Genomic DNA, 57671 nt, shown 5'->3' with positions numbered 1-57671 from the left:
GTTGAAAAAGTCATTTTAGCCGCTAAAGCAAGACAAGCTGCGAAGAAAGCTCGTGAAATGGTTCAACGTAAAAACCCAATGGGTGGAAGCGGTTTACCAGGGAAATTGGCAGACTGTTCGTCAAAAGATGCTTCTGAAAGTGAATTGTATCTTGTCGAGGGTGACTCGGCGGGTGGAACGGCGAAACAAGGTCGTGACCGTCACTTCCAAGCGATTTTGCCTTTGCGTGGTAAAATTTTGAACGTTGAAAAAGCCATGGCGCACCGAGTATTAGAAAACGAAGAAATTCGAAATATCTATACTGCTTTGGGTGTAACCATCGGAACAGAAGAAGATAGCAAGGCTTTGAACATTGGAAAATTGCGTTACCATAAAATTGTCATCATGACTGATGCCGATGTGGATGGTAGCCACATTTCGACTTTGATTTTGACTTTCTTCTTCCGATATATGAAAGAATTGATTGAACACGGATACATTTATATTGCAGCTCCACCTTTGTATTTATTGAAAAAAGGTTCAAGACAACAATATGCTTGGGGTGAAGCAGATCGTGAACGAATTCTAAACGAATGGTCTGACGGAACCGGTAAAGGTGTAACCATCCAACGATACAAAGGTCTTGGGGAAATGAACGCGGAACAATTATGGGAAACAACCATGAATCCTGAAAATAGAACGCTTCGCCAAATCACCATTGAAAATGCTGCAGAAGCAGACAGAATTTTCTCGATGTTGATGGGTGATGATGTACCACCGCGTCGTGAATTCATCGAGAAAAATGCAGTATACGCAAATATTGATGTTTAAATAATAGATTACCTTATTGAAAAAATGCCCTTGAATTCTCAATGGGCATTTTTTATTTCTTCTTATTTAAAATTCATTGGAATTTAAAACTTCATATAATTTAGGTAGTGGAAGCCCCATTACATTGTAGTAGCATCCATGAATTCGTGTGATTTTAGCAAAACCTAACCAATCCTGAATTCCATAAGAACCTGCTTTGTCAAAAGGCTTGAAATTTTCAATATAATAGCGCGTTTCATCTTCATCAATTGGCGCAAATGTTACTTCTGTCGTATCTGAAAATGTGATCCTATTTCGGACAGATTTAATCGTAACAGAAGTAAAAACTTCGTGGGTAGAATCAGACAATTTCTGAATCATGTCAAATGCATCATCAGCATCTTTGGGTTTTCCTAATATTTCATTGTTCAACCAAACCAAAGTATCTGCTGTAATCAAAATTTCATTTGTATCCAATTCGCGAAATGCATTGGATTTAGTTTTCGAAATAAATTCGGTAATTTCTTCTCTTACCAAATGATCCGGATAAGATTCATCTGCATCAATCGAAACGATTTCAAAATCAATTCCTAATCCTTTTAGCAATTCTTGTCGACGTGGTGATTTAGATGCCAAGAAAAATTGACAATCTTGGTAGATTTCATTTAGCATTTCTAACTGTTTTTTGGTAAATGATATCAAATAAAAAATTTCCCTATTTGATACCTGTGACTTAGTACTTTCTTAAATTGCTTGTGTATGATCAGCCTCGTCAAACCATTTTCCTTGAACTTTCATTGTTTGTTCGATGATATCTCTCACACAACCTTTTCCTCCTTCAATCGGCGAAATATATTCCGAAATAGCACGAACATCTGGAACCGCATCATTGGGACAACAAGACAATCCAACTTCACGCATAACTTGAATGTCAGGAACATCGTCGCCCATGTAAATGATTTCTTCTGGTTTTAAATTGTAGCTATACAACAAATCGGTATAGGCATCCATTTTGTCACGAACACCCGAATAAATATCGGTCAAACCTAAATATTTTAGGCGTTCTTCCACCATTTTATCTCTTCCGCCAGTAATCACTGCAATACGAAATCCTTTTTTAATCGCCAATTGCATAGCGTACCCATCTTTGGTGTGCATTGTTCGGACCATTTCGCCTGTTGGCATCAAAATCAACGTTCCATCGGTCAAAACACCATCAACATCCAATATGAAAGTCGTAATATGTGGAAGTTTTTGTTTGTAACTAATCATTTTGGTAGGTTCTTTTAATCGAATCTGACAATAATTGATACAATTGTTGTTGACGAGAATCGGTCAACAAGTCCATATGTTTTTCCAAGATAATAGAATCTCCTCTTTTGGCTGGTCCTGTTTGGGCTTCCAAAGGTTCCATATCTTGAATTTTATTGGCTGTTTCCAAAATAAGTGGGCGCAAAACATCAAAAGGCATTTCGGCTTCTTCACAAATGGATTGTGCAACATAATAAAGATGATTCACAAAATTGCTAGCCCAAACGCCCGACATATGAACTTTACGACGTTTTTCACTATCTACTCTATGAACTTCATTCGAGATTTTATCAGCCAATTTATACAAAGCGTCTTCATCTTCTTTGTTTTCTGCTTCTACGAAAAATGGAATTTCTTCATAGCGCAAAGCTTTTCGTTTGGTGAAAGTTTGAAACGGATAAAAAACTCCTTTTCGGTAATCACCTTTCAAAATCTTTGTGCTCAAAGAGCCAGAAGTATGAACAACCAAGGTGTCGTCATACGGAATATAATGAGATAATTCCTCAACCGCAGAATCAGAAGCAGCAATGATATAAAGGTCTGCTTTTTCCAATTCCGAAATTTTATCGGTGTACTTAATGTTATTGGCTTCGCCTAATTCTTGAGCCTTGGAAAGCGTTCGGTTGAATACTTGACGAACATTAATTGTATTTTGCAAAAGTGCTCTGGTTAAGTGAAATGCGACATTTCCAGCACCTATAATAACGACTGATTTCATACGTGGACAAATATAAAGGAATTAGACGAATTACTTATTTAGAATAAAACTGAATAGAAAAGATTTGAATTTTTTTTTCTAAAAACTGTAACGAATGAATTCATCTCATCGTCTTATAGACAAAATGCGGTGAAATTTGCTCACCGATTATGTATAACCAAGTAGTATCTATAACAAAATAAAATTCATTCATATGAAAACAAAAGTTCTTATTTCAGCGTTCGTTTTGATGGTTTCAGCATTGTTTGTGTTGAACCACATGAAAACAAATTTATCAGGAAAAGTTCAGGATTTCGAAGGTATGGGAATTATGCTCAGCTCTTTGGAAATCTATTCCAACGATCAAGAAGAAAAATTAATCAAATCAACCATGACAAACATTGATGGTTCTTTTGAAATCAAAGATTTGAAACCAGGTGAATACAAATTGGTCGTTAACACACCAGGTTTTGAAAAGAAAGTTCAAACAGTAAAATTAGATAGATTATTTAAACAAGACTTAGGTGTGATCAAAATTGACGGAAACGTTGTGACATTACCACCAGTCGTCATTTTTGGATAATTGAAAAAAAACTTGAGAAAACTAGAAAAGATAAGAGGTATGAGATGTAGAAATTTAATGACAGTGTTGATGTTCATGATGGCTGTCGTATCATTTGCCCAAACAAAAATGGGACAAGTCACAGGGAGCATTCAGGACAATGCCAATCACGGATTGCCATTTGTTACCATAGAAATTTACACAAAAGGAGAAGTGCAAGACCTGATTTCAGGTGGAATGACCGATGAAAATGGGAAGTTTATCGTAGACGAGGTTCCATTTGGCGAGTATGAATTTGTCATTACTGCCATTGGTTTTGCCGATAAAGTAATGGATTTAAAAGTTAGCGGATCCAAAACAGATTTAGGTATCATCAAATTAGGCGACGAAATTGTACAATTAGAAGGGGCAGAAATTAGAGCCGAAACTTCACAATATCGTACAGAAATCGACAAACGTGTCATCGATGTGGGAAAAGATTTGGTAAGTGCAGGTGCAGATGCAGCTTCTGTATTGAACAACATTCCTTCTGTAAGTGTTGACCAAGAAACCGGTCAAATTTCCCTTCGTGGAAATGAAAACGTGAAAGTGATGGTCGATGGAAAACCATCCAATATTCCAGCAGCTCAATTGTTGAAACAACTTTCTTCCAATGCGATTGCAAAAGTTGAAATCATTACCAATCCATCGGCAAAGTATGAACCAGAAGGAAACTCAGGTATTTTGAACATCATTACCCATAAAAACAAACGCAAAGGATACAATGTTGGGTTGGATTTAGGTATGACCTATGGAGACCACTTACGTAATAACGGATCTATTAATGCAAATATCAATACAGGAAATTTTAACTTCTTTGGAAATTACAATGCCAACTTAGGCAAAAGAAGATTTCATGGAACAGTCGAAAATTTCGACACAGGATTGGATCAATATTTTGACGTTATGGACGAAAGCAATTCTCAATTGTACAAAGTCGGATTTGACTGGTTCATCGGTGAGAAATCTGCGTTGACAATTTATACAAGCCAATTCTTTAGTGATGAAACAGGTTTGGCAAGTTCAGATGTAGATGACCGAAACAACAATCTTTGGTATTCCAACATTTCAGACGTTGACAGTTATTACAAAAACCGTGATCTAAGTTTAAACTTCAAACAAGATTTTGGCAAAGAAGACCATAACATTGTTTTGGATGCGATTTATTCAAAATCAACGAGTGATGATTTCAGAGATTATGACAATGAATTTCCTAATTTCAATGATCCACAATTATATGCAGAAACACGTAAAGGTGGCAATGAAAATATCCGTGTAAATTTAGATTATACCAATCAAATTGTAGACGGTGGAAAAATTGAGGCAGGACTTCAATTCCGTCAAGAAAACAATGATAGCCGTATGATTTCTACGCAAACTATTGTAGGTTTAGATAGCATTGCTTTCACACCTAACATTGCCTATGATTTTCAACGTAACATCTATTCGGCTTATGTCAATTACGGACAGAAATTTGGAAAATTTGGAATGCAATTAGGTGTTCGTGCCGAACAAGTTGAAGAAAACTCAGATTTTGCAGTAGCTCCTAACACAGTAGGTGATTTCAACAATGATTACATGGAATTTTATCCATCAGCATTCTTTACCTATGACATTACAGAAAAGGGTCAATTGTCCTTAAATTACAGCAGAAGAGTAGACCGTCCAAGCGTTTATCAATTGACTCCCGTTCCAGAATGGAGCACAGCGACCATGCAAAGCATCGGTAATCCAAACTTAAAACCTCAATTCACCAACTCATTTGAACTTGGGTATTTGCAACGTTTCAAAGGAGGAAACTTAAATGCAACAGTTTTCTACCGCAAAGTAAACGATGTGATTTTCCGTTACATGGAAATGGACGAATACGATCCAAGAATCATGAACCAAATCTTCATCAACTACGACGATTCAGAAAGTTTTGGTATCGAATTAAGCGCCAATTATCGCCCTGTAAAATGGTGGAACATCAACGCAAGTTTTGACGTCTTCCAAAACCAATTCTACATGGGAGACGAAGAAGAAACTGGTACACCTTGGAATGCACGTGTCAACAACAACATTACCCTTACCAAAAATTTAAGTTTGCAAAATTTCTTCATGTACAGAGGTGCCTTCAAATTTATTCAAGGAGAAATGCAACCGATGTGGCGTTTGGATTTGGGAGCACGTTACACTTTCATGGACGGAAAAGCTAGTTTCACAGCACGTGTGAGCGATATTTTCAAAACCTTTCATGCAGAAGCGCATATTGATTATCCCAACCGTGGTATTGGTCAATTCAACTGGGAATCCAATACCTTATTTGTAGGTTTCACCTATAATTTCGGAGGAGATGTTCGCAAACGTAACCTGAAACAAGAAACCAACAATGCAGCCCCAAGCGGCGGAATTGGTTTTTAACAAGAGTTTTCATTTACATTTTATAACAAGATCAATCCCTTCAGAAGTTTTTTCTGAGGGGATTTTTCTTTGGGCGCCTTTGCGAGCTCTCGGCACTCGCTTCTTGTTATGTCTCGTCTAGAGACGAACCATAACAAGAGAGCTCAAACAATTGCCTCCATCTCGGGCGCATTTTAGATCTGGTAAATTAACCCTGTTAGGGTTTCAAACCCTAACAGGGTTTTTTAGCCCCGATGGCAGTGGAAATCCTTTTTGGTACACCAAAAAGATTGCAACGTACAGCGGGAATAGCTCCCAAAAACAAGAAAATTGCTGAAAATATTCATACAAATCTTCTATCAACTTAAAGCTGAATTGAGTATATTTACCACCTCAAAAAGTTTAAATAAAAAACACAAAATAGTATGAAAGTAACAGTTGTAGGTGCTGGAGCAGTGGGAGCAAGCTGCGCTGAATATATTGCGATGAAAAATTTCGCATCGGAAGTTGTTTTGGTTGACATCAAAGAAGGTTTTGCAGAAGGAAAAGCAATGGACTTGATGCAATGTGCTTCTTTAAACGGATTTGACACCAAAATTACCGGTACTACAGGAGATTATTCCAAAACGGCTGGTTCCAAAGTAGCTGTCATCACGTCTGGAATTCCAAGAAAACCAGGCATGACACGTGAGGAATTAATCGGAATCAACGCTGGAATTGTTAAAGAAGTTACTGAAAACTTGGTAAAACATTCTCCAGATGTGATCATCATCGTGGTTTCAAACCCAATGGATACGATGGCGTATTTGGTTCACAAAACATCTGGTTTACCAAAAGAAAGAATCATCGGAATGGGTGGAGCATTGGACTCTGCACGTTTCAAATACCGTTTGGCAGAAGCATTGGATTGTCCAATTTCTGACGTAGACGGAATGGTTGTAGCTGCTCACTCAGACACAGGAATGGTTCCTTTGATTTCAAAAGCGACAAGAAATGGAGTGCCTGTTTCAACGTTCTTAAGCCAAGAACAAATGGATTCAGTCGTAGAAGAAACCAAAGTGGGTGGAGCGACCTTGACAAAATTATTGGGAACTTCTGCATGGTATGCGCCAGGAGCAGCGGTTTCGGTTTTGGTTCAATCCATTTTATGTGACCAAAAGAAAATGATTCCTTGTTCCTTGATGTTAAATGGTGAATATGGAGAATCTGACATCTGTTTAGGCGTTCCAGCAATCATCGGAGCAAATGGAGTTGAAAAAATCGTTGAATTTGAATTGAACGAAGCTGAACAAGCGAAATTTGCAGAAGCAGCAAAAGCAGTACGTGAAGTAAATGGTGATTTAAAAGTGTAAATCCTATCAAAAATAAACTAAATTTGACGGTGGCTTTTTGCCACCGTTTTTTTATGGACTAAATTCCGCTAAGCTATGATGAAAAGACCAGATTACGTTACAAGAGATAGATTGCGCTATTTTATATCGGAAGCATTTCGTGAAGATGTAGGTGATGGAGATCATTCCACGTTGGGAAGTGTACCCGAATCTACACAAGATGAAGCGCAATTATTGGTCAAGGAAGATTGTGTATTGGCTGGAATAGATCTAGCGGTAGAAATCTTTCATTTTTTCGATCCAAAGTTAAGTGTGACTGTTCTGATGCAAGATGGCGAAGTTGCCAAAAAAGGCGATGTGGCATTGCGCGTATCGGGTTCGGCTCGATCCATTTTAACTTCTGAACGTTTGGTGCTTAATTGCATGCAACGCATGAGCGGTATTGCAACTTTGGCTAGAGAAATGGTAGAAGAAGTCAAAGGAACGGGTGTGCAAATTTTGGATACCCGCAAAACGACACCCAACTTCAGAATGTGTGAGAAATGGGCCGTTTACATAGGTGGAGCACATAATCATCGCTATGGTTTATACGATATGATTATGTTGAAAGACAACCATATTGATTATGCCGGCGGAATTACCAAGGCTGTGGAATCGGTTAAAACCTATTTAGATCATTATTACAAACATCTCAAAGTGGAGGTTGAAACCAGAACTTTAGAAGAGGTTGAAGAAGCTGTTGCAACCAATTTTGTAGATGTCATTATGTTGGACAATATGAGTTTGGATGAAATGAGAAATGCGGTTCGTTTTATTGATGGCCGTTGTCAAACTGAGGCCTCTGGCGGGATTACGCTAGAAACTGTTAAAGAAATTGCTCAAACGGGAGTTGACTTTATTTCCTCGGGAGCTATCATACATTCCGCACCCAATAAGGATTTGAGCCTAAAAGCGATCAAATAGCTGATATAATTCATATGAAAAGTTGATATCTTCGTTGATAAAATTAACAAAAGGATAACAATTATAAGTAGAAGTGTTCGGAAATTTGCTGCGTAATTATTAAACGCAAAATTATGGGGAACAACTCAAAATTTTTGAAAGCTTCTTTCTTATTAATGTTAGGAGGTGCTTCATTAACGTATGCTCAGGTAACTGAACCTGAAGTATCAGATTCAACAGATTTAGAGGAAAGTATCTTACTTACTGAAACTGTTATTGTTGGTAAAGGTATTATTGACTTAGAAGAAGACAGAAAAACTCCGGTTGCTGTGTCTACTATCACTCGTCAAGAAATCCAAGACAAAGCTGTTGGGAACGTTGAATTTCCTGAAATCTTGAAAAACACTCCTTCCGTTTTCGTAGGTGGTCAACAAGGAGGTTTCGGAGATTCTAAAATGTTCTTAAGAGGTTTTGATCAATCCAACACCGCTTATTTATTAAACGGTCAACCTATCAACGGTATGGAAGATGGTAACATGTACTGGTCGAACTGGAGTTCAATGACAGACGTGGCAAACGCTATCCAAATCCAACGTGGTTTAGGTTCTTCTAAATTGGCTATCTCTTCAGTTGGTGGAACGGTAAACATCGTTACAAAAGCAACTGAAAGAAACCAAGGAGGTATGGCTCGTTTCATGATGGGTAACGACTCGTATTTCAAAGGAACTGTTTCTTACGATACAGGTTTGAAAGGAAAATGGGGATTCTCTATGTTGTTAGATTACTGGCAAGGACATAGAAAATTTGGTTATGGAACTGCAGGTCAAGGTCAAAGTTATTTCTTCTCAGTTGGTTACAAACCAAGCGAGCGTCACAACTTGAACTTGATGATTTTTGGTGCTCCACAATGGCATGACCAAAATTACTCTACCAAGAGTGAGTCTCAATGGGCTAGAGGAAATTACGATAAAAAATACAACAATACCTATGGTTTCTTGGATGGAGAAGCTACAAACTTCAGAAGAAACTTCTACCACAAACCAGTTGCTAACTTGAACTGGGATTGGAACATCAACAACGATTTAGCATTGTCTACTGTTGTGTATGCTTCATTAGGTAAAGGTGGAGGAACAGGAAACTTAGGTTCTTCATCTAACACGACAAACGTATTGACTGATTCTGGATTGATTGATTTTGACCAAATCTATGCGAACAACTTAGCAGATGATGATGGAATTGGAAACAACGGAGGAGGTTTCAAAAACGGAGCTATTCGTTCTTCTGTTAACAACCACTTCTGGTATGGTGCAGTTACTAACTTAGATTGGAAAATCAATGAAAATTTCAACTTCAACGTTGGAGCTGACTTACGTTTCTACAAAGGTGACCACTACCGTCAAGTTTCAAACTTCTTAGGATTGAACGGATGGCAAGAAACAAAACGTTTCGAAGGAGCTACTCCATATGTAGTGACAGAAGCGTTTGAAGCTGATCCTTGGAAAGCTTTATTCAAAAGTGCTGATGAAAGCCAAAGAGTAGCGTATGACAACTCTGAAAAAATCAACTACCAAGGTGGATTTGCTCAATTGGAGTATGCAATTGGAGGATTCTCTGCTTTTGTTCAAGGTGCGGTTTCTAACCAATCTTATGTGAAAATCGATCGTTGGAACTATGCTACAGAAACTGAATCTGAGAAAGTAAACAAATTAGGATACAACATCAAAGGAGGTTTGGCTTATAGCTTCAACAACGAACATACAATCTTTGGTAACGCTGGATTCTATTCTCGTCAAGCTTATTTAGATAACATTTTTGTTCCAAACTCTGTAGATTTATATCAGCCAGAAGTTGACAACGAAGAAATTACTGGTATCGAATTGGGTTACCGTTACAACACAAGAGCATTGAAAGTGAACGTTAACTTGTACCACACAGAATGGGCAAACCGTTTCGAGTCTGAATCAGGACAAATCGATGGTCAAGATATTTCTTACTTATTTCCAAACTTAACTCAATTACACAAAGGTATTGAAGTTGATTTCTGGGCTAGAGTTACAAGAAAATTCTCTGTTAGAGGTTATGCTTCATTAGGAGATTGGCAATATGATGGTGAATCAAGAGTATTGATCCGTGACGAAGATTTCAACATTACAGAAGTTGCTCCACGTGATTTCTCTGGAATCATGGTAGGTGATGCTGCTCAATTCACTTTTGGATTAGGAACTCAATTTGAAGTTTGTAAAGGATTATCTTTCGACGCTGACTTTAACTATTATGCAAACAACTTTGCAGGTGTAGATCCATTGAGCTTCGATCCAGCTACAGATAGACAAGATCAAATCGCTCCATTTGCATTATTAGATGCAGGTGTTACCTATGAGTTCAAATTAGGTGCTCAAAAAGTAAGATTCCGTGGAAACGTGAAAAACTTAGCAAATACTCAATACGTAATTGCAAAAGATTCATTCGGATACGGATGGGGAATTGGAAGAACATTTAACGCGGGTGTCCAAGTTAACTTCTAATTTTTATTCTTAAATAAAAAACAGAAAAGCCCTTCAGCAATGAGGGGCTTTTTATATTTTTGTACATCACAATAAACGTTTGTATTATGAATCTTTATCAAATTTTACAGAATTTCCACAGTGGTTGGGCGTATTTAACTTTGTTAATGGGTGTTCTTTTTGTCCTAATGATTGGATATTTCGCCTTTAGCAAAAAAGCGAGAACAGCTGGTATTACCAAGCTAAGTTTCTTTGCAACCCTTACCTTTCATATTCAACTTTTGGTTGGTGTTGTCTTGTATTTTGTTTCGCCTTATGCGCAGTTCACTGAAAACACTATGAAAGATGCGACCAATCGTTTATATGCGATAGAACATCCATTAATGATGTTTGCGGCAGTAGTATTGATTACGATTGCAAATGCTAAATTGAAAAAATCAGAATCTGTGCCAATGTCATCCTTTATTTTGGGCTTGATTGCCTTGGTTTTGGTTTTATCTAGAATTCCTTGGAGCACATGGTTGGGGTAAATACTCAACTAAATCATACCAAAAATGCCACTCCTATTGGGGTGGCATTTTTTGTGTTTCTTTTATTTAATTTACTTAAAATGTAAAGGATATTTTGTCTTTTTATAATCATGCAACGTAGCTTTTAATGAGCCAACTGTTAATTCTGCTTTGATCAATAAAGGGATATGGTTTTGATCATCTGTCACCCACATGGTTACACTTTCAGACTCTTTAAAAATTCGCCCAGATTGAACATAAGGTCTAATTTTTAACGCCTTAATGGTTCCATATTTCGTTTTCATATTTTCTCTACCCAAGATTTTCAATCGAAATTTATAGGTTTCATCAGACATGAAAATGTCCACATTGATGAAATCACCTGTTTTTAATTTATCGGTATCATAATTACGCAAATAATAAAACGCCGATAATAAATCTTGAATATTGGACGAATTGAATTCTTTGTACGAAATACGCTGGGCTTTCCTGTCGTCTATTTTTACTGTTTTTTTGCCATGATTGAAATAGAAGACTTGATCTCTTGTATATCCTCCTTCGCTAATTTTTCGAACGAATTTAGACGGTCTGTTGGTGCTTTCATCGATAAAGGTTTCGTATCGATCATCTACTTTGTAAAACGTTCTTACAGCACCCGAAGAAGAACCTTCGCCTACAACATGAAAATGAGGTTGACCTTCGTAATTGGTTTTGTTGATCGTTAAACTAGCAAAACCAGCATTCAAAACACCATAATGAATTCGATACTGTAAATATTCACCTTCTTTATAGTTATGCGTATCGTTTGTAATAAACGACATCGAAACTATGGCAGCAAATAAAAATAGGAAGTATTTCTTCATATTGTCAAATTTGTCCTTACTAAAACAAACTCTTTGCCAAAGTAGGGTGAAGGTTGGTAATGAATCGATTATCCCATGATGGGTTTGATCGCATCTAAATTTACAACGCGAGCAATTTCTGGTGCATATTTTTTCACGGTCATTTCAACTCCCGATTTTAAGGTCATTTGGTTGACAGTACAATCGGTGCAAGTCCCTTTCAAACGTACATTAACTGTATCACCTTCAACAGAAACCAATTCGATATCTCCACCATCATTGTTTAAAAACGGTCTGATTTCTGCCAAGGCAGTTTCTACTCTTTGTATTAAATTTTCTTGTTCCATATAACGAAGATATTTATTTTTTAGCTGCCGAGCAACCTGCCATTGTGGTGATTCTCACTGCTTCAGTAGGTGGCAAAGTATTGTTTCGTTCAACTAAACTTTGTACGATATTTTGTGTAATTTTCATATAAGTCGAAGCCACTTCTGTATTGTCTTGTAAAGCCGCAGGTCTACCAACGTCTGCTGCTTCTCTTATGCTTTGTACCAATGGTATTTCACCTAAGAAAGGAACCCCAATTTTTTCGGCTAAATCCTTAGCTCCATTTTGTCCAAAAATATAGTATTTATTATTTGGTAATTCTGCAGGAGTGAAATAGGCCATGTTTTCTACAATTCCCAAGACGGGAACATTGATTGCTTCCATTTGGAACATAGAAACTCCTTTTCTAGCGTCTGCCAAGGCAATATTTTGTGGCGTACTTACGATAACTGCTCCTGTAATCGGAATTTGTTGAACAATGCTCAAATGTATGTCACCCGTTCCTGGAGGTAAATCAACTACCAAGAAGTCCAATTCTCCCCAATGCGCATCGCGTATCATTTGATTCAATGCTTTTGCAGCCATAGGTCCACGCCATACGATAGCTTGATCTGTACCTGCGAAAAACCCGATCGATAAAAGTTTGATTCCATAACTTTCTACTGGTTTCATCATGGATTTACCATTGACTTGAACCGAATGTGGTTGGTGACCTTCTACATCAAACATAGTTGGCATAGATGGACCATAAATATCGGCATCCAATAATCCTACGCTGAATCCCATTTTTTGCAAACTGATGGCTATGTTGGAAGAAACTGTAGATTTCCCAACACCCCCTTTTCCAGAAGAAATCGCAATGATGTTTTTGACACCTGGAATGTCATTTCCTTTGATTTCTGCTGGTTTTTCTTGCGACTCAACTAGTATGTTTAATTTTAAATTCCCTTCTGGTAATTGTTCTGAAAATGTAATTTTCAATGCTTGTTCCAAACGCTTACGTTCATGCATTGCTGGAGAATGAGAAACAATATCCAAAACGATATCATTGCCCATTACTTGTAAATTTTTCACCCAATTCTCCAATCCCATTTCTTCTAGGATGGCCATTGCACGATTTTTCAAACTACTCATTTCTATTCCATTTAATCTACAAATTTACGCATTAACAATCGGTTAAAAAATTCGAGCAAAATGATTTTGGTTAGAATTAATGATTTTTTTGAACTAAGTTGTTAAATTTGTGAGGAAAGGCATGTGAAATGGAGAAACATTTTGAAGATTTGGCACAAATTCGAAAGAATTTGATTAGTTATTTGATGGCATACGATGTGAAACGTTTGTCCTATATTCCGATGGGATTTAAGAACAATATTTTCTGGAATTGTGCCCATGTTTTGGTGACGCAACAATTGATGACTTATTACCTTACGGACAATGAAATGTTGGTAGACAATGATTGGGTGATGCGTTACAAAAAAGGAACCTTTGGTGATCCTAATGCCACAGAAGACGATGTGCACAAATTAATCAAACTATTGCAATCGACTCAAGTCCGTTTGAAAAAGGATTATTTCGATGAAGAATTGGCTTATTTCAGACCTTATGAAACCAGCTTTGGAATAAAATTGGAAACCATAGAAGATGCTATCCGTTTCAATAATTTGCATGAATCATTGCATTTGGGTTATGTAATGGCTCTGTCTAAATCTATTTCATAAAAAAGCCAGCATAAGCCGGCTCTCTGTAAAATTAAAGAATAGTAAGGTTATAAGGGTGAATATTCAAATATCGGAAATCCACGTTCGTTATTTTCATTCAGCATGCTGATAAATCTGATTTTGTAATAAACTCCATCTGGGTCTCTAAGAACATAAAATCTATCGTTGTGTACAATGGGTGTTGAAGTGGTTCCACTTACGGTAGACCTCCAAGTTCCTCCAATAATTCGTTGATCTGAATAATTAAATAAACTTGGATCAACATCTTCTATAGAAAAATTGGTGTATTCGGTTTCCAAATTCAAAGCATCAGTAGTTATCATATAGGCACCTACTCCTGACAATCGATTGGTTAAAACAAAGTCTGGGTAAATATAGGTTCCATGACCTTCAATAATATTGTTCCAAACTGTAAAGCAAATATCCCAATCCTCTTTAATCGGTTGAATGTTGACTAATGCTTGATTTTCAATGTTAAGAAATGCAAAGTGATGGTTAGATTCTTTGGGTATGATGAATTCTTGATGGGTTGTATCATTCAAATCTGCAATAAGAACTTTGTAAGAATTACCAGAATGTCTCAAAATTCTTATTTTTTTATATCCTCTAACGTCACCAGCTGTATAGGTTGAGTAAGCTGGGATGTCGCCTTCATAGGTTTTATATCCCATTTTCAATAAATAGACTTTGTTTTGTTCGTCTATATCACTGATTGCTTTTATAGCGGTACCATTGGGATAATAGTCTCCTTTGACATCATCTATGTATTGCGCAGGGAAACCAGCTCCAGGATTGATGATAGACATGACGTCTGCAAAATCTGATTCTGATGCTGCATCAATATTTGTTTCGTCAATACTTGCAGCTGCCATCATAATCGAGTTGTTCAGGATGACATAGAATTCGTCTCCAGAATAAAAACCTAAATCCCAGTCATTTCTATGGTTTTGTGCTGAATTGGTGGTGGATAGGTCAATCCAAATTTGATTGGGTTGTGCTGCTCCACCCATTTCTGGATTCATGACGGCTCCTGTCAAAGGTGGAATTTCTATAATTCCATCATCTTCTTTCAAGCAAGATGTTGTTACGATAGAGATGGAAACAAGCAGTATGAAAACAATTTTATTCATTTTGAAATAATTAAAATTCAAGATTGTATACTAATTTGAGGAAAAAGGATCTTCCATAAAACAATTGGACATTTCCATTTCCAGAACCTGTATGGCCTTGACCAATGTAAGCTTCATCATTGATTGACGTTATGTCAAGTAAATTCCTTGCACCTAAGGTAAGTTCTAGCCTGTCATTGTAGAATCCTTTTCTGATAGACGCGTCCAACATATGAAAATCATCACGCTTGGCCAATATAAATTGGGGTTCAGATGTTGTAATACTATTGGGGTCTAGAATATACTCAGATGCTTTCCCTGTGTATTTGTAATAAACCGAGAAGGTAGTAGAAAGCGAAGGAACACTGAAATTTAATGAAGAATTTCCTTGAAAATGATAGCGGTAATCATTTTCGATTTCTCCATTGGTCGTATAGGTTTGACTATACAAGTTTTGAGAAGTACCGAAATAAGATGCTCCTATGGTAAATAACCAATTTTTGTACGAAAATCTATTTTCTGTTGTAATTCCCCAATTTTTGTATTTGTCAATGTTCATGAATCGGTAATTTGCGCCTCCAAGGTTGACGAGATAAATTTTATCCTGAACATCTAAATACAAGGTGCTTATGTTATTGTCCATTTTGAAATCACCAAACTTGTAGTGTTTATTCCATTGAATGGATGTCGAATAGCCGTTCTCTGGATGTAAATTAGGATCACCTAAAATTTCATGATTGGTATCTACTTGATAGGTATAAAGTTCAGAGAAGTTTGGAAAGCGATTGGCAGTTCCAATTACTGCACGTATAGATGAGGAATTTGTCAAATTGTACTTAGAACTCAATGAGAAATTGTAAATAGGAGAAAATTTATTGCTAAATGTTGTTCTTATTCCAGGTCGAATTGACAAACCAAAGTCAGAATATATTTCGGCAGAAATAAATCCTGCGTAAGTACCAACTTCCTTGTCTAAATTTTCTTCAAACACAAACGAATCAGCAAACATATTGGCAAATCCTTTGTTGATATCGAATTCATATCCAACTTGAAGGTCGAACCTTTTTTCTGGAAAAAAATTACTCAAAGTACCTCTAGAATAATATGCTTTGGTTGATAAATAGGTGTTTTTATCTTTTCTTCCTATTTCGCTTCTTTGGGCAATATCGTATTCATAATCCTGAAAAATACGTTCTTGGGTTTGGTAAGAGAAATCTCCATTGTATTGAATTTGATCCCAAAGTTTGGCATTAATGTTTAAATGATGAGTCCAGCGATTGGTGAAATAATCACGGTCGTTGGCATATAAAGTACGTTCACCACCAGGATAAATTTTTGATTTGACAACAGAGTCATATTTATTGATTTCCTCATTTAAATAGCTCAGTTTATAAAAAGCAGAAAAATTTCCCTTTTTATAATAAATAGATCCATATGAATTCCATTGTTCTTTAGGTAACCACTCGTATCCTCTCGAATTGTCTTGTTCTAGATATTTTTTACCCTTTAATTCTCCCCAATATCCTTGGAAATGATTTCGATTGACACCAGCTTTGATGGACCAATTACTTCCTAACTTTTTCGAAATATCCAAAGCCTGTATGTGTCTTCCTTTTCCTTTTTCTACGCCTCCAGCTTCATACCAGTCATATTCTTTTCCGACAGTTTCTTCCTGAACCATCATATTTATAGACCAATTGGATTTTGAAGATTTTTTGGTAATGATATTGATGATTCCTGCTAAAGCGTTGTTTCCATAATCTACACCCATTGATCCTTTTACGATTTCAATTCGTTCCACATGATTCAAATTGATTTTGGTTAAATCAATATCATTTCCAAATCCAGAATCGGAAACTAGCGGGATATTGTCGACCAAGACCTTAACATAAGATCCATTTAAACCCATCATCGAAATATTTGAATCTCCAGTTCCACTGCTTGGATTGATTTGGATGTTTAGATTTTGATTCAACACATCGGCAATAGTATTTCCAGCCATATTTTTAATATCCTCCGAAGAAATTACTTCAACTTGATAGAGAGATTTGTCTACAGATTGTGCTGAGTATTGCCCTGTGATGATCACATTATCCAAATGAACAATTTCTTCTTGTTCATCTTGAGTTGTTACTTCTTGTGCATAAGAGAAATAACCACTTAGTATAAAAAGCCCAAATAATTTGTTGAAAATTTTCATTTTATGATTTTTATTAGAAATCGATACAAAATTATGTTTTTATTTAGACTTATTCCAAATAAAAATTATTTTTATCCCTGATTTAAATCAATACAACACAAAAAATATTAATAATGAGAAAATTTATACTAGGATTATTGACTATAGGTATGGGATACCTACAAGCTCAGGTTGATGAATTGGGTTATGAAACAGCTGAAGTTTCTATGAGTGCAAATTATGCGAATCGCGTATTTTTTAATTTCGATGATGGTCAACTAAATAGTCATGTTGCCGATAATTGGGATGTTGCATTTTGGAGAATAAGTTCTACAGACTTTGGTACAAGAGTCAATGACGCAAAAAATATTGAAGTGTATGAAGCTTCAGCAGAACCAAGCGATTGGGACAACATACAAATTGGAAATATTGGATCTTGGGGTGAGGTTCTTTACAATCCAGACCAAACAGAATCTTTACAAGAAGGTGCTTTTGAACAAGGCTCAGCTACCTATGGATGGGGCGAATATAATTTTATCACGCATCATATAGAAGGGAAAGTTGTTTTTGTTTTAAAGTATTTACAAGATGATTCGTATGTGAAATTCATGATCACGGATTATTTTGGAGGTTATACATTTAAATATGCTAAATGGAATGGAACGTCTTGGGGTGAAACCCAAACCAAAACCATTGCCAATGGCACCAATAACCATTATTTTAATTATTTTTCATTTGCAACAAATGAAATTGTAGCAAACAATGAACCTGAAATTGGTTCTTGGGATTTGATGTTTACTCGTTATTGGACGTTTTACAACAACATTATGATGTATCGTATGGCAGGAGTAATCCAAAGTCCAGATTTGGAAGTTGCTCGTGTAGAAGAAACCCAAGCAACCAATGAATTTACAATTCCTACAACAGGATTTTCCAAAAACATAACATCCATCGGACATAGTTGGAAACCTACTTCGGGAGTTTATGACAATGTAGTTTACTATGTTAAAAAAGGGGAAGATATCTATCGATTGTATTTCATTGAAAATGGAGGTGCTTCTACTGGAAATATGTATTTCAAATACAAAAAAGTTGCAGGTAATATGGGAGTAACAGATTTAAGTCGAACAGAGGTTAAGGTTTATCCAAATCCTGTAGTTCATCAAGTGAATATTGAATCAAAGGAATTGGTGCAACTTATTCAAATTGTGAATTCCAATGGTCAAATTCTACTTCAAACTCGACCTCAATCCAATAAAACGATGGTCAACGTTTCAGGTTTGAGCAAAGGGGTTTATTATCTTAAAATACATACAGAAAAAGGAGTTCAAACTTCTACAGTACTTAAAAAGTAATCTTTTAACCAAAAACTCTTCAAAACTTCCTCAACAATGGGGAAGTTTTTTTTATTGATTAATTGAAAGGCTTAAGTTCAAAGTTTACTATAAGATGGAAATAAAAAAAAAGCAGAAAGAAAACTTTCTGCTTTTTAGTGCGGGTGAAGGGACTCGAACCCCCACGCCTCGCGGCACCAGATCCTAAGTCTGGCGTGTCTACCAATTCCACCACACCCGCATTTTTTATGGCTTTGGGGTGCAAATATACACTATTTTATTTTTAGTCAAATTTTTATTCCTTATTTTTTGCTTCAATCAATTTGCTGTACTTTTGCCTAAAAGAATAAATAATGGAAATTAGCGGAAGAATTAAGAAAATTTTTGACGAGCAAAGTTTTGCTAGCGGCTTTCGTAAGAAGGAGTTAGTGATCACAACACAGGAACAATATCCTCAAGATATATTAATTGAATTTACTCAAGATAAGATTGATTTGATCAATCCTTTGACACCAGGTGATGAAGTGAGAATTTCCATCAATATCCGTGGTAGAGAATGGGTTAATCCAGAAGGTGTAGCCAAATATTTTAACAGTATTTCGGGATGGAGAATTGAGAAATTAGGAGCAGAAGGTCCTTCTATGAATCAATACGCTGAAGCGCCACCTGTAACCTCAAATTTCCAGTCTAGTTCAGAAGGTCCAGATGACTTGCCTTTCTAAATGAATATTTTTCTACAGTTAGAAAATACCTATACCAAAGAAAGTTGTTTTCAAATCATTTCATATATAGGAAATGATGAAACAAGAGTTCAAGAATTGCTTGACTGTTTCTTTGCACAAACCAAAGATTACCGTGTGCCGCAACGAGCGGCACATGTTGTTTCTATCCTTTACGATCGGAATCCTGATCTGATAAAACCTTACATACCTCAATTTATAGAAAAATTAAAAGAACCTACGTTGAAAGGTTCTTTGAAACGAAATATTCTAAGAATTCTTCAACATGGAAATGTTCCAGAAGACTCAAAGGGATTTGTGTATGATTTAGTCTTTGCTTGGATGATGGATCCCAAAGAAGAAATTGCTGTTCGAGCATTTGCTTGTACGGTGCTGTATCAAATTTCCCAAGATTATTTCGATTTGAAATATGAATTAAAATCAGCATTGGACTTGATTTTGGAAGAAAATCCTTTGGCTCCAGGTGTTCTTTCGAGAGCGAGAAAAACAAGGGAACTAATTGAGAAAGAGCTTGATGAATCATAAATTTTGAATTGTTGAAATTTTTATAAATTGCGGTAGCCAAAGTATACTTTAACAAAGGTTTTAAGATTTTGGCATTGACTTTGTTTTAATAAGAGTAAATAATAAGCAAATACGAAATGAAAAATTTTAACTATATAGTCGTTCTAATTGGGATCCTTGGAGTTTTTGGATACTCATTTATGCAGGATTTTCATGCTTCTACTACCAAAGTAGATTATGAAAATGGTACTTTAAAATTAACTGCTAAGTTTTTTACTTCTGATTTGGAAAAGGCCATTGGCGCTTCGGTTAATTCAAAAGATGCATTTGATAGCAAAGCTAAGTCCTATACAAGTTCAAAATTAACCGTGAAAGTTAACGGCGCAAGTGTTCCTTTGACGTATGTAGGTTCTCAAACAAATGATAAATCCACTCGTTTGTATTTGAAAGCCGATAATATCAGCAACATCAAAGAATTGGATGTAACCAATTCCATGTTGATCGAAACCTTTTCTGACCAACAAAATTTGGTGACCTTTGATGTGAACGGCGTGAGAAAAAGTTTTACCGCTAAAAAAGGAAATGATTCTGGAAAAGTAACCTTTTAAGAAGTTCAAAATAAAATGAAAAAGCCTTGAGAAATCAAGGCTTTTTTTATAATGTTATGCTATCAAAATCTGCCCAGAAATTGGGATAGGATTTTTCTACAACTTCAGGTTCTTCTATTTCCAAATCCTGAAGCAATGCAAGAGGAGCAAAGCTCATCGCCATACGGTGATCATGATAGGTTTTGACTCTTGGATTTTCAGCGATTTTTTCAAAACTTGTAATTTCCAACGTAGAATCAGTTGTTTTTGTTTGTACACCGAATTTTTCTAATTCGTTTTGCAGCGCTTGAATCCGATCGGTTTCTTTTATTTTCAAAGTTTTCAATCCGGTTAGCTTGCATTTTAATCCCAATGCGGCAGCTGTTACCACAATCGTTTGCGCAATGTCTGGTGTTGCATTTAAATTCAATTCGAAATCTTGCAATGGGAAATCGGGAATTTTGGTAAGTTGAATTTCATTTTCATGAAATTTGGTTTCCACTCCGAAAATAGTTCGATAAATCTCAATCAAATTTGAATCTCCTTGTAAACTATTTTCTTTGAAAGCTGTAAGCGCCAATTGATGAATTTCTCCAATCGCAGCCAACGAATAAAAATAAGATGCTGAACTCCAATCCGATTCTACCACGAATTTTTGAGATTGCATTTTAAGGAACGGATGAACTATAAATTGATTTCCAATCTGATCAATTTGTATACCTAAAGTTCGCATCATTTCTACCGTCATCATCAAATAGGGTAGAGAAGTGATGGTTCCCGTCAATTCGATGGTCAATCCATTTGGAAGTTTGGGTGCGATCAAAAGCAAAGCAGAAATATATTGACTACTAGTATTTGCAGCTATAGCAATTCGATCTTTTGTCAATTTCTTTCCGATTATTTTCAGTGGAGGAAATCCTTCTTCTTCTAAATAATGAATGTCTGCACCTAATTCACGAAGCGATTTGACCAAAATTCCAATCGGTCGTTGTTTCATACGTTCAGAACCAGTAAGAATTGTTTCCCTTCCTTCTTGAATGGAATAATAAGCGGTGAGAAAACGCATCGCAGTTCCTGCATGGTGAATGTGGATGAGTATTTCTGAACTTTTTAATGCCTTTTCAAGCAATTGTGTGTCTTCTGCGTCCGATAAATTATCGATTTGGATGGTATGCAGGTACAAGGCATTTAAAATCAACAAACGATTGGACTCACTTTTGGAACCGGCAATATTGATTCTGGCCTTTTCTTTGACCGTTCGTTTGTTTAATTTCAAAATGGAATCTGTGTTCTGCATTTTACTACCGTTCAATCTGATTTATTTCAACTTTTCATTGGATTGGTGACGGTCATGGTCACGCTGTGTTTTAATGTCCAATTTTTTATAAAAAGCCGATTGCAAATCAACTCCTGTTTGATTGGCTAAGCATAAAACAACAAATAAAACATCGGCCAATTCTTCTCCTAAATCTTTTTGCTTGTCAGATTCTTTTTCTGATTGTTCTCCATACCGTCTTGCAATGATTCGTGCAACTTCTCCAACTTCTTCTGTTAATTGCGCCATATTGGTCAATTCATTGAAATAACGAACGCCATGATTTTGAATCCATTGATCTACGTCTTTTTGTAATATTTCTATGCTCATTTTCTTAAATTTTTACCAAAACAACTTGTTGCGCTTCTGCATTGATTTGATTTTTTTCAAATTCTTTCATCAATTTATAATAAGATGGTGGCAAAATGCTTTGGGCAACTTGTTCTACTGTATTGAGAATAATAAATCCATCTTTCTCTTCAATTTTGTATACATATCCAGCTTGTTGACCTTCAATAACAAATTGTTTGTCTTGTGGCATGGATTCAATTTTATATCCATCTGGAATTTTTATTTTGATGGTTGACGAATTATTGAAGGCAGTTCCAAATTCCAATGGATAATTTCTTGTTTCATAATGATAGTTTGAATTGATTAATTGGGTAAATAAGGTTGGATTCAAAATCATTTTGTTTCCCATAACATCTGCAGAAGGAACGTTTTCAAATTTAAAACTATAGCGCACCATTCCATTGGTTGGGTTTTCATCTATTTTGAAATTGTCAACGTCAAAGCTATAATCTTCTAAATAGGATTTCTCAAACTCCTTTGCATCTCGACGTTTCATCATATTATCACTCATCGCGAAATATTCGTCTTTTGTTTCAAAATAAGTACCAGTGATTGATCCGTCTGCATGTAATGAACAATTGATAATTTTTTTGATATTACTCAATGCATAATTGGTCAAGGAAAGCTCTTTGATCGTCCCATTGCTCATGATACGGAATCCTCGATGATTCAAATCACGAATTGGCAACATATTGATTTTACTTAATTTTTCTGTAGCATCCATTAAGTATAAGTTTCCATTGATTTCAGCAACCGAAATTAAGAAATTCAAACTTGAAACAGAAGGAAAAGAGTAATTGATGATCAGGTTGTTTACGGTGCTTAAAACCACTGGATTGGCATTGATTCCAGCTTTTTGCAACATGGCAACCAAGGTTAAATTGATATCTGCAGCATTTCCTGTTTTGTCTTTAAAGGTGCTTCTAATTCCATTTTCAGCATAAATAGAATTGAAATTGTTCCATGAGAAATTATTTTTCACATAGTTGAAAATGGCTTCTGTTTTTTCCAATTGTCCAGCATGTTGACCCGCAATAGATAGAACTGTTTCATCAAGGAAATTATTTCCAGCTAATTGTTTGCCAATTTTTTCGTGATTGTTTAAATCTTTTCCGATTTGTTCCCATGTAGCCGAATAGTTTTCTGTGATAAAACCAGGGAAACTAAACATCATCAACTCATAGCGTATAGAGGCTTTTAAGTTGTTGGAATTTAGGACATATGGTTCTCTATCCAAAGCTTTAACGTTGGTGTAAGTATGTTCAATAATATTATTATTGTATTTCATATTGGAAACTGGGCGAGTATTGGAGGAAGATCTTCCTCTAATTTCTCCTCTCATATCTGGACTATAAGTGAAAATTTCCGGATAGATAAATTTATATTGGCTACTAACTACCGGCACTATATCTTGGAAATACCAACGATCTATTTCACGATAAAATGGCGAAGTGATGGTGTATTTATACTCTACTACAGAACCGTCTTTTACATTGGAAAAGGCAAATTTTTGAGTTTCCCAATATTTGTTATTTTTTTCAGTGAAAATGTCACTTCCTTTTACCTTAGTTTCTTCAATTTTTCCACCTACTAAATTATAGGTCGAAGCTCTAAGTCCTGTAATTTTTTCACGGTTTGAACTTGGCGTATAAATAGAAACCTCACGATTTAAGAATTTATCGGGTGTATTGTCTTTGTTGTAAATCTTGATACGTCCTTCTACTTCTTTTTTAACGATGAATTTTTTTTCGATTGGATCTAATTCCAGTAAAACATCCAATTTTTCATATAGAATTTCAGCAGAAGCTTCGGAATTAATAAGACTTTTTTCTTTTGATAATTCTTCCTTGCTTACTTTTCCAAAACGGTTGTCTTGGGCATTTAAGTGGATGCCTAAAAATAGAACAGAAAAGATAAATACATTTTTCATCTGATAGGGATTTAAATTTTTTCTAAAAGTATTTTTGAGTTGTCAAATGAAGCAATTTTTCTTCTAAACTCAACATAATCATTGAATTTATCTTTTGAATAAACGCCTTCTTTGATGGTTAATTTACGGGTGATTGTGAAAGTTTGATCCGAATTTTGCTGCAAGGATAATTGGTAAGAACCAAATTCCGTAGTCAACTCAATGGGCTCAAAAACGCCATCCATTTTGTAATGATTTGGAATTTTTAATTCAAAAACCATTTCATCTAAACTACCATATTGGATTTCAAACGGATAATTTCTCGAATTGGATTTCTTTAAGGAACTGCTTAAGGAACCAATCGGCAAAATGTTTACCGTCATATTATTTCCAAATAGTTTGGAAAATTGTTGAGATTCCAATTCTAATTTTTGTGTAAACAATGCTTCTTCCCAATTATTGTTCAAATCATAGGATTGTATGGTTAAATTGGGCAAAGAAGAATATCTCGACATCAAAATTCTGCGTTGATCTTTTGCTGGTTCAAAGTAAACTCTCATGTTTTGTTGGTATTGTAGTCCTCCAAAAACAGATTCAAACTGGCCTAGCATTTTTCCGTCCGGTAGAACTTCAAATTTTCCAGTTGTTTTTTCTGTATTGTTTTGATAGGGAAATTTTTGTGTTTTCATGATTTTTCCACCTTCCGGATAAATCACCAATACATTTCTATTGTCGGTAAAACTTCCCAAATAATTGAAAGCCGCTTGTTGACTTGTTGTTTCTAACCAGATATCTTCATTTTCCAATGGTACATACAAAATCACATGATCACCTTGGGCAATGCTCGCAAAATCGGTGTGAAAATCTTCTCTTCTCCCAGATTGTACAATAGTATAATAGGATTTAATCCCAACTGCATCCAAAATGGATTGCATATAATTGGTTAAGGCTTTACAATCTCCATAGGATTTCGATTCTACATAGGATGCTGGGAATGGTTTTAATCCACCAATTCCTAATTGAACCCCAATGTATCTCGTTTTATTTTGCAAGTATTTGTACAAAATTTGAACTTTTTCTTTGTCAGATTTTGCATCTTTCACCAAATTCTGAAAAAATGATTTTTGACTTGGTGTCAAATCTTGGGTACCAGATAATAATTGGTTGTACCATTTGCCCATTTCCGACCAATTGGAAAATTTTCCTTTCACACCATCTATTTCAAATTCTTCTGCAGAAAATTCTACATTGGGAAATATTTGGGAGTAGACTGGCATCAAATCTTCTAGAGCATGCGGTTTTTGGTTCTTTAATTCATAATGAATTTTTGATTCGCTAGGATTTTGAGAAGCGATTCCGTATTCTTTTAAATTCAATTCTTTGGAATGAATTTTTAAATTTTTGGGATTGTTCAAGGTGAAAGTTGAACTTTCAATGGAAACATGGTCACGCGTCAAGGGAGTCCAACTCGGAATCCATGTACTTGTATTGGTAATTTGAGATTTTATGTGTACCGTAAAAGGATATTGTGTTGGGACATAGTTCAAATATTTCACTCTGTAATCTGCATACATTTGTCCATTTGGAATATAGGATTGGTCCAAAAAATCTTTCTCTTTGAATTTTTTGATCAGTTTTCCCCATTGATCATAATAAGTAACTTCCAACTGATTGATTTTCATCTGAGGGCTGTAAAATTCAACCGCTTGGGCATAATCAATTCCCGATCGATCGATAACGGTAATGATGAAATCTTTCTTACGTTCAACTTTGTTGGGAGCCAAAAAATTGACGATTGTTTCATCTTTCCTAATGACCGCGTAGGCATTTTTACTTAATTCTTCAGGAATACCAATCGCAGTAAAGTTTTGGGCAAATGCGATAAATAGAAAATGAAGGGTCAATAATGTCAATAAATTTTTCATGTGTTTTGGGGAAAATGCTTTTTATTCTTTGTTTTTGGAATCTATACAAATGGTGACTGGGCCATCATTGAGTAATTCAACTTTCATGTCGGCGCCAAATTCTCCTGTTTGAATTGGGTGATTGTATTTGGATTTGAGTAATTCCAGAAATTGATTGTATTGCTGTATGGCAATTTGAGGAGGTGAGGATTTTATATAGGAAGGTCGATTTCCTTTTTTGGTCAAAGCATGAAGTGTGAATTGACTTACCACCAAAATTTCACCTTCCATATCTTGAAGGGAAACATTCATCACACCCTTTTCATCTGGAAATATTCTCAGTTGAATGATTTTGTTGATCATCCAATCAAAATCTTCTTGGGAATCGGATTCCTCAAATCCAACCAAAGCTAAAATTCCCGTTTTGATTTGCCCTATTATTTCGCCTTCTACCTTTACACTTGCGTGCTGTACTCGTTGTAAAACTACCCTCATGTTTACGTTCCATCGTTTTCCTGAAATTAGGAAAAAGTATTCTCATTAATTTCCTCCAAAAATCCGATATAATTTTCATATCTGGTAGGGGAAATTTCCCCTTTTTCAACTGCATCCTGAACTGCACATTTTGGTTCATTTAGATGCAAACAATTGTCAAACTTACAATTACTTCGAATTTCATGAATTTCAGGGAAGTAATTTTGGATTTCATATTTGTCCATTTCAACCAATCCAAATTCTTTGATTCCTGGTGTGTCAATACAAAATCCGCCAAATGGCCATTCGTACATTTCGGCAAAGGTTGTGGTATGTTGCCCTTTCTGATTGAAGTCTGAAACGACGGAAGTTTTCAACTGCAAATTTGGATTCAGAATGTTCATTAAGGTTGATTTTCCAACTCCTGAATGACCCGAAACCAAACTCGTGATATCTTTTAATTTTTCTTTAAGTTGGTCAATGTTGAAACCCGTTTGCGCTGAAATCTGAATGGTTTCATATCCAATTCGTTCGTAGGTTTTTTGGTAGAATTCAACTTCCTCCATCAAATACTCATCGTAAACATCCATTTTATTGAAAACCAAGGTTACGGGAATATGATAAGCCTCTGCTGTCACCAAAAATCGGTCAATAAAACCAAATGAGGTTTTAGGATTGTCAACTGTTACGACCAAAAAAGCTCTATCAATGTTGGAGGCGATGATATGGGTTTTTTTGGAAAGGTTGACTGACTTACGAATGATGTAATTCTTGCGTTCATGTATCTTAGTAATTACAGCAGCTTCATCTTTGTCAATTTCAAAATCGACAAAATCGCCAACCGCGATAGGATTGGTATGTTGAATGTTGCTTAATCTAAATTTCCCACGAATTCTAGCTTGGTACATTTTTCCAGAATCTTCGCGGATTGTGTACCAACTACCAGTCGATTTGGTGACGCGTCCTTTCATTAATTTATAGGGAATTTTCTTTGTTCATGATCGAATTTTGATGGGCAATGGACTCTTGGTGAATGGCTTTGACCATTTTGTCTACAAATTCTTCTGACAATCCTAATCTTGATCCTTCACGAACGGAATTTTCACGAATTTGTTTCCATCGCTCGGGTTGAAAAACAGCCACATTGTGTTCTTTTTTCAATTCACCAATTTGCATGGCAATGTTCATACGTTGCGAAATTGCTTCCAAAATAGCTTGATCGGTTTCATCGATTTCATTTCGTAAGCGATTCAATTGAGAATGGTAGAAAGTTCCATCATCATCACTTTTACGGATTTCTAATTTCTGAAGAATTTCCAACAAACGTTCTGGCGTAATTTGTTGACTTGCATCGCTCCAAGCTTCATCTGGATTGTTATGCGATTCAATCATCAAACCATCGTATTCAAAATTATAGGCTTGCTGCGAAACATCAAACAATCCTTCTCTATTTCCACAAATGTGTGAAGGGTCGCAAATCATCGGAATTTCAGGCATTTTGTCCATGAAATCCAAAGCGATTTGCCATTGAGGATTGTTTCGGTATTGTGTTTTTTTGTATGTGGAGAATCCTCGGTGAATAGCTCCAATGTTTTGGATGTTTTGTGCTTGAAGTCTTTCAATTGCTCCAATCCATAAATCCAAATCGGGATTAACTGGATTTTTCACCAAAACAATTTTGTCTGTATCACGCAAAGCCTCAGCAATTTCTTGGACAGTAAAAGGATTAACGGTAGATCTCGCACCAATCCACAAAACATCAACATCGTATTCCAATGCTAATTTTGCATGGTTGGCATTGGCGATTTCGGTGGCAATCTTAAATCCGAATTCGTCTTTTACTTTTTTTAACCAATTCAAACCAATGGCACCAACTCCTTCGAAACAATTGGGTTTGGTTCGAGGTTTCCAAATGCCAGCACGAAATATTTGAACATACTCTTTGTTCAATCTTTCGGCAATTTCCAACATTTGTTTTTCGCTTTCAGCGCTACAAGGTCCCGCTATTGTTAAGGGTTTATCAAATTGGTTGATCCAAGACTGTTTGGCTTTCATAATATGCAAAGTTAAGGGTAATTTTATAAAATGATTGAGTGATTTTCTTGTGTTTTCAATTGGCAATCAGCTTTGTTTTCTTTTTTATACTGCCCTAAAATTTTCAGGTAATTTGTTTTCAATTCAATTCGCTTCATCAGCAAATGAAAATCTTCCATATCATCAAAGGATATATCGACATGAAAGGCGTAATCCCAAGGTTTATCCATAATAGGAACCGATTGAATTTTTTCCATGTTGATGTTGAGATATACGAGTTCGTTAAGAATACTTGCGAGTGATCCACTTTGATGCGGTGTTGTAAACAATATGGATGCTTTGTCAAATTTGTTTGGAGTAGAAGCTTCTTTAGCAACGACAAAAAAGCGCGTAAAGTTTTTTTCAAAGGTTTGGATGTTGGGTTTGATGATTTCCAATCCATATAAATCTGCAGAAAGGGTAGAGGCGATGGCGGCAACATTTTGTATATTTTGTTCGCTAATTCTTTTTGCAGTTGTTGCCGTGTCAGAGGTTTCAACAATTCGTATGTTGCTATGATGTTCCAAAAATTGATCACATTGCAAAATGGCCATAGGATGAGATTGTATCTCTACAATGTCTTCAAATTTTGTTCCTGGTAAAGCCATGAGTTGATGCTGAATGGGAAGATGAACTTCGCCTACAATTTTTAAATCGTATTTAGAAATCAAGGAATAATTGGGCAATATTGTACCCGCAATTGTATTTTCAATTGCGATTAAACCATAATCTGCTTGCAATTTATAGATTGTTTGAGCGACTTTTTTGAAGCTCTCTACTTCCAATAAATCTGTTGCGTCTTCAGCAAAAAACTTTGCTGCTGCTTGATGATGGTAAGATCCTTTTGTTCCTTGAATGACGATTTTCATAAGTTTATGCAATAAAAAAAGTCCCACATTTCTGCGGGACCTTAGGTTTCTGTTATATTATCAATTTCAACCACATAGTTTACCGCTTCTGATCCAAAGGCCAAAAGAAGTAATAAAAAGATGTGTTGAATGAATTGTTCATTTCTAATTTTTCAATGGTCAAATGTGAAAAAAAAAAATTACATGGGAAAAATTATTTTGTTAAAAATGAGGAAATAAAAAAAGACTGAAGGTAATTCAGTCTTTCGGTATTGTTTGAAATGAATATTATTCAAATTTAAGTGAGAACACAAAGGCTCTTGTAGAAAGTGATTTCAACGATCCTGCCCAATAAGGTGGCGTGTCTGGATTGTCTTGAACCAATTCATTGTTGAAGAAGAACAATCCTTTGATGGATGGAGTTAATTTGAATTTGCTGAAATACAATTCTACTCCCATTTCAACTTGCCAGTTGAAATTATGCGTCTTCATACGGAACATTGCGTCCTGGTTATCTTCTTCTTTTTTCTCGTTGGATTGCAAGTTCATGGTATATCCCAAACCTCCTTGTACGTAAGGACGAGTATTCACCCAACGATCTCCATGAATTTTTAACATGATAGGCACATCTAAATAGGTAGATTTTACGGCTCTCACGCTATCTGTTTCAGAAGCAACATTCCCGAAATATAGACTTCTTTCAGCAAAATGAACTCCTGGTTCTATTTTCAAATCAAAATTATCATGCAATTTCACTTTTCCCATTAATCCGACAGAAAATCCCATTTTGTTTTCTTGTCGTAGGTAAATCATTCCTTGTTCATTGACTCCTTCTTCACCAGGAACCACTTTGAAGCTCATTAAGTTTGTCCCCAAAAAATACCCCCAACTAAATTGTCTTTCGTCAAATTCTTCACGATGCCATGTTTTCTCAGAACTAGGACGAAATTGCCCAAAGGATGTTGCGGTTATAGAGATCAGTAGTATTGCAAATAATTTTTTCATATACTTTTCCTTAACGAAATTTTGTGTGTTTTATTTTAAGCTCTCGTAAATGCTTGCGATTCCAAAAGTAAGTTTTTTATCGAATGGTTGCACAAAATTTGAACTTTTTAAAATATTTTTCATTTTTTCACCATAAGGAAACGCTTTCACAGAATCTGGCAAATAGGTATAAGCACTTTGGTCTTTTGATATTTGTTTTCCGATTTTAGGCAAAATGTTTTTTGAATAAAAAGCATACAATTGCTTCATTGGAAAGGATTCTGGTTGAGAAAATTCCAAAATAATGAATTTCCCTCCTGGTTTTAACACACGGTAAATTTCATCTAAGCCTTTGGAAAGGTTCTCAAAATTACGTACACCAAATGCAACCGTAATGACATCAAAAGAATGATCAGCAAACGGCATATTTTCTGCATCTCCTTGAATCATTTCAATGCGATTGGCTAAATTTTGTTCGCTAACTTTTTTGCGACCAACCTCCAACATTCCTGCCGATAAATCAAAGCCAGTGATTTTCGCATCGGTAGCTTTTGCCATTGCGATGGCTAAATCTCCTGTTCCAGTAGCGATGTCTAGAATTGTGGAAGGTTTTGCCTTTTGGACAGATTTCACTACTTTTTTTCGCCAACTTACATCAATTCCCATTGATAAAATTCGATTCAATAAATCATAGTTGTCCGAAATATTGTCAAACATTTGTTCAACTTGCTTCTTTTTTGATAAATCGGAATCGGAATACGGTTTTACATTACTCATAATGGTTGCAAAGGTAAAATTTAGAATTTAGAAATAAGGAGTTAGCGGTTAGAAATGATGAAATCCAATGTTTTCCATTTTGACTTTCTTCTTATTCGTAGTTTTCAAAATAGAATTGTTTGAAATCTTCTTTGGAGAAAATTTTGGAAACATCAATATCTTCTCCTTTGTTCATGAAAACCTTTGGGTAATCTTGATCTAGATTATAATAAAAACCTTGAATGTATAAAGAGTTTTGATGTTGGATGTTTCCGTAGAAAACTTTTTCATCTATGGTTAATGTTTGGGACGTAAACAAGGAGTCTCGATTTCTACCAGCTCCATAAGGTCGAGTGAAAATATAGTAATCTGACTTGGTCGGATTGATCAAACCATTGTGAAATTTCACTTCAAATACCGTATCAATTTGTTGTCCTTCTTGCTGAAATTTCAAAGAATGTCTACCAGGACTAAGTTCGATTGGTGTGATTTGATTGGGGGCAATTACGAACGGTTTATCATCGATAAATAATTCTATTGACTTTTCTGAAGGGTTCGCAATGAGATAACTATCTTTCTTATTTAGAAATAAAGCATAAATAAGGTAAGATATAGCGACAATTCCTATTGTTATAATCAGTCCAAAAATAGTTGGATTCTTTTTCATTTTGCCTATGTTAAATTTGTAAGAATGCTAAATTTCCTGGCAAATTTACCGAAATTCATCATCAATTCTCTTTAGAAAATAGATAAAGTTTTTCTACTTAGTTAAATATTTGTACATTTGCACCCGCATACATAATAATCATTTAAAACAATATTGGAATGTATTTAACATCAGAGAAAAAACAAGAAATTTTTGCAAAACACGGGAAATCAAATGCTGATACTGGTTCTGCAGAAGGGCAAGTTGCCTTATTTACTTTTAGAATCAACCACTTGACTGAGCACTTAAAAGTGAACAGAAAAGATTTTAACACTGAAAAAGCGTTGGTTCGTTTGGTAGGTAAAAGAAAAGCTTTATTGGACTATTTGAAAAACAAGGATATCGAAAGATACCGTGCGATTATCGCAGAACTTGGAATTCGTAAATAATTCGAAAAGAAATCTCATAAAAAGGGCAATTGCAAGATTGCCTTTTTTTATTCTTGTTATTTTTTGATTCAATCAGGATTTGAATTGATTTTTTTCTGATTTTTGAAACGAAATTATAGAAGGACTATAAATAAACCGAAAAGGCAAACGGCTTTTTCACAGACGAATTTAATTAATAAAGACGATGATTCCACAAGCAATCACAGAAATGATTACTCTTGCAGACGGCAGAGAAATCACTTTAGAAACAGGGAAATTGGCGAAACAAGCCGATGGATCTGTTGTAGTAAAAATGGGTGGCACGATGCTACTCGCAACCGTAGTTGCAAACAAAGAAGCAAATCCAGGTGTGGATTTTTTACCGTTAACGGTAGATTACAGAGAAAAGTTTTATGCAGGAGGTAAAATTCCAGGAAACTTTTTCCGTAGAGAGGCAAGACCTTCCGATCAAGAAATTTTAACCATGCGTTTGGTGGACCGCGTTTTGCGTCCATTGTTTCCAGAAGATTTCCACGCAGAAGTTCAAGTGATGATTTCACTTATTTCGTATGATGGACAATCCATTCCAGATGATTTGGCTGGTTTAGCAGCTTCAGCTGCTATCGCCATTACCGATATTCCTTTCAATGGACCGATGTCAGAAGTACGCGTAGTTCGAATCGGAGGAAAATTGATGATCAACCCTGAATACAAACAATTGGAGCAATCTGATTTGGATATTATGGTGGGTGCTACCAAAACATCCATTGTGATGGTAGAAGGTGAAATGAAAGAAATCACCGAAAAAGAAATGTTGGAAGCGATCAGTTTTGCCCATGAAGAAATCAAAAAGCAAATTGAAGCGCAAGAACGTTTAGCAGAAAAAGTAGGAAAAGCATTTCCAAAACGCGAATATTCGCATGAAGAGCATGACGAAGAAATTCGTGAGAAGGTTTGGAAAGAATGTTACGATAAAGTTTACGAAGTAGCCAAACAACCTTCAGGAAAAGAAGAAAGAGGCGAGAAATTCAAAGCAGTTTTAGAAGAATTTTTAGCGCAATATGAAAACGATCCTGAGGAATTGGAACGCGTTACGCCATTTGCAAAAGTATACTACCACGACGTAGAAAAAGAAGCAATGCGTCAAATGATCTTGAACGAAAACATTCGTTTAGATGGTCGTGATCCAAAAACGATTCGTCCGATTTGGTCAGAAGTTGATTATTTGCCAGGAACACACGGTTCTGCAATCTTCACACGTGGAGAAACTCAATCTTTGACTGCCTTAACTTTAGGGTCTTCTAAAGATGCAAATATGGTGGATAGCGTAATTTCGCAACACGATGAAAAATTCTTTTTACACTATAATTTCCCTCCATTCTCAACTGGTGAAGCTCGTCCTTTGAGAGGAACTTCTCGTCGTGAAGTAGGTCACGGAAATTTAGCACAAAGAGCTTTAACCTATATTTTACCAGAAGAATATCCATATACAGTTCGTATCGTTTCTGATATCTTAGAATCGAATGGTTCGTCTTCAATGGCAACCGTTTGTGCAGGAACTTTAGCGTTGATGGATGGTGGTGTTGAAATCAAAGCGCCTGTTTCAGGTATCGCTATGGGATTGATTACTGACCAAAAATCAGGGAAATTCACTGTATTGTCTGATATCTTAGGAGATGAAGACCACTTAGGTGATATGGACTTCAAAGTGACAGGTACTTCAAAAGGTATTACGGCTTGTCAAATGGACATCAAAATCCAAGGGTTGACAATGGACATTATGGAGCAAGCTTTGGATCAAGCGCGTGAAGGTCGTTTACATATTTTAGGTGAAATGATGAAAACGATTTCTGAGCCAAGAAAACAATTGAAACCAAATGCACCGAAATTGATTGTGGTAATGATTCCAAAAGAATTCATTGGAGCAGTAATCGGTCCTGGTGGAAAAATCATCCAAGAATTACAAAAAGAAACCGAAACGGTTATCGCAATCGAAGAAACAGAAGATGCAGGTCGTGTTGAAATCGCAGGTGTTGATCAAGCGAAGATCGATGCAGCAATCGCACGTATCAAGCAAATTGCTTTTGTTCCTGAAGTTGGGGAAACCTATAACGCGGTGGTTAAATCCATCAAACCATTTGGAGCTTTCGTTGAAATTTCCAAAGGAGTAGAAGGATTGGTTCACATTTCTGAAATTGAACACAAGCGTTTGAATACAGTAGAAGAAGCGTTGAATTTAGGAGACAAAATTCAAGTGAAATTCTTAGGGTATGACGACAAAAAGAAAATGAAATTGTCAAGAAAAGCTTTGTTGCCAAAACCAGAAAGAACAGACAAACCATCTGAAAATAATAAGCCTGCTGAATAATTCAGTTGTTTATACTTAAGTATGAAAAGCTTCCCATTTTGGGAAGCTTTTTTGTTTTAATTCAAAGTGAAAGGATTGGCTCTAGGCTTTTCCAATTCTTTGATGTAATGAAAAACTTTATCACTCCAACCATTGATTTCAGCGGTCCAATTATTGGTTTTGATACCGTGTGTATGCGAGGAAATATCAATGATGTAGGAAGTATTGTAAGGAGTTGTATCAGGGGTTTTCGCATCACCATAATAGGCATCGATATCTTGGCTGTCGGATATTACCACCAAACGATCTGCCACTTGGGAATAGCATTTCTCTTTCAACCATTCGCATAATTGATAAGTGAAAATTCCACCACCACCTAATTTAGCAACAATCGAACTCGCGTCTTGAAAAATTCCTAAACCCGAGGAATTGGTCCACACCATATGCTCACCTTTTCGTCGCTGGTCGCTTCCTGCAGTGAAAACAAGAATCATATCTTCAAAAATATACGAACCAGTTGCAGCCATTGCAAAGGCCAAATCCATTCGGGAAAATTTTGAATTCTGAGAAGTCAAAGCACCCATACTTCCCGATACGTCAATCACCAAAATAGTTGTTCCTTTGATTTTTTCTTGGGCAAAAGTTCGTTTCATCGCTTCGTCGATATCGGCTGTAAATTCAGGCGCATTTCGTTGTGCAGCCAAGAAATTCAATGGAGTCAACCAAGGAGAATTCACTTGTGAAATGGCATCTTTGATGGTCATTCGCGGGATTTCTGCTTCAATCATATTTCGGAGATTTCGTAAAATCGCCAAAGAACCCAAACTTTTTTCCGCAATCATTCGTTCAAAAGTTTCCTTTTTATCGGCTCCAGCAGACAAAGCAACTTCCCAAGTATTGGCAGGTTGTAATTCATTTCGAACCAAATCCTTCAAAGCTTGTTCATTGGCTTCTGTTGGTTTCGGATGAACCAAATTCACTACATCGACCAAAGAAACTTCTAAATTATTCTTTTTGTATTTCGCGATTTGATAGGCATCATAATTATTAAATGCTTTCGCCAAACCTTTTTTGATAGATTTGCTCATTTTGAACGAACCATTTCGAACTTTCAACATTTGCAAGACATCCATTGTCATATCGGGACGATTCGCAACTTTCGCCAAAGCATCTTTGACGGGCGCTCCGTGAATTTCGTTTGCCAAAATCAATAACCACAAAGGAGTATGACGCAATTTCTGTTCAAATCGACATTCCAATGCCAATTCTACTAATTGCGAACCCGAAACTTTATGCGCCAAAGATTCCATTTGGGTCATAATTTCGTCAGCAGACTGATAATAATTCGATTCAAACAATAAATTAGTCAAGGTTACACGACGTAACAATTCAAAATTAGAATATTTTCCAGCTGCTTTGGTTTCTTTACCAGCGATGATTCCAGATCCAAATAAGGTTTTTCGTACGTTAAATTTTGACATAATTTTTGTTTTTATTGTTTAAAAAAGGGAAGTGGTTCAAAATGAATTTGGTGTTTTTTTTCTTGGAACGAAGTAACCAAAATTCTCACACCACTTCCTTTGGGAGGTTGGCCGGAATCGAACCGGCGACCCACGGATTAATAATCGAAGTAACTTTATCATCACACCTCGTGTAAGGTTCAAAATTTGATAAAGTGCTGTACGTTGCTCTTACCACTGAGCTACAACCTCCTTGTTTCTGATGCAAAGTTGCATCCTATCTGCGCAATCTTTTTGCGTAGATGTTTATTTCTTAAAATATTTTGCCTTTTTCTTCTTTTTCCAAGGCGCATTTTTTTGTACATCGCCCGCCATTATGCATCCATACGGCATCACTTCGTCAATTACTTCGCACAATCCATATTCTTCGATTTGTTTTCTCACCGATGCCGCATTTTTATACGCACTTGGCAATTCCGAAATATCAATATCATTGGTGAAAAATCGCACATCTAACCCTTTGGTTTCTTCTTCAAAAATTTCATCAATGGTTTTATGCGCCAATGATTTTTTATGAAAAGATCGCGAGAAATTTCTTCCGGCTCCGTGAGGAGCGAAACCTAAATTTCGGCCGTTAGTTGTTCCTTGAACAATCAACACAGGTTCCGCCATATTCAGAGGAATCAATCTAGGACCTGTGATGTCCGGCAAAAATTTGTCGTCTAGTGGAGTCGCTCCTTTGGCGTGGTAGAATAAATCTCCCTCTCTGAATACGAAATTATGTTCGTTCCAAAAACGATCTTTTGCTTCTATTTCTAATTTTTCTAAAGTTGCATTATGAATTGCTTCGTGGTTTTCTTTGGTCCATTTTCGGATCAATTGCAAAGCATCCCAATACTCTTGTCCTTCTTGGGTATCAAACGGAATCCACGCATTTTCCTTTAAAGTATCAGGTGAAATTTCTCTTCGAAATCGATTGGCAACCTTCATTCCCATATCATACAATTTCGCTCCAGGAGCGCGCGAACCGTGATGCGTAACCATCATCGTATTTCCAGTTGCTTTCGAAATTCCGACAAACAAGAAATGATTTCCATCTCCTTGAGTTCCCATATGCGATCGCGCAATGCTGATCAGTTGTTCATCTTTCAAAAAGTAATTCTCTCGAAACGCATCCATCAATTCTTGTGACATTGGCATTTGTTCACCTCTTGGTCGTCCACCGTATCCGAAATGGGTAACCGAATGCGCAGCATCCAACACCAATTTAGGTTCTACTTTCCCGAAATCAGTCAACATCACCGAACAACAAATATCGGCCGAATGAAATCCCGGATGAATCGCATTTTTCGCAACAACAACACCGCCAACAGGAATTTGACCTTCAGGCCCAGTCGGACAAGCATCGGGCATCACCGCTCCCGAAATCAAAGTCGGAGTTTTCATCAAAGCATCCATAGTTTGAAGAACCTTCGACACATTGTCTTTCTCATTTTCATTTTCGGCACGTATATTCACCACATATTCCGTCGGAACTAATCGGATCTGGCATTCTAAATTGCTCCAAATAAGCTTCCATTTCTTCGGTAGTCAATTCATTTTCATTTATATAGTCAATTGCTTCTGCAAACCATTTTCCTGGTCTGTATCCCAAAGCGACGATTTCATTTCCTGTAATTTTCATATCGTATTGTTTTTAGTTAGGGCAGCCACAACTTCTTTTCTGAAGTTTACCCTGAGCTTGTCCAAGGGTTCCCAATCTTTTTTTGCAAAAAAGGAGTTCCACTCAAGTCGGGCTGCATTTTTCGTTTTTTCAACTCGGTTTTTCTAAGTTGATGATGCAAAGGAAAACTACAACTGCGCAATCTTTTTGCGTAGATAAAATTATTTTCTATTTTTAGAAAAAAAATCCAATGTCATCCAATAAAAACGCCCTAATCCGCTATAAAACCCTCGACAAATGCTTGAAAAACAAATTCAAAAAATATACTCTAGAAGATTTGATGGACGAATGTTCCGAAGCCTTATTTGAATTCGAAGGAAAAGAATCTTACGTCAGCAAACGTACTGTACAACTCGATTTGCAGAATATGCGTAGTGAGAAATTTGGCTACGAAGCGCCCATCGAGGTCTATGAAAAAAAGTATTACCGATACAGCGATCCCACTTACAGCATCCACAATATTCAAGTCAACGAAAATGATTTGCGCGCGATGAACGACGCAATTCAAATTTTGAAACAATTCAAAGATTTTTCAATGTTCAAAGAAATGAACGGTGTCATTCAAAAATTGGAAGATTCCGTTCACGCAACCCACCAAAAGTCCATCATTCATTTGGATAAAAACGAAAATCTACGCGGTTTGGAACATATCGATGTATTGTATCAGGCGATTTTGAATAAAAAAGTTTTGAAAATTTCCTACCAAAGTTTCAAAGCAAGAGAAGCAGGCGATATGATCATTCATCCGCAGATTTTAAAAGAATTCAACAACCGTTGGTTTCTAATTGGATTGAAAGGGAAGTATTTGTACACCCTGGCTCTAGACCGAATGGAAGCAATTGAAGTTGTAGAGGATATTGCGTACATTGATCAAAACATCGACGCCGATGAATATTTCAAAGATGTGGTGGGCGTGACCGTAACTCCTACCCAAAGATTGCGCAAAGTGACTTTCCGTATCGATCCTGAAAATGCGCCTTATGTAAAAACCAAACCGATTCATTCAAGTCAAACCATTGTGCACGAAGATCATTTGGGAACGACTTTTCAATTACTCATTCAAATCAATTTCGAATTGGAACGAATGTTATTAGGATATGGCGAAACGATTGAAGTTTTAGGGCCAAAGGGTTTGCGCGAACGAATGAAAGACAAACTTCAAAAAGCCTTAAAACACTACCATAAACAGATATAATTCCCGAAATTTGCAGCATATGATACGTAAATTTTTAGCTCAAAACTTAGAAGATATACACTTTTCTGATGTGATTGAATTCATTGATGAACATTATAGTTTCACACCCACAGCTTTCAAAAATGGAGAAACTTACAACGATGTCAATCAAAACAATGGATCTTGTAAGATTTTCGCGTTTGCACAAATGGAAAATTTAAACCAAGATGAAACCTTGAGTTTGTTCGGTGATTTTTATACCAAAGACGTTTTGGAAAATCCAGAAGGAAATGACCACCAAAACATCCGCAACTTTATGAAATTTGGTTGGGAAGGAATCGAATTTGAGGGAATTGCTTTGGTAAAGAAATAGTTTCCCCAAAATCTACAAAAGAATCTATTTATTGAGTAGTTTTGTTAAAGTACAATACACTTTATTATAGAGTTGTTGGGAAGGAAGTTCAAATACTTTCATTCTTTTCTAATCGCCAAGATCCTAAAAAGCGAAAAATCTAACTCAACTCAATTCCGAATTCTGAAGTAAAATTCAAAACACCTTCTTCTAGATTGTTGGGATGCGATTTGAAACCTTTTAGTTTGGAGGTTTTACCTTTTTTGATCAAATCTTGGATTTGCTTTTCGGTAATTTTCTTTCCAAAAATTTCAAACGGAACTTTGAACCCGCAACCTTGGAAATTCTGACAACCAATCGCCGTTTTGCCTTTGATTAATTTCTGGGATTTACATTTCGGACAGTCGGTTTCTTCCCAAATGATTTCCGATTTCTTTCTAGGAGCGCGTTCTTTTTTTGCAGGTTCTGGTGTAGCTTCCTTGATTTCGATGGTCTTATTTTGCCCACGAAGCACTTTCCAAGTTAATTCACGTACCATTTGGACTAATTCTTCCTTGAATTGATTGGCTTCGTATTCGCCTTTTTCAATTTTGCGCAATTTGAATTCCCATTCACCCGTCAACTCCGGACTTTTCAGCAATTCATCTTCGATGGTATCGATCAATTCCATTCCCATAGGAGTCGCCACCAAATTTTTGCGCTTTTTCTCAATGTATTTACGCTTGAACAAAGTTTCAATGATGTTCGCTCGCGTAGATGGTCGGCCAATTCCGTTGTTCTTGAGCATTTCACGCAATTCTTCATCTTCCACTTGTTTTCCAGCAGTTTCCATCGCTCGAAGCAAAGTCGCTTCCGTATAAGGTTTCGGCGGACTTGTTTTCCCTTGGTGAATAAAAGGTTCGTGAGTACCCGATTCGCCCGCTACAAATTCCGGAATCGTTTGTTCCTCTTCTTTGTTGGAAGTTTCTTCTTCTTTTTTGTCTTTTGCATAAACCTCACGCCAACCGGGTTCCAAAATTTGTTTTCCTGTTGCTTTGAATGGAATCGTTCCAACTTTCGCTTCCACAACCGTATTGGAAATTTTACATTCCGGATAAAAAACTGAAATAAATCGTTTCGCAATTAAATCATACACCAATTTTTCTTCTTTCATCAAACTAGACGAAGGCATAATTTCAGTCGGAATAATTGCGTGGTGATCGGTTACTTTGGTATCGTCGAAAACCGCTTTGGATTTGGGAATCGGTTTGCCCAAAAGTGGCGCCGTTAAATCCTGATAAAACTTCATCGAAGCCAAAATTCCGTGCATTTTCGGATGTAAATTTTCCGATAAATAGGTTGTATCGACTCTCGGATAGGTAACGTGTTTCTTTTCGTATAAACTTTGCACGTATTTCAACGTATTTTCAGCCGAATAACCATATTTTTTATTCGCTTCTACCTGCAAAGCAGTCAAATCAAACAAACGTGGATTTTTCTCTTTTCCTTCTTTGATTTCAAACGAAACAATTTCAAACGGATGTTGTTTCAAGTATTCCAATCCGCCTTCCGCACGTTCTTGAGAAGTCAATCGGTCAATGTTGGCATTGAAAATAACTTCTTTGTATTTGGTTTTTAATTCCCAATAATCAGCCGATTTAAACGCATCAATTTCCTTTTGACGTTGTACGATCATCGCAAGGGTAGGCGTTTGTACGCGACCAATGGATAAAACTGCTTTTCCGCCACCAAATTTTTTGGTAAACAATCGTGTCGCATTGATTCCCAAAAGCCAGTCGCCAATCGCACGAGCATTCCCAGCGAGATAGAGATTTTGGTATTCGTCTGCATCTTTCAATTTGGCAAAACCTTCCTTGATGGCATCTTCGGTCAAAGATGAAATCCACAAACGTTTCATCGGTTTGTCGCATCTTGCTTTTTGCAAAACCCAACGCTGAATGACTTCTCCTTCTTGTCCAGCATCCCCGCAATTGATGACTTCTTCACATTCTTGCACCAATTTCTCGATGACTTCAAATTGTTTTTCTACGCCTTTGTTGGGAATTAATTTGATGCCAAATTTCTGTGGAATGATGGGTAAACTTCCCAAATCCCAATACTTCAAATTCGGATTGTAATCGTGCGGTTCTTTCAAGGTACAAAGATGTCCAAACGTCCAAGTAACGCAATAGCCATTTCCTTCCATATAGCCATTTTTGGCGGAAGTCGCGCCTAAGACTTTCGCGATGTCTCGGGCTACACTTGGTTTTTCGGCGATGCAAAGGATCATTGGATTTTCTTCAATTGAATCTGCAAAAATCCTGATTTTTTTTGAGAATACGTACCAAACTTCGTTTTGATTATTGGAAAAATTGGTAAAAGCAATATCCGGAAATGATGTACAATAGAATTAGCCCTAGTAATCCTTTTGGTAAAAAAATGAAATCTTCGGATTTTTCTTTTGAGAAATCGAAATAGTATTCTCTAACTAAATAAACAGTGTAAAATAACGCAAGGATTCCAAAGGAAATTCCACCAATTAAATTCAAATTCATTGCTATTTTATTGAATTTAGATAATTAATTAGAAAAGAAAGTTTCGGCATTTGTGAAATAGATTTTTTCTTTTTGTTCTTGGGTTAAGAATTCCAATGATTCGATGTTTTCAATAATTTTATCGATCGGTCCATTATCGGTTCCAAACATCAATTTATCTTCCAAACCTCCATCTATCAACCGATTCATAATTCGTCGAAATTCGGAAGGATTGAAAATATAGGGATTGGAAATCACAGAAATATCGGCATAGACATTCGGATAATAGGTCATCAAGGCAATGGCATCTTCCAAAAAAGGAGCACCAGCGTGCATAATCCAAACTTTTAAATTGGGAAATTCTATGAGTAAATCTTCCATTAAAATGGGATTTCCCAAACTGACTTTAAAATTGGGAGAACCGTGTCCAGCACCCGCCAATCCGGTATGAATACCTACGGGAATTTTGTGTTTCTCAGCCAATTTGTAATAGGGATAAAAAAGAGAATCAGATGGCGAAATACCGTAATACTGACTCAAAACTTCGCCTATATAATCGATTTTTTTAGATTGAATTTGTTTTTCTACCCATTCGACATCTGGAAAATCCTTTTGATTGTCGAAACAAAATTGTCCGCTATACGGAACTTTCCCATTGGGGCAACCCAACATCAAACCTTGTAAAACTTGAATTTCTTTGTCAGATTGATAGGTTTCTTGCGAATTCCAAGAAGTACTAATGGCAACTTTGTAAACACCTCCATCTTTCAATTTCTGAATTTGTTCAGTTGGTTTTGGATCACCGTGGAGGTGAACATCAAAAATTTTGACTTTCTTTTCTTGTGCAGATAAACTACAAAAACTTAGGTAAATCAGTAGGAGGGCAGTTGGTTTCATCACATAACGACTTCAATGGTTGGAACAACACTTAAATCTTCTTCCAAGTTTTCGTAAATTTTGAAAATCGATTCATCTGTAAACAAATCAAATGGGCTCAAAAGCACAACGACAGATTGTGTGTCATCGTTCACTAAAAGGAAAAAATCCAACACATCTGCTTCGGATTCAGGATCTTCTTTGGATAAAAATTCGGCTAATTTTTGATCAGCAACGATTTGGTCCAATTTAGATTCATCGACCAATAATTTCGAATTCAAATAATAAATTTCATCGAATTGATTTAAAAATGAGGCTTCAACAACTTCCTCCAAAGACTCTAACCAACTGTTCATATTTTATTTTTTTCCAAAGGTAAAGATAAACTGAAGCAACCAAAGCTTTATTCCGATTTCTTGCGATCAAAAACTTCATCCAAACTAAATCGTCCGCCACCTTCAAATAGCAATAAAATAGCACCAAATAGCATGGCCAATGCAGGTGTCATTTGTTCTAAGCTTAAATGTCGATCCACCACAAAAAAGGCTACCAAGAAATTGATGATCATGAGAAGAGCGACAAATCGAGTTTGAAGTCCGATGATGATTAAAATTCCACAAATCATTTGGGCGTAGACCGATAAAGGCGCAGCTAAATTGGGATAAGGAACTTTGAAAGAATCGAGAAAGGAAGCAAATTCTGCCATTTTGCTTGAGTTCACAACATTGTCCCAAACGCCCAAAAAAATACGTCCGCCTAAAAATAAACGAAAGAGCAATAAGCCAAAACCTCTAAATGAGTCCATAAGTTGTTGATTTTCTTTGTTCTAATTTAGTGAATAATCTTTTAAGATTTTCAAAAATTCTCGGGTTTCAAAATCTTATCTTTGCCTTTTTAAATCTATTCATGAATTATTTATCGGCCAATAATCTGTCCAAATCTTATGGAATCAGAACGCTTTTTAGCGATGTTAGTTTTCACGTCAATGAAGGAGATCAAATTGCTTTGGTTGCCAAAAATGGAAGCGGCAAATCGACTTTGTTGAAAATTTTAGCAGGAAAAGAAACTTCTGATACAGGCGAAATTTTATTCAACAAAGATGTAAAAGTTTTGTTGTTTGAACAGTCTGACGATTTCAATGAAGATTTAAAAGCGGAAGATTATATTTACAATCATTCGAATTCCGTTTTAGATTTAATCCATGATTATGAGCGAATGATGGAGAATGATCCGGGAAATCCAGAATTGATCGATTTGATGGAAAAGATGAACCAGTTTGATGCCTGGTTGGTCGAATCGAAAATTCAAGAAATTCTTTCGAAATTAAAAATTGATTTCTTGGATCAAAAAATTAAAAGTCTTTCTGGAGGTCAACGAAAACGAATTTCCTTAGCGAAATTTTTAATCGATGTCACATTTGAAACGGGGCATTTGTTGTTGATTTTAGATGAGCCAACGAACCATTTGGACATTGAAATGGTGGAATGGTTGGAATATTTCCTCAACAAAGAAAACAAAACCATGATTTTGGTGACGCATGACCGTTATTTCTTGGATGCGATTTGTACGAAAATTATTGAATTGGAAGGAGGTCAAACCTATGTTCATAATGGAGATTACGAAACCTATGTGACCAATAAAGCGATTCGTATCGAAAATCAATCCATTGAAATTGACAAAGCGCAAAATTTGTATCGCAAAGAATTGGAATGGATGCGTCGTCAACCCAAAGCGAGAACGACAAAATCCAAAAGTAGAATTGATGATTTCTACGACACCAAAGAAAAGGCGCATCAGAAAATTGACCGAAGTGAAGTCAAATTGGACATGCAGATGACGCGTTTGGGGCAAAAGATTATTGAGATGCAAAATGTTTCCAAGCGATTTGGAGAGAAAGTTATTTTGGATAATTTCTCCCATTTGTTTGGACGTGGAAATAAAATCGGAATCATCGGAAAAAACGGAGTAGGGAAAACAACTTTTTTGAAGATTTTGGAACAGCAAGAATCCATCGATTCTGGAACGATCGAAATTGGTGAAACTTTAAAAATCGGACATTTTCGTCAAGCCGGAATCGACTACAAAGATGACATGCGCGCCATTGATTTTGTCAAAGAAATTGCCGATTATTTCCCACTTTCCAATGGGAAACAAATTTCTGCTACCCAATTCATGGAACAATTTTTATTTTCACCTGAACAACAATATACGCATATTGCTAAATTGAGTGGTGGTGAGAAAAAACGTTTACAATTACTCGCTGTGCTTTTTGAAAATCCTAATTTTTTGATTTTGGATGAGCCGACTAATGATTTGGATTTACCGACTTTAACCGTTTTGGAAAATTTCTTACGCGATTATCAGGGCTGTTTGTTGATTGTAAGCCACGATCGTTATTTCATGGATAAAGTGACAGACGAATTGATGGTTTTTGAAGGAGAAGGAAAAATTTCATGGTTCAATGGAAATTATACAGAATATTTTCTTCACGTAAAAAATACAAAAGAGACCGATAAAAAGCAAGAAAAACCTATTGAAAATCAGAAAGAAACACCTTCAAATACAGCACGTAAACTAAGCTTCAAAGAGAAGCGAGAAATGGAAGAATTGGAAATTCAAGTAGTTGAGCTTCAGGGGTTAAAAGAAAAATTAACAGAGGAAATTTCAAAGCAAGGACAAGATTTTGAAACGATTCAAAAAATTAGTTTACATTTGGAAAACACCATACAAGAGTTAGAAGAAAAAGAAATGCGTTGGTTGGAACTTTCTCTGCTTAATGAGGATTGATGAGTATACCGGAAATTATAGGATATATTGGAGCCCTTTTCATTGGGCTTGTGATGGGATTAACCGGTAGCGGCGGTTCCATTTTATCCATTCCTATATTGGCCTATCTCTTTCATCTAGACGAAAAAACGGCAACTGCTTACTCTTTATTTATCGTCGGTTTTACAGCGTTATTTGGTGGAATTCGTGGCGTTTATGAAAAATTAGTCAGTGCAAAAGCTGTTGTTTTCCTCGGAATTCCCGCTGTTTTGGGTGTTTTGTTGGTAAGACGTGTATTGGTGCCTGTATTGCCAGATGTTTTGTTTCACATTGGAAGTTTCGATTTTACACGACGAATGTTGATGTTTGGATTGTTTTCCATTTTGATGTTCATTGCGGCCTATACGATGTTGAACAAGTCCAAAGTCAATTTAGCCAATAGAACCAATCAAGAATTTGTTTTTCATCCGCTTATCGTTACCGAAGGTTTTTTCTTGGGAATTTTTATGGGATTGATTGGAGCTGGTGGCGGATTTTTAATTGTTCCAGCTTTGATGTTAATCGCCAAATTACCCATCAAAAAAGCAATGGCGACTTCTTTGTTGATTGTAAGTTTGAATTCTTTAATTGGATTTTTTTTGGGTGATATGTCGAGAAATCTAATTGAAATCAACTGGGATTTCCTGATTATTTTCACGGCAATTTCATTCATTGGAATTCTAATTGGTGGATTTTTATCGAAATTCATCAATAGTGCAAAATTGAAACAAGGCTTTGCTTATTTCATAGTGGTAATGGCCATATTCATGTTTATCATGGAATTTGTGGTTCATGCCTAAATCGATTAAACTGAAAGAAATCAGTTCATTTCAAAAACCCATTCATTTTCTGTAAATTTGTTAATCAAAATCATTTGATATGAAAATTGAACAACTCTATACCAAATGCCTAGCTCACGCTGCTTACTACATTGAAAGCGAGGGAGAAGCTGTGATCATTGATCCCTTAAGAGAAACCGATCAATATGTAGAAGAAGCTCAAAAAAATGGCGCGAAAATTAAATACATTTTTGAAACCCATTTCCATGCCGATTTTGTTTCGGGTCATTTGGATTTGGCGAAAAAAACCGGAGCAACGATTGTTTATGGACCGACTTCAGAAGCCAATTTTGATTTCCATTTAGGAAAGGATGGCGAAATTTTCCAAGTTGGGAATGTTACATTTGAATTGTTGCATACTCCAGGTCATACCATGGAATCATCTTGTTTTTTGTTGAGAGATGAAAATGGAAAAGAAGTTGCTTTATTTTCTGGAGATACTTTGTTTATCGGGGATGTAGGACGTCCAGATTTGGCGCAACGCGTATTTTCCGATTTGACACAAGATAAATTGGCGGGTCATATGTTTGAGTCGCTTCGAAATAAAATTATGCCATTGGCCGATGACATTATTGTCTATCCAGCACACGGAGCTGGTTCTGCTTGTGGAAAGAATTTAAGCAAAGAAACCTTTGATACTTTGGGGAACCAAAAGAAAACCAATTATGCGTTGAATCCCGCTTTGACCAAAGAGGAATTCATCGTCGAATTGACCACAGGTTTGACGCCTTCGCCAGCTTATTTCCCGAAAAATGCGGTGATGAATCGTACCGAATTTTTAGGATTCAACGAAGTTTTGGAACGCAATAAAAAACCATTGACCGTAGCTGAATTTGAAACCTTAGCAAATGAAGCAGATGTATTGGTGTTGGATACGCGTCATCAAGATGAATTCGTAAAAGGATTCATTCCAAACGCTTATTTCATCGGAGTTCAAGGTGATTTTGCGCCTTGGGTTGGAACCGTGATTGAAGACATCAACCAAAAAATCATTTTCGTAGCAGATGCTGGAAAGGAAGAAGAAGTTATTACGCGTCTTTCCCGAATCGGATATGACAATGTTTTGGGGTATTTAGAAGGTGGAATGGATGCTTGGAAAGCAGCTGGAAAAGAAGTTGATAGTATTGAAAGTATTGACGTGGTAGCTTTTGAAAAAGCCTATCAAGAAAACAATTCCATCCATATTTTGGATGTCCGTCGAAAAGGAGAATTTGATAGCGAGCATGTAAAAGGTGCACAAAATTTACCTGTTGATTACATTCACAAAAACCTACAAGAAGCATCACAAGATAAAACCTATTATGTGCATTGTGCAGGAGGATATCGTTCGGTAATTTTTGCTTCGATTGCGAAATCCAAAGGTTACGATAAATTAATCAATGTGGAAGGTGGATTTGGGAAAATCAAAACTTCAGAGATTTTTCCAAGAACGGAATTCGTTTGTCCAACGACGATGCTTTAAAAATGTATAAAGTAGAATTGTAATAAGTATAAAGTTAAAACCTCCATTTTGGGAGGTTTTTTTATTTATAGTTTTGAATCAAAACTTCAGAAGGAATGTCCAATTTTTCATTTAGATTTCGAATCATTTCCAAGGTTAATTTTCTTTTTTTGTTCAAAATTTCACTTACTCTACTTTTTAAACCAATTATTTCTGCTAAGTCTTTCTGATTATAATTCATTTGTTCCATTCGAAATTTAATGGCTTCTATTGGGTCTGGTAAATCAATTGGAAACTTTTCCTTTTCATATAGATCAATTAATACCCCTAATAATTCTAATTCATCACCTTCTGGAGTTCCCATTTTAGCATCGAATATTTCTTCTAACCTATCTAAGGCAGAGTTATAGTCAGCTTCAGTTTTTATTAATTTCATACTCATGTTAAATCGAATTAGCATTGATTTTATCGTATTCTGAATGTGTTCCAATAAATCGAATCCAAATCATTTGGTAATCGAAATTAATGCGTACAATTAATCGATAATGATTTCCTTTGATATTGAAACATACACGATTATTTTCCAAAATACTGGCACTCGGATAAACTTCTTTTAGTTCATTAAAATTGGACCAATTTGCATCTTCAGTCTCTTTGTACCAAGTTTTTAAGGACTGTTCAATATCTGAATGAACCTCCCAAAATTCTCTCAATATTTTTTTTGAAATAACACGCAAAAAGAATCAATTTGAACAAAGATAGTGAAAAGTTCCCGAAATGGGAACATTTTGTTTTTTTTTAATTAGTTAGAATTCTAAGAAGTTTTTTATGCCTTAAATCTCTGACTTCTCAAATACGCAAACGTCAGCATAACACCCAATAAAGCCATTCCGGCACCAACCAAAACAGGCGTATTGTATGCTAAACCATAGGTAATTGGAATTCCTCCGAAATACGCGCCCAAGGTATTTCCTAAGTTAAAACTTGCTTGCCCCGCAGAAGCCGCCATTGTTTCGGCTCTTTTGGCCGAATTGATCAACATCATTTGCAAAGGTGAACCAACGGTAAAGGAAATCATTCCTGTTATAAATGCCATCACATACGCCATTTCATGAATATGAGAAGTGAAATGAACAAAAATCAAACATAGGGCCATGGAGGAAAAACAAAGCATAGTGGCCTTCGTTGGATTGATGGTGTCAGCCAATTTTCCACCCAAAAGATTTCCGAAAAACATTCCCAATCCTACCAATATCATAATCAGTGGAACTCTATTTTCTGGAACTCCTGAAACCTCTGTTGCTAATGGAGCGATATAACTAATCCAAGCAAATAAACCACCTGTTCCAATCGAAATAATCGCAATTAGCAACCAAGCGCGCCAAGTTTTAAAATAATTCAACTGAGCAAAAAGATTCTGATTGGAACTAGTTTGAATTTTTGGCAACCAAAACATGAGTGCAAAGAAGGTAATCAACCCCAATAAACTGATGATTCCATAGGTTAATCGCCAAGAAAAATGATGCCCTACATAGGTTCCGATGGGTACTCCGATTAAGTTTGCCAAGGTCATTCCTGTAAACATGATGGCAATCGCTTGGGCTTCTTTTCCTTTGGTAGCGAGATTTGTTGCGACAACCGATCCGACTCCGAAAAATGCACCATGCGGTAAACCCGATGCAAATCGGGATAGTTCCAATGACCACATAGTAGGCGCAATCGAAAAAATTCCATTGAAAACCACAAACATAATCATGAATGCCATCAAAACGGTTTTGGGCGGATATTTACTTGAAGCCAATACCAAAGTTGGTGCTCCTACAACCACGCCCAAAGCATAAAGAGCGATGAGATGCGCAGCTTTTGGAATGGATACGTTCAAATCTTTGGCAATGTCTGGCAAAATTCCCATCATGGTAAATTCTGTCATTCCTATCGCCATTCCTCCAAATGCTAATGCAATCAATCCTTTTTTCATCCTACTTTATTTGCGACTGCAAAGGTCGTAATCGCAAAATGAAATGAGAAAGATTTTAGCAATAATTTCCTCAAAATGAAATTTTCTTGATTTTAATCAACTCCTTGAAGCGCCTTGATTTGATCACGGAATTTTGCAGCTTCTATAAAATCTAAATTTTGTGCTGCTTTTTCCATTTTCTTTTGAAGAGCATCGATTTGTTTTTGCAAATCTTCCGTTGACATAGAACCATAGTCTTGTTTCGGTTCTGCTGCCAAACTATCCAAGGATTTTCGTTGATACGGATTCATTTCAAATTGTTCAGCCGAAGCATTCAACGCATTGATTTTTTTGTTCAAGGGTTGAGGTGTTTTGCCGTGCTCTTCGTTGTATTTGATTTGAATTTCACGACGACGATTGGTTTCATCAATGGTTTTCTGCATCGAATCTGTGATTTTGTCCGCATACATAATCACACGACCGTTGACGTTTCGGGCAGCGCGACCAGAAGTTTGTGTAAGAGATCGGTGGTTTCGTAAGAATCCTTCTTTGTCCGCATCTAAAATAGCTACCAAGGAAACTTCTGGCAAATCCAATCCTTCACGCAACAAATTCACTCCAACCAACACATCAAACAATCCTAAACGTAAATCCTGCATAATTTGAACACGCTCCAAAGTGTCAACATCGGAATGTATGTATCGCGTTCTCACGCCAAATCGAGTCAAATATTTCGTCAATTCCTCTGCCATTCGTTTGGTTAAGGTTGTGACCAAGGTACGTTCGTCTTCTTCTGCACGTTTCTGAATTTCCTCCATCAAATCATCCATTTGGTTCAAAGAAGGACGAATTTCAATAATCGGATCCAATAATCCCGTTGGACGAATGATTTGTTCTACCACCACACCTTCCGATTTCTCCAATTCATAATCCGCTGGTGTTGCAGAAACGTAAATAACTTGTCGTTGCAACGATTCAAATTCCTCAAATTTTAAGGGTCTATTATCCATCGCTGCAGGCAATCGGAATCCGTATTCCACCAAATTTTCTTTACGACTGCGGTCGCCTCCATACATCGCATGAACTTGGGGAATCGTAGCGTGGGATTCGTCCACAACCATCAAATAATCATCTGGGAAATAGTCCAACAAACAGAAAGGACGTGTGCCTGGAAGTCGACCGTCTAAATAACGTGAATAGTTCTCAATCCCTGAACAATAGCCCAATTCCTTCATCATTTCGACGTCAAATTCGGTTCGTTCTTGCAATCGTTTCGCTTCCAAATGCTTGCCGATTTCTTGGAAATAATTCACTTGTTTTCCTAAATCGATTTGGATGTTTTTGATCGCTCCATTTAAAGTTTCAGGAGAAGTCACAAAAAGATTCGCTGGATAAATATTGATTTTCTCCATCGAACTAATTCTTTTACCCGAAGTTGGATCGATGATTTCGATTTCCTCAATAGTATCGCCAAAGAAATGGACACGAACTCCTTGATCGGAATACGCTGGAAAGATATCGGTTACATCTCCACGAACACGAAAAGTTCCTCTCAAGAAATCCGATTCTGATCTTGCATAAAGCGAGCTTACCAATTTTTGTAAAAATTTGGTTCGCGCAACGTTTTGTCCGACTTCAATGTTGATGATGTTTTTGTGGAATTCATTTGGATTTCCAATTCCATACATACAAGAAACGGAAGCCACGACCAAGACATCACGACGACCTGAAAGAAGTGCGGAACTGGTGCTCAAACGCAATTTTTCAATTTCTTCGTTGATGGATAAATCTTTCTCAATGTACAAACCAGAAGTTGGAATATAAGCTTCGGGCTGATAATAATCGTAATAGGAAACGAAATATTCCACCGCATTTTCAGGGAAAAATTCCTTGAATTCCATGTACAATTGTGCCGCTAAGGTTTTGTTATGCGCCAAAACCAAAGTCGGACGTTGGGTTTCTTGAACTACATTGGCGATGGTAAAGGTTTTTCCTGAACCCGTTACACCCAATAAAGTTTGGTAACGATCACCCGATTCTACGCCATCTACCAAAGATTGAATGGCTTTGGGCTGATCTCCTGTAGGGGCAAATTCCGAATGGATTTTAAACTTCATAATCGATTTGTACTGAGCTTGCAAAGGTACGATTAAGGGCTGATTTATCAAAAAGGGTTGTGGTTTGTGACGGGTTCTAATTCGACTTATCCGAAGTCGCAGTCACTCACATATTGTGTATTACAGCTATTTGACTTCTCCGAAGTCTATTTTGAATTGCGTATCGATTTAAAATGTTAATGATAAACATCTCGGAGAGATGAAATAACTGTAGAATACAGAGATGTAGAATTGGTCGACTTCGGAGAAGTCGCATAAAATCAACAAAATAATAAATTGCGAAAATGTCTATTCGACTTCTCCGAAGTCGTAGTCTCTCATAAATTATATATTACAGCTATTAGACATCTCCGAAGTCTATTTTGAATTGCATATCGATTTAAAATGTTAATGATAAACATCTCGGAGAGATGAAATAACTGTAGAATACGGAGATATAGAATTGGTCGACTTATCCGAAGTCGCAGTCACTCACATATTGTGTATTACAGCTATTTGACTTCTCCGAAGTCTATTTTGAATTGCATATCTATTTAATATGTCAATGGAAAAACATCTCGGAGAGATGGCATAGCTGTAGGAAATAAAGACATACAATTGGTCGACTTCGGAGAAGTCGCATAAAATCAACGAAATAATAAACTGTGAAAATGTCTATTCGACTTCTTCGAAGTCTATTTTGAATTGCATATCGATTTAATATGTCAATGTAAAAACATCTCGGAGAGATGGCATAGCTGTAAATTTAATCCATCCAATCAAACAAATATTCCTCTTTATATTCAATTTCAAACTTTTCCAAAAGCGATTTATATTCCGATTGAAAAGATGTTTTTTGGTGATGAATTTTCTGATTGTCAATATAATTTATCACATTACTTACAGCTGATTTATTATACGAAAAGGCGCCATAACCTTGTTGCCATTCGAATTTTCCAAGCACAAAACCTTTTGAATTAATAAAAATATTACTCGATTTTTTAATTTCTCGTACCAATTCCGATATACCCAGATTTGGATTATGCGAATAAAAAATATGGATATGATCGGGCATTCCGTTTATGGCTAAAGGTTTATTGCCTTTTTCTTTCAAAATCCCTCCGATATAGCTATATAACTCAATTTCCCAAGAATCTTTAATTAAACTTTGTCGACCCTTTACGGCAAATACGAGTTGAACGTAGATTTGATGAAATGCATCTCCCATAGTTTATAGATTTAAGTTAGTATAAATTTATATGAATAGGTGTAAACTGATTTAATTTTAATTAGTTAAATGGCTTCTTAGGTTTTCTTGTTAAATAAAAAAGCGACCTAAATAGATCGCTTTATAGTTGTAATTATATGTCGGAATTTAGTTCTTGATGAATTTTTCCGTTACAATTTTTCCTGATTTTGTTTGAACTTTCAAAACGTAGATTCCTTTTGCTAATTCTGAAATCATCAATTTAGAAACATTTTGAGTAGATTTTACTTTTTGTCCTGAAACATTGAAAATTTCAACCGAAGAAACTTCTTCGTTATTTGTCAATGAAATAGTCAAAACATCCTTCACTGGGTTTGGATAAAGTTTAGCAGCAGTTTTTGCAATTTCATTTAAACCTGCTGTAGAAACTTCCCCTTCGATGATAAAGTTATCGTAGAATGCACTTCCTCCATAATTATTGTGCAACATGTTAAATCCAGCGATATTGGTTGGATTGTAGTTTTCTCCTGTAAAGATTAATTCCCCATCGAAATAATACTTCACTTCTGTTGGATTTACTTCAATTTTGATGGTATACCAAGTGTTGGGAGTCCACTCCACTGAATCGATCGTTTCATAATCATAGTCTAAACTATTGATCACATAAAGTCCACCTTGGTATTCCATACCAACTCCACCGATTGGATAAAAATCTTCCACTTCGTCCTGAGAATAAATGGTAAATTCAAAATCTGCACCCATTAGTTCGGTTACCATAACGTCATAAGTTATGCTAAATCCTTCGGTTTTATAGGATTCGTTAAACATTTTTGAAGCACCAAATATGGGGAACCATTGGTAATCAAAATCTGTTTCATGAGCATTTTTAAAAGAAAAACTATTTTCTTCTGTCGCTAATTCATCGGTAATAATCTGATTTTCCAACAATCCATCGATTCCTTCTGTCACTGTCCATCCTTGTTGGTTGTGGATTGTTCCTAGTTCATAGCCTTCCTCTGCTTCAAAAGATATAACCTCTTGCGACAATACAAAGCTTGCTGATAACGACAAGCCCAATACATAAAACTTTTTCATTTTTCGCTACTTAAAATTTTGGTCGCCGAAGGTATCTTTTTTATGTTCGATTTAAAAAGATATTGGAAGATTTAACATCATAAAAATCCTTTATGGGAAAGAGATTTCATAATATTGATGTGACTAATTCAGTTGCTTATTGGGAGCTAGTCGATTGAATTGATTATTGAGATTTTTATCTGAAGAAGTTTAGAATTGTGTTTTATAATAAGTAAAATTTTATTTACTAAATTTGTTTGAAGCAAAAGTTAAATGGACTTAACGGCAAGAAAATATAAGTTTATTGAAGATTTCATCCGTATGATCAATTCCGATCAACTTACAAAATTGAAGGAATTAGAAGAATTATTATATTCAGATGAAATCACTAATTCCGATGTTTTACCCTTAAGTCAAGATCAAATTCAATATCTTGATGATATTCGTAAACGTCATTTTTCAGGCGATAGTGAATCGATGTCTTTAGAAGATTTCAGAAAAAGATTTGAAGATTCCTATGGAATATCACATTAAAATAAAAGAAGAATATTGGATTAACCTATCTGAAGCATTTGAATATTATTCATCAATAAATGAAGAATTAGGAGTGCGTTTTTATAGAGAAACTGATTCTCTTTTATCGGAAATTTCTATTCAACCCTTATCTTTTCAAATTCAAATCAAAAATTACAGACAAGCATTGGTCAAAAATTTTCCTTTTCAAATCATTTTTGAATTTTTTGAAAATGAAATCATTATTTATACGCTTTTTCCAGCAAAAGCAAATCCTGCTAAAAAACCGAAATAATTCACATCCCTTTCGCCTTCTCCCACAATTCATCTTGCTCTTCGAGAGAAAGTTCCGAAATGTTTTTTCCTTGTTGTAGTGCTAATTCTTCAATTTGTTGAAATCGCGATATGAATTTTTTATTCGTACGTTCGAGTGCATCTTCGGGATTGATACCCGTAAAACGAGCATAGTTAATCAAAGAAAAGAAAACATCACCCAATTCTTGTTCGCGTTTCTCAGGGTCAGATTCTTGCTCAAATTCCATTATTTCTTCTTTGACTTTCGCCCAAGTATCTTCAGAATTAGCAAATTCAAATCCAACTCCTTTCACTTTTTCTTGAATTCGGTAGGCTTTTACCATCGCGGGTAGAGAAGAAGGAACTCCTTCCAATACCGATTTTTTCCCTTCTTTCAGTTTTAGTTTTTCCCAGTTTCGTTTCACTTCTGCTTCGTCGGCAACTTTTACATCACCATAAATATGCGGATGACGATAAATCAATTTTTCGCAGATGCTGTTCAAAACATCGGCAATATCAAAATCATGGGTTTCGGAAGCGATTTTCGAATAGAAAACCAAATGAAGGAAAACATCGCCCAATTCTTTTTTGATTTCGGGCATGTCTTTTTCTAGGATAGCATCCGACAATTCATACATCTCTTCGATCGTCAAATAGCGAAGGCTATCCATGGTTTGTTTTTTATCCCACGGACATTTTTCGCGCAAATCGTCCATGACATCTAGTAATCGATTAAAAGCTATGAGTTGTTCTTCTCTAGAATACATTTTGGGATAACATTAAAAAAAGGGTTTGTTTCAAAAATGAAAAAAACCCTTGTATGGTAAGTATTATTTGTCTTCTTTTTTTGCTTTAGGAGCTTTTTTCTCCTTCGTTTCAGCTTTCTCTTTTGGTTCAGCAGCTTTTTTTGCTTTTTTAGGTTTTTCTTCAACCTCTGCAGAAGTTTCTTCCGCTTTTGGCTCTTCTACTGGCGTTACCAAACCATTAGCTTGCAAAATATTGTACCATTGAAACAATTTTTTCAAGTCAGAATCATATACACGTGATTCATCATATTCAGGTAATACTTCTTCAATGTATTTACGCAAGTTAGCGCCTGATTCTTTGTGGCTGATGGCAGCTCCACCATTCTCTTTATTGTAGATTCTTGTGAAAACTTCTTTCAAAGGAAATTCCTCAGAAACACCATAAATGGCAACGTTTTCCAATAAACTTACATTATTATGAGCCGAAATAGAGGTTTTTTTTCCTTTGTCCAAATCTTCAACTATAAAACCACCTTTGGCCTGAGAAATCAATTTAAATAATCCTGGTTTACCAGAGATTGAAATAATTTTTGTTAAATCCATAGTCTTACTTACATTTTTCATTAGTTAGGAAACTGCATTTTATAATCTGCCTTTACTTTCCCTTTGGATATACTTTTTAATTTGTTTTGTACTAACTTCTTTTTGAATGCCGATAAATAGTCGGTAAACAAAATTCCTTCAATATGATCGTATTCATGTTGAATAACGCGGGCACGAATATCGGAAATTTCTTCTTTATGTTTTTCCCAATTTTCATCAAAATATTCAATCACGATTGTTTCTGGTCTTGAAACGTCTTCTCGTACGCCAGGAATACTCAAACAACCTTCATTAAATTTCCATTCCTCACCTTTCTTTTCCACAATTTTCGGGTTGATGAATACTTTTTTGAAACTTTTCAATTCTTCGGCGATTTCAGCATATTCCTCATCCTCTGCAAAAGGAGTCAAGTCTACAATAAACAAACGGATTGCCAACCCTATTTGAGGAGCAGCCAGTCCAACGCCATACGCATCAGCCATGGTGTCAAACATATTTTCGATTAACTGTGGTAAGTTCTTGTAATCCTTATCAATATCGACTGCCGTTTGTCTTAAAACAGGATCTCCGTAGGCACGAATCGGTAAAATCATTTCCAAATTTTTTGCAAAGATAGGATTAAGAAATTTCTAACCGTAAAAACTTCCATTTTTTTCAGGGCGTGACCTCTTCTCGTCACGATTTATGTCGTCACGAGAAGATGTCGGGCTTTCCGTTGCAATCTTTTGGGCTTATGTATTTATACTTACTCAAATTTCTCCAAGGAAACAGTTGTTCGTCGCTTAAGGGTGGCTGAGCGTAGTCGAAGCCCAAAAGGATTTCCACTTCACTTACGAAGTATGCACCGTAGGTAATCCCTCAAGCGAACTAAGTTTAACGTTTAAAGTTCAAGGTTTAAAGTTTCAAGAAATTTAAAAGAAATACTATTCAAAAAGACCACAGAAAGGTCAGGTAGCTGAAAATAAATTGATTAGAGATGATTGAAAGATATTATATATAAAAGACCTCAGAAAAGTCAAATACCTGTAGAATAAAAATAAAAGGTAGAAAGTTCAAACCGACCTCAGAGAGGTCAAATAGCTGTAGAATAATCATAATTACAAAAACCGACTTCAGAGAAGTCGAATAGAAAAACTAATTAATCATTACGCAGCCTTCACACATTTAAGAGTGTAAAAATTTGTATTTCTCTAAACCTTCAGCATCCAACTTCCAGCCTTTTCCACCGTAGAAGAATCCTACTCAAAACTTATTCTCCATATAAGACTGTAGGATAATTGTTGCGCTGACTCTATCAATCAGGCCTTTTTCTTGACGCTTTTTCTTTTTCGCTCCCGAATGAAAAATTGCTTGCGAAGCCATTTTGGACGTAAACGATTCATCTTGCCTAAAAATTGGAATGGATGGAAATTTTTCTTGTAGTGTTGAAATAAACTTTTGAATTTCCACTTCCAATTGTCCCACTTCTCCATGCATACGCATAGGCAATCCCACGACAATTTCTTGAATGGTATTTTCAGCAAAATACTTTTCCAAAAATGGAAATAAAACTTT

General features: G+C 36.1%; 55 protein-coding genes, 2 tRNA genes and 1 pseudogene (2 of these 58 cut by a window edge). 21 read left to right on the top strand and 37 right to left on the bottom strand.

Annotated features, from left to right (window positions below; genetic code table 11):
• Positions 1 to 810 carry the end of a DNA topoisomerase (ATP-hydrolyzing) subunit B gene (gene gyrB, locus ABID46_RS03250; RefSeq protein WP_354507008.1) on the top strand. It extends 1128 nt beyond the left edge of the window, so the window shows 810 of its 1938 coding nt (coding positions 1129–1938); its start codon lies off the left edge, out of view; the stop codon is at positions 808 to 810.
• A gap of 66 nt (positions 811 to 876) precedes the next feature.
• Here the strand turns inward: gyrB and ABID46_RS03245 are convergent, their stop codons facing one another.
• From ABID46_RS03245 to ABID46_RS03235, 3 genes are all read right to left on the bottom strand, one after another.
• Positions 877 to 1461 carry a Maf family nucleotide pyrophosphatase gene (locus ABID46_RS03245; protein WP_354507006.1) on the bottom strand — a complete coding sequence of 195 codons (585 nt, stop codon included), beginning with the start codon at positions 1459 to 1461 and terminating at the stop codon, positions 877 to 879.
• A 72-nt stretch (positions 1462 to 1533) separates the two neighbouring features.
• A complete protein-coding gene (locus ABID46_RS03240) occupies positions 1534 to 2061 on the bottom strand; it encodes a KdsC family phosphatase (protein WP_354507004.1) in 528 nt (175 codons plus the stop codon).
• The gene (locus ABID46_RS03235; protein ID WP_354507002.1) at positions 2054 to 2818 is read right to left on the bottom strand and encodes a Rossmann-like and DUF2520 domain-containing protein; all 765 of its coding nucleotides are present in this window, start codon (positions 2816 to 2818) and stop codon (positions 2054 to 2056) included. The genes ABID46_RS03240 and ABID46_RS03235 overlap by 8 nt, the downstream gene beginning before the upstream one ends.
• Before the next feature lie 193 nt (positions 2819 to 3011).
• Here ABID46_RS03235 and ABID46_RS03230 point away from each other — a divergent pair, with 193 nt between their 5' ends.
• The 6 genes from ABID46_RS03230 to ABID46_RS03205 all read left to right on the top strand — a co-directional run bounded on the left by ABID46_RS03230 (position 3012) and on the right by ABID46_RS03205 (position 11087).
• On the top strand, positions 3012 to 3380 hold the full coding sequence (locus ABID46_RS03230) for a carboxypeptidase-like regulatory domain-containing protein (RefSeq protein ID WP_354507000.1): 369 nt from the start codon (positions 3012 to 3014) through the stop codon (positions 3378 to 3380).
• A gap of 39 nt (positions 3381 to 3419) precedes the next feature.
• Positions 3420 to 5801 (top strand): TonB-dependent receptor, encoded by a 2382-nt coding sequence (locus tag ABID46_RS03225; protein WP_354506998.1) that lies wholly within the window; start codon positions 3420 to 3422, stop codon positions 5799 to 5801.
• Between the two features lie 404 nt (positions 5802 to 6205).
• The gene (gene mdh, locus ABID46_RS03220) at positions 6206 to 7132 is read left to right on the top strand and encodes a malate dehydrogenase (protein WP_354506996.1); all 927 of its coding nucleotides are present in this window, start codon (positions 6206 to 6208) and stop codon (positions 7130 to 7132) included.
• Between the two features lie 78 nt (positions 7133 to 7210).
• Complete coding sequence (gene nadC, locus ABID46_RS03215; RefSeq protein WP_354507047.1) at positions 7211 to 8074, top strand: carboxylating nicotinate-nucleotide diphosphorylase; 864 nt, start codon at positions 7211 to 7213, stop codon at positions 8072 to 8074.
• 113 nt (positions 8075 to 8187) lie between these two features.
• Entirely contained in the window at positions 8188 to 10578 is a 2391-nt protein-coding gene (locus ABID46_RS03210) for a TonB-dependent receptor (protein ID WP_354506994.1), read from the top strand.
• 86 nt (positions 10579 to 10664) lie between these two features.
• Positions 10665 to 11087, top strand: a complete 423-nt coding sequence (locus tag ABID46_RS03205; RefSeq protein WP_354506992.1) for a hypothetical protein — start codon at positions 10665 to 10667, stop codon at positions 11085 to 11087.
• A gap of 71 nt (positions 11088 to 11158) precedes the next feature.
• Here the strand turns inward: ABID46_RS03205 and ABID46_RS03200 are convergent, their stop codons facing one another.
• The 3 genes from ABID46_RS03200 to ABID46_RS03190 form a co-directional block, all read right to left on the bottom strand.
• Entirely contained in the window at positions 11159 to 11929 is a 771-nt protein-coding gene (locus tag ABID46_RS03200) for a DUF3108 domain-containing protein (protein ID WP_354506990.1), read from the bottom strand.
• A 68-nt stretch (positions 11930 to 11997) separates the two neighbouring features.
• Positions 11998 to 12255, bottom strand: coding sequence for a NifU family protein (locus ABID46_RS03195; protein ID WP_354506988.1), 258 nt, complete (start codon positions 12253 to 12255; stop codon positions 11998 to 12000).
• 13 nt (positions 12256 to 12268) lie between these two features.
• Positions 12269 to 13369, bottom strand: coding sequence for an Mrp/NBP35 family ATP-binding protein (locus ABID46_RS03190; protein ID WP_354506986.1), 1101 nt, complete (start codon positions 13367 to 13369; stop codon positions 12269 to 12271).
• Positions 13370 to 13497: 128 nt separating this feature from the next.
• Here ABID46_RS03190 and ABID46_RS03185 point away from each other — a divergent pair, with 128 nt between their 5' ends.
• Positions 13498 to 13956 (top strand): DinB family protein, encoded by a 459-nt coding sequence (locus ABID46_RS03185; RefSeq protein WP_354506984.1) that lies wholly within the window; start codon positions 13498 to 13500, stop codon positions 13954 to 13956.
• Between the two features lie 47 nt (positions 13957 to 14003).
• Here the strand turns inward: ABID46_RS03185 and ABID46_RS03180 are convergent, their stop codons facing one another.
• Together ABID46_RS03180 and ABID46_RS03175 are read right to left on the bottom strand one after the other, a co-directional pair.
• Positions 14004 to 15086 (bottom strand): HmuY family protein, encoded by a 1083-nt coding sequence (locus ABID46_RS03180; RefSeq protein WP_354506982.1) that lies wholly within the window; start codon positions 15084 to 15086, stop codon positions 14004 to 14006.
• 10 nt (positions 15087 to 15096) lie between these two features.
• The gene (locus tag ABID46_RS03175; RefSeq protein ID WP_354506980.1) at positions 15097 to 17265 is read right to left on the bottom strand and encodes a TonB-dependent receptor plug domain-containing protein; all 2169 of its coding nucleotides are present in this window, start codon (positions 17263 to 17265) and stop codon (positions 15097 to 15099) included.
• 113 nt (positions 17266 to 17378) lie between these two features.
• On the opposite strand from ABID46_RS03175, the gene ABID46_RS03170 reads away from it, so the two are divergent.
• Entirely contained in the window at positions 17379 to 18599 is a 1221-nt protein-coding gene (locus ABID46_RS03170) for a T9SS type A sorting domain-containing protein (protein ID WP_354506978.1), read from the top strand.
• 138 nt (positions 18600 to 18737) lie between these two features.
• On the opposite strand, the gene ABID46_RS03165 is transcribed toward ABID46_RS03170, so the two are convergent.
• Positions 18738 to 18819 (bottom strand) — tRNA-Leu (locus ABID46_RS03165).
• A 112-nt stretch (positions 18820 to 18931) separates the two neighbouring features.
• Between ABID46_RS03165 and ABID46_RS03160 the strand changes: the two genes are divergently transcribed.
• From ABID46_RS03160 to ABID46_RS03150, 3 genes are all read left to right on the top strand, one after another.
• Positions 18932 to 19300 (top strand): DUF3127 domain-containing protein, encoded by a 369-nt coding sequence (locus ABID46_RS03160; protein WP_354506976.1) that lies wholly within the window; start codon positions 18932 to 18934, stop codon positions 19298 to 19300.
• Positions 19301 to 19843 (top strand): HEAT-like fold family protein, encoded by a 543-nt coding sequence (locus ABID46_RS03155; protein WP_354506974.1) that lies wholly within the window; start codon positions 19301 to 19303, stop codon positions 19841 to 19843.
• 116 nt (positions 19844 to 19959) lie between these two features.
• Positions 19960 to 20430: a DUF6702 family protein gene (locus tag ABID46_RS03150; protein ID WP_354506972.1), complete on the top strand. Its 471-nt coding sequence runs from the start codon at positions 19960 to 19962 to the stop codon at positions 20428 to 20430.
• Positions 20431 to 20476: 46 nt separating this feature from the next.
• Here ABID46_RS03150 and ABID46_RS03145 read toward each other — a convergent pair whose 3' ends face one another.
• The 11 genes from ABID46_RS03145 to ABID46_RS03095 form a co-directional block, all read right to left on the bottom strand.
• A complete protein-coding gene (locus ABID46_RS03145) occupies positions 20477 to 21706 on the bottom strand; it encodes a 3-phosphoshikimate 1-carboxyvinyltransferase (RefSeq protein ID WP_354506970.1) in 1230 nt (409 codons plus the stop codon).
• Positions 21707 to 21727: 21 nt separating this feature from the next.
• Positions 21728 to 22054, bottom strand: coding sequence for a nucleotide pyrophosphohydrolase (locus ABID46_RS03140; protein WP_354506968.1), 327 nt, complete (start codon positions 22052 to 22054; stop codon positions 21728 to 21730).
• A 4-nt stretch (positions 22055 to 22058) separates the two neighbouring features.
• Positions 22059 to 24005 carry a DUF3858 domain-containing protein gene (locus tag ABID46_RS03135; RefSeq protein ID WP_354506967.1) on the bottom strand — a complete coding sequence of 649 codons (1947 nt, stop codon included), beginning with the start codon at positions 24003 to 24005 and terminating at the stop codon, positions 22059 to 22061.
• Between the two features lie 11 nt (positions 24006 to 24016).
• Positions 24017 to 25909, bottom strand: a complete 1893-nt coding sequence (locus tag ABID46_RS03130; RefSeq protein ID WP_354506965.1) for a DUF3858 domain-containing protein — start codon at positions 25907 to 25909, stop codon at positions 24017 to 24019.
• A gap of 21 nt (positions 25910 to 25930) precedes the next feature.
• Positions 25931 to 26383: a D-aminoacyl-tRNA deacylase gene (gene dtd, locus ABID46_RS03125; RefSeq protein WP_354506963.1), complete on the bottom strand. Its 453-nt coding sequence runs from the start codon at positions 26381 to 26383 to the stop codon at positions 25931 to 25933.
• Between the two features lie 26 nt (positions 26384 to 26409).
• Positions 26410 to 27333, bottom strand: a complete 924-nt coding sequence (gene rsgA / locus ABID46_RS03120; protein WP_354506962.1) for a ribosome small subunit-dependent GTPase A — start codon at positions 27331 to 27333, stop codon at positions 26410 to 26412.
• Positions 27334 to 27337: 4 nt separating this feature from the next.
• The gene (locus ABID46_RS03115) at positions 27338 to 28426 is read right to left on the bottom strand and encodes a chorismate mutase (RefSeq protein ID WP_435529315.1); all 1089 of its coding nucleotides are present in this window, start codon (positions 28424 to 28426) and stop codon (positions 27338 to 27340) included.
• 14 nt (positions 28427 to 28440) lie between these two features.
• Positions 28441 to 29304 (bottom strand): prephenate dehydratase, encoded by an 864-nt coding sequence (locus ABID46_RS03110; protein WP_354506959.1) that lies wholly within the window; start codon positions 29302 to 29304, stop codon positions 28441 to 28443.
• A 267-nt stretch (positions 29305 to 29571) separates the two neighbouring features.
• Positions 29572 to 30288 carry a type IX secretion/gliding motility protein PorT/SprT gene (porT, locus tag ABID46_RS03105; protein WP_354506957.1) on the bottom strand — a complete coding sequence of 239 codons (717 nt, stop codon included), beginning with the start codon at positions 30286 to 30288 and terminating at the stop codon, positions 29572 to 29574.
• A 30-nt stretch (positions 30289 to 30318) separates the two neighbouring features.
• Positions 30319 to 31047 (bottom strand): bifunctional demethylmenaquinone methyltransferase/2-methoxy-6-polyprenyl-1,4-benzoquinol methylase UbiE, encoded by a 729-nt coding sequence (gene ubiE / locus ABID46_RS03100; RefSeq protein ID WP_354507045.1) that lies wholly within the window; start codon positions 31045 to 31047, stop codon positions 30319 to 30321.
• An 88-nt stretch (positions 31048 to 31135) separates the two neighbouring features.
• A complete protein-coding gene (locus ABID46_RS03095; protein WP_354506955.1) occupies positions 31136 to 31690 on the bottom strand; it encodes a hypothetical protein in 555 nt (184 codons plus the stop codon).
• 158 nt (positions 31691 to 31848) lie between these two features.
• Between ABID46_RS03095 and rpsO the strand changes: the two genes are divergently transcribed.
• A complete protein-coding gene (gene rpsO / locus ABID46_RS03090; protein ID WP_354506953.1) occupies positions 31849 to 32118 on the top strand; it encodes a 30S ribosomal protein S15 in 270 nt (89 codons plus the stop codon).
• A gap of 184 nt (positions 32119 to 32302) precedes the next feature.
• On the top strand, positions 32303 to 34465 hold the full coding sequence (locus tag ABID46_RS03085; RefSeq protein WP_354506951.1) for a polyribonucleotide nucleotidyltransferase: 2163 nt from the start codon (positions 32303 to 32305) through the stop codon (positions 34463 to 34465).
• Positions 34466 to 34521: 56 nt separating this feature from the next.
• Here the strand turns inward: ABID46_RS03085 and ABID46_RS03080 are convergent, their stop codons facing one another.
• The 3 genes and pseudogenes from ABID46_RS03080 to ABID46_RS03070 all read right to left on the bottom strand — a co-directional run bounded on the left by ABID46_RS03080 (position 34522) and on the right by ABID46_RS03070 (position 37588).
• Positions 34522 to 35925, bottom strand: coding sequence for a TROVE domain-containing protein (locus ABID46_RS03080; protein WP_354506949.1), 1404 nt, complete (start codon positions 35923 to 35925; stop codon positions 34522 to 34524).
• 102 nt (positions 35926 to 36027) lie between these two features.
• A tRNA-OTHER gene (locus tag ABID46_RS03075) sits at positions 36028 to 36156 on the bottom strand.
• 54 nt (positions 36157 to 36210) lie between these two features.
• Positions 36211 to 37588, bottom strand: a pseudogene (locus tag ABID46_RS03070) (RtcB family protein).
• Between the two features lie 229 nt (positions 37589 to 37817).
• Between ABID46_RS03070 and ABID46_RS03065 the strand changes: the two are divergent.
• On the top strand, positions 37818 to 38822 hold the full coding sequence (locus tag ABID46_RS03065) for a helix-turn-helix transcriptional regulator (protein ID WP_354506947.1): 1005 nt from the start codon (positions 37818 to 37820) through the stop codon (positions 38820 to 38822).
• A gap of 19 nt (positions 38823 to 38841) precedes the next feature.
• Positions 38842 to 39174 (top strand): HopJ type III effector protein, encoded by a 333-nt coding sequence (locus tag ABID46_RS03060; protein ID WP_354506945.1) that lies wholly within the window; start codon positions 38842 to 38844, stop codon positions 39172 to 39174.
• A 139-nt stretch (positions 39175 to 39313) separates the two neighbouring features.
• Here ABID46_RS03060 and ABID46_RS03055 read toward each other — a convergent pair whose 3' ends face one another.
• The 4 genes from ABID46_RS03055 to ABID46_RS03040 form a co-directional block, all read right to left on the bottom strand.
• Positions 39314 to 41422 (bottom strand): type IA DNA topoisomerase, encoded by a 2109-nt coding sequence (locus ABID46_RS03055; protein WP_354506943.1) that lies wholly within the window; start codon positions 41420 to 41422, stop codon positions 39314 to 39316.
• 289 nt (positions 41423 to 41711) lie between these two features.
• Positions 41712 to 42563, bottom strand: a complete 852-nt coding sequence (locus ABID46_RS03050) for an amidohydrolase family protein (RefSeq protein WP_354506941.1) — start codon at positions 42561 to 42563, stop codon at positions 41712 to 41714.
• Positions 42563 to 42898 carry a hypothetical protein gene (locus tag ABID46_RS03045; RefSeq protein WP_354506939.1) on the bottom strand — a complete coding sequence of 112 codons (336 nt, stop codon included), beginning with the start codon at positions 42896 to 42898 and terminating at the stop codon, positions 42563 to 42565. The genes ABID46_RS03050 and ABID46_RS03045 overlap by 1 nt, the downstream gene beginning before the upstream one ends.
• A gap of 47 nt (positions 42899 to 42945) precedes the next feature.
• Complete coding sequence (locus tag ABID46_RS03040) at positions 42946 to 43347, bottom strand: DoxX family protein (RefSeq protein ID WP_354506937.1); 402 nt, start codon at positions 43345 to 43347, stop codon at positions 42946 to 42948.
• A 101-nt stretch (positions 43348 to 43448) separates the two neighbouring features.
• Here ABID46_RS03040 and ABID46_RS03035 point away from each other — a divergent pair, with 101 nt between their 5' ends.
• From ABID46_RS03035 to ABID46_RS03025, 3 genes are all read left to right on the top strand, one after another.
• The gene (locus ABID46_RS03035) at positions 43449 to 45329 is read left to right on the top strand and encodes an ABC-F family ATP-binding cassette domain-containing protein (protein ID WP_354506935.1); all 1881 of its coding nucleotides are present in this window, start codon (positions 43449 to 43451) and stop codon (positions 45327 to 45329) included.
• Positions 45329 to 46147 (top strand): sulfite exporter TauE/SafE family protein, encoded by an 819-nt coding sequence (locus ABID46_RS03030; protein WP_354506933.1) that lies wholly within the window; start codon positions 45329 to 45331, stop codon positions 46145 to 46147. Before ABID46_RS03035 ends, ABID46_RS03030 begins: the two co-directional genes overlap by 1 nt.
• A gap of 79 nt (positions 46148 to 46226) precedes the next feature.
• On the top strand, positions 46227 to 47648 hold the full coding sequence (locus tag ABID46_RS03025) for an MBL fold metallo-hydrolase (protein ID WP_354506932.1): 1422 nt from the start codon (positions 46227 to 46229) through the stop codon (positions 47646 to 47648).
• Positions 47649 to 47709: 61 nt separating this feature from the next.
• On the opposite strand, the gene ABID46_RS03020 is transcribed toward ABID46_RS03025, so the two are convergent.
• The 6 genes from ABID46_RS03020 to ABID46_RS02995 form a co-directional block, all read right to left on the bottom strand.
• Positions 47710 to 48069 (bottom strand): helix-turn-helix domain-containing protein, encoded by a 360-nt coding sequence (locus tag ABID46_RS03020; protein ID WP_354506930.1) that lies wholly within the window; start codon positions 48067 to 48069, stop codon positions 47710 to 47712.
• 1 nt (position 48070) lies between these two features.
• Positions 48071 to 48364 carry a type II toxin-antitoxin system HigB family toxin gene (locus ABID46_RS03015; RefSeq protein WP_354506928.1) on the bottom strand — a complete coding sequence of 98 codons (294 nt, stop codon included), beginning with the start codon at positions 48362 to 48364 and terminating at the stop codon, positions 48071 to 48073.
• A gap of 89 nt (positions 48365 to 48453) precedes the next feature.
• On the bottom strand, positions 48454 to 49605 hold the full coding sequence (locus ABID46_RS03010) for an MFS transporter (protein WP_354506926.1): 1152 nt from the start codon (positions 49603 to 49605) through the stop codon (positions 48454 to 48456).
• A gap of 92 nt (positions 49606 to 49697) precedes the next feature.
• Entirely contained in the window at positions 49698 to 51701 is a 2004-nt protein-coding gene (gene uvrB, locus ABID46_RS03005) for an excinuclease ABC subunit UvrB (RefSeq protein WP_354506924.1), read from the bottom strand.
• A gap of 745 nt (positions 51702 to 52446) precedes the next feature.
• Positions 52447 to 52908 carry an IS200/IS605 family transposase gene (tnpA, locus tag ABID46_RS03000; RefSeq protein WP_354506922.1) on the bottom strand — a complete coding sequence of 154 codons (462 nt, stop codon included), beginning with the start codon at positions 52906 to 52908 and terminating at the stop codon, positions 52447 to 52449.
• A gap of 147 nt (positions 52909 to 53055) precedes the next feature.
• Positions 53056 to 53982 carry a T9SS type A sorting domain-containing protein gene (locus ABID46_RS02995; protein WP_354506920.1) on the bottom strand — a complete coding sequence of 309 codons (927 nt, stop codon included), beginning with the start codon at positions 53980 to 53982 and terminating at the stop codon, positions 53056 to 53058.
• 252 nt (positions 53983 to 54234) lie between these two features.
• On the opposite strand from ABID46_RS02995, the gene ABID46_RS02990 reads away from it, so the two are divergent.
• Entirely contained in the window at positions 54235 to 54495 is a 261-nt protein-coding gene (locus ABID46_RS02990) for a hypothetical protein (protein WP_354506918.1), read from the top strand.
• Positions 54479 to 54769: a type II toxin-antitoxin system RelE/ParE family toxin gene (locus ABID46_RS02985; RefSeq protein ID WP_354506916.1), complete on the top strand. Its 291-nt coding sequence runs from the start codon at positions 54479 to 54481 to the stop codon at positions 54767 to 54769. The genes ABID46_RS02990 and ABID46_RS02985 overlap by 17 nt, the downstream gene beginning before the upstream one ends.
• Before the next feature lies 1 nt (position 54770).
• Here ABID46_RS02985 and mazG read toward each other — a convergent pair whose 3' ends face one another.
• The 4 genes from mazG to ruvX all read right to left on the bottom strand — a co-directional run.
• A complete protein-coding gene (gene mazG, locus ABID46_RS02980) occupies positions 54771 to 55535 on the bottom strand; it encodes a nucleoside triphosphate pyrophosphohydrolase (RefSeq protein ID WP_354506914.1) in 765 nt (254 codons plus the stop codon).
• A gap of 63 nt (positions 55536 to 55598) precedes the next feature.
• Positions 55599 to 56117, bottom strand: a complete 519-nt coding sequence (locus ABID46_RS02975; RefSeq protein WP_354506912.1) for a DUF5606 family protein — start codon at positions 56115 to 56117, stop codon at positions 55599 to 55601.
• A gap of 20 nt (positions 56118 to 56137) precedes the next feature.
• Positions 56138 to 56710, bottom strand: coding sequence for a peptide deformylase (gene def, locus ABID46_RS02970; RefSeq protein WP_354506910.1), 573 nt, complete (start codon positions 56708 to 56710; stop codon positions 56138 to 56140).
• Positions 56711 to 57359: 649 nt separating this feature from the next.
• On the bottom strand, positions 57360 to 57671 hold the 3' portion of the coding sequence (ruvX, locus tag ABID46_RS02965; RefSeq protein ID WP_354506908.1) for a Holliday junction resolvase RuvX. 102 nt of this gene lie beyond the right edge of the window; 312 of the gene's 414 nt are visible here — the last part of the coding sequence; its start codon lies off the right edge, out of view; the stop codon is at positions 57360 to 57362.

It is taken from the genome of Moheibacter stercoris (assembly GCF_040545805.1).
In the GTDB taxonomy this organism is placed as follows: Bacteria; Bacteroidota; Bacteroidia; order Flavobacteriales; family Weeksellaceae; genus Moheibacter; species Moheibacter stercoris.
The sequence above is the reverse complement of the archived record's forward strand: the minus strand, read 5'-3'. Positions and strand labels throughout refer to the sequence as shown.

Excerpts from the sequence above, each read along its gene's own strand:
- ABID46_RS03245 (WP_354507006.1), bottom strand. The coding sequence starts at position 1,461 with ATGCTAAATGAAATCTACCAAGATTGTCAATTTTTCTTGGCATCTAAA.
- ABID46_RS03240 (WP_354507004.1), bottom strand. The coding sequence starts at position 2,061 with ATGATTAGTTACAAACAAAAACTTCCACATATTACGACTTTCATATTG.
- ABID46_RS03235 (WP_354507002.1), bottom strand. The coding sequence starts at position 2,818 with ATGAAATCAGTCGTTATTATAGGTGCTGGAAATGTCGCATTTCACTTA.
- ABID46_RS03230 (WP_354507000.1), top strand. The coding sequence starts at position 3,012 with ATGAAAACAAAAGTTCTTATTTCAGCGTTCGTTTTGATGGTTTCAGCA.
- ABID46_RS03225 (WP_354506998.1), top strand. The coding sequence starts at position 3,420 with ATGAGATGTAGAAATTTAATGACAGTGTTGATGTTCATGATGGCTGTC.
- mdh (WP_354506996.1), top strand. The coding sequence starts at position 6,206 with ATGAAAGTAACAGTTGTAGGTGCTGGAGCAGTGGGAGCAAGCTGCGCT.
- nadC (WP_354507047.1), top strand. The coding sequence starts at position 7,211 with ATGAAAAGACCAGATTACGTTACAAGAGATAGATTGCGCTATTTTATA.
- ABID46_RS03210 (WP_354506994.1), top strand. The coding sequence starts at position 8,188 with ATGGGGAACAACTCAAAATTTTTGAAAGCTTCTTTCTTATTAATGTTA.
- ABID46_RS03205 (WP_354506992.1), top strand. The coding sequence starts at position 10,665 with ATGAATCTTTATCAAATTTTACAGAATTTCCACAGTGGTTGGGCGTAT.
- ABID46_RS03200 (WP_354506990.1), bottom strand. The coding sequence starts at position 11,929 with ATGAAGAAATACTTCCTATTTTTATTTGCTGCCATAGTTTCGATGTCG.
- ABID46_RS03195 (WP_354506988.1), bottom strand. The coding sequence starts at position 12,255 with ATGGAACAAGAAAATTTAATACAAAGAGTAGAAACTGCCTTGGCAGAA.
- ABID46_RS03190 (WP_354506986.1), bottom strand. The coding sequence starts at position 13,369 with ATGAGTAGTTTGAAAAATCGTGCAATGGCCATCCTAGAAGAAATGGGA.
- ABID46_RS03185 (WP_354506984.1), top strand. The coding sequence starts at position 13,498 with ATGGAGAAACATTTTGAAGATTTGGCACAAATTCGAAAGAATTTGATT.
- ABID46_RS03180 (WP_354506982.1), bottom strand. The coding sequence starts at position 15,086 with ATGAATAAAATTGTTTTCATACTGCTTGTTTCCATCTCTATCGTAACA.
- ABID46_RS03175 (WP_354506980.1), bottom strand. The coding sequence starts at position 17,265 with ATGAAAATTTTCAACAAATTATTTGGGCTTTTTATACTAAGTGGTTAT.
- ABID46_RS03170 (WP_354506978.1), top strand. The coding sequence starts at position 17,379 with ATGAGAAAATTTATACTAGGATTATTGACTATAGGTATGGGATACCTA.
- ABID46_RS03160 (WP_354506976.1), top strand. The coding sequence starts at position 18,932 with ATGGAAATTAGCGGAAGAATTAAGAAAATTTTTGACGAGCAAAGTTTT.
- ABID46_RS03155 (WP_354506974.1), top strand. The coding sequence starts at position 19,301 with ATGAATATTTTTCTACAGTTAGAAAATACCTATACCAAAGAAAGTTGT.
- ABID46_RS03150 (WP_354506972.1), top strand. The coding sequence starts at position 19,960 with ATGAAAAATTTTAACTATATAGTCGTTCTAATTGGGATCCTTGGAGTT.
- ABID46_RS03145 (WP_354506970.1), bottom strand. The coding sequence starts at position 21,706 with ATGCAGAACACAGATTCCATTTTGAAATTAAACAAACGAACGGTCAAA.
- ABID46_RS03140 (WP_354506968.1), bottom strand. The coding sequence starts at position 22,054 with ATGAGCATAGAAATATTACAAAAAGACGTAGATCAATGGATTCAAAAT.
- ABID46_RS03135 (WP_354506967.1), bottom strand. The coding sequence starts at position 24,005 with ATGAAAAATGTATTTATCTTTTCTGTTCTATTTTTAGGCATCCACTTA.
- ABID46_RS03130 (WP_354506965.1), bottom strand. The coding sequence starts at position 25,909 with ATGAAAAATTTATTGACATTATTGACCCTTCATTTTCTATTTATCGCA.
- dtd (WP_354506963.1), bottom strand. The coding sequence starts at position 26,383 with ATGAGGGTAGTTTTACAACGAGTACAGCACGCAAGTGTAAAGGTAGAA.
- rsgA (WP_354506962.1), bottom strand. The coding sequence starts at position 27,333 with ATGAAAGGACGCGTCACCAAATCGACTGGTAGTTGGTACACAATCCGC.
- ABID46_RS03110 (WP_354506959.1), bottom strand. The coding sequence starts at position 29,304 with ATGAAAATCGTCATTCAAGGAACAAAAGGATCTTACCATCATCAAGCA.
- porT (WP_354506957.1), bottom strand. The coding sequence starts at position 30,288 with ATGAAAAAATTATTTGCAATACTACTGATCTCTATAACCGCAACATCC.
- ABID46_RS03095 (WP_354506955.1), bottom strand. The coding sequence starts at position 31,690 with ATGAAAAAGAATCCAACTATTTTTGGACTGATTATAACAATAGGAATT.
- rpsO (WP_354506953.1), top strand. The coding sequence starts at position 31,849 with ATGTATTTAACATCAGAGAAAAAACAAGAAATTTTTGCAAAACACGGG.
- ABID46_RS03085 (WP_354506951.1), top strand. The coding sequence starts at position 32,303 with ATGATTCCACAAGCAATCACAGAAATGATTACTCTTGCAGACGGCAGA.
- ABID46_RS03080 (WP_354506949.1), bottom strand. The coding sequence starts at position 35,925 with ATGTCAAAATTTAACGTACGAAAAACCTTATTTGGATCTGGAATCATC.
- ABID46_RS03065 (WP_354506947.1), top strand. The coding sequence starts at position 37,818 with ATGTCATCCAATAAAAACGCCCTAATCCGCTATAAAACCCTCGACAAA.
- ABID46_RS03060 (WP_354506945.1), top strand. The coding sequence starts at position 38,842 with ATGATACGTAAATTTTTAGCTCAAAACTTAGAAGATATACACTTTTCT.
- ABID46_RS03055 (WP_354506943.1), bottom strand. The coding sequence starts at position 41,422 with ATGATCCTTTGCATCGCCGAAAAACCAAGTGTAGCCCGAGACATCGCG.
- ABID46_RS03050 (WP_354506941.1), bottom strand. The coding sequence starts at position 42,563 with ATGAAACCAACTGCCCTCCTACTGATTTACCTAAGTTTTTGTAGTTTA.
- ABID46_RS03045 (WP_354506939.1), bottom strand. The coding sequence starts at position 42,898 with ATGAACAGTTGGTTAGAGTCTTTGGAGGAAGTTGTTGAAGCCTCATTT.
- ABID46_RS03040 (WP_354506937.1), bottom strand. The coding sequence starts at position 43,347 with ATGGACTCATTTAGAGGTTTTGGCTTATTGCTCTTTCGTTTATTTTTA.
- ABID46_RS03035 (WP_354506935.1), top strand. The coding sequence starts at position 43,449 with ATGAATTATTTATCGGCCAATAATCTGTCCAAATCTTATGGAATCAGA.
- ABID46_RS03030 (WP_354506933.1), top strand. The coding sequence starts at position 45,329 with ATGAGTATACCGGAAATTATAGGATATATTGGAGCCCTTTTCATTGGG.
- ABID46_RS03025 (WP_354506932.1), top strand. The coding sequence starts at position 46,227 with ATGAAAATTGAACAACTCTATACCAAATGCCTAGCTCACGCTGCTTAC.
- ABID46_RS03020 (WP_354506930.1), bottom strand. The coding sequence starts at position 48,069 with ATGAGTATGAAATTAATAAAAACTGAAGCTGACTATAACTCTGCCTTA.
- ABID46_RS03010 (WP_354506926.1), bottom strand. The coding sequence starts at position 49,605 with ATGAAAAAAGGATTGATTGCATTAGCATTTGGAGGAATGGCGATAGGA.
- uvrB (WP_354506924.1), bottom strand. The coding sequence starts at position 51,701 with ATGAAGTTTAAAATCCATTCGGAATTTGCCCCTACAGGAGATCAGCCC.
- tnpA (WP_354506922.1), bottom strand. The coding sequence starts at position 52,908 with ATGGGAGATGCATTTCATCAAATCTACGTTCAACTCGTATTTGCCGTA.
- ABID46_RS02995 (WP_354506920.1), bottom strand. The coding sequence starts at position 53,982 with ATGAAAAAGTTTTATGTATTGGGCTTGTCGTTATCAGCAAGCTTTGTA.
- ABID46_RS02990 (WP_354506918.1), top strand. The coding sequence starts at position 54,235 with ATGGACTTAACGGCAAGAAAATATAAGTTTATTGAAGATTTCATCCGT.
- ABID46_RS02985 (WP_354506916.1), top strand. The coding sequence starts at position 54,479 with ATGGAATATCACATTAAAATAAAAGAAGAATATTGGATTAACCTATCT.
- mazG (WP_354506914.1), bottom strand. The coding sequence starts at position 55,535 with ATGTATTCTAGAGAAGAACAACTCATAGCTTTTAATCGATTACTAGAT.
- ABID46_RS02975 (WP_354506912.1), bottom strand. The coding sequence starts at position 56,117 with ATGGATTTAACAAAAATTATTTCAATCTCTGGTAAACCAGGATTATTT.
- def (WP_354506910.1), bottom strand. The coding sequence starts at position 56,710 with ATGATTTTACCGATTCGTGCCTACGGAGATCCTGTTTTAAGACAAACG.